The sequence below is a fragment of the Phenylobacterium sp. genome (assembly GCF_035309685.1).
Lineage (GTDB): Bacteria > Pseudomonadota > Alphaproteobacteria > Caulobacterales > Caulobacteraceae > Phenylobacterium.
Window position 1 is genome coordinate 106,994 of record NZ_DATGEX010000031.1, and the last position, 53,647, is coordinate 160,640.

The 53,647-nt window shown below is 68.6% G+C and carries 58 protein-coding genes (2 of these 58 cut by a window edge); 29 read left to right on the plus strand and 29 right to left on the minus strand.

Going from position 1 to position 53,647, the window contains the following annotated elements; all coding sequences use genetic code 11:
* Positions 1–818: the 3' portion of an amidohydrolase family protein gene (locus VKQ35_RS10050; RefSeq protein ID WP_324361095.1), read on the plus strand. 304 nt of this gene lie to the left of the window's left edge; 818 of the gene's 1,122 nt are visible here — the last part of the coding sequence; the start codon falls outside the window, past its left edge; the stop codon is at positions 816–818.
* Positions 819–871: 53 nt separating this feature from the next.
* Complete coding sequence (locus VKQ35_RS10055) at positions 872–1,468, plus strand: DUF1003 domain-containing protein (RefSeq protein ID WP_324361097.1); 597 nt, start codon at positions 872–874, stop codon at positions 1,466–1,468.
* A 25-nt stretch (positions 1,469–1,493) separates the two neighbouring features.
* Here the strand turns inward: VKQ35_RS10055 and VKQ35_RS10060 are convergent, their stop codons facing one another.
* Positions 1,494–2,345 (minus strand): cyanophycinase, encoded by an 852-nt coding sequence (locus tag VKQ35_RS10060; protein WP_324361099.1) that lies wholly within the window; start codon positions 2,343–2,345, stop codon positions 1,494–1,496.
* A 291-nt stretch (positions 2,346–2,636) separates the two neighbouring features.
* On the opposite strand from VKQ35_RS10060, the gene ileS reads away from it, so the two are divergent.
* From ileS to VKQ35_RS10075, 3 genes are all read left to right on the plus strand, one after another.
* Complete coding sequence (gene ileS, locus VKQ35_RS10065) at positions 2,637–5,582, plus strand: isoleucine--tRNA ligase (RefSeq protein WP_324361101.1); 2,946 nt, start codon at positions 2,637–2,639, stop codon at positions 5,580–5,582.
* Positions 5,579–6,100, plus strand: a complete 522-nt coding sequence (gene lspA / locus VKQ35_RS10070) for a signal peptidase II (protein ID WP_324361103.1) — start codon at positions 5,579–5,581, stop codon at positions 6,098–6,100. The genes ileS and lspA overlap by 4 nt, the downstream gene beginning before the upstream one ends.
* 79 nt (positions 6,101–6,179) lie before the next feature.
* Positions 6,180–6,737, plus strand: coding sequence for a DUF3035 domain-containing protein (locus VKQ35_RS10075; protein WP_324361105.1), 558 nt, complete (start codon positions 6,180–6,182; stop codon positions 6,735–6,737).
* A gap of 194 nt (positions 6,738–6,931) precedes the next feature.
* Here VKQ35_RS10075 and VKQ35_RS10080 read toward each other — a convergent pair whose 3' ends face one another.
* Complete coding sequence (locus tag VKQ35_RS10080) at positions 6,932–7,153, minus strand: helix-turn-helix transcriptional regulator (RefSeq protein ID WP_324361107.1); 222 nt, start codon at positions 7,151–7,153, stop codon at positions 6,932–6,934.
* Positions 7,154–7,158: 5 nt separating this feature from the next.
* Positions 7,159–7,587, minus strand: a complete 429-nt coding sequence (locus VKQ35_RS10085; RefSeq protein ID WP_324361109.1) for a hypothetical protein — start codon at positions 7,585–7,587, stop codon at positions 7,159–7,161.
* 99 nt (positions 7,588–7,686) lie between these two features.
* Here VKQ35_RS10085 and VKQ35_RS10090 point away from each other — a divergent pair, with 99 nt between their 5' ends.
* Entirely contained in the window at positions 7,687–8,097 is a 411-nt protein-coding gene (locus VKQ35_RS10090; protein WP_324361111.1) for a hypothetical protein, read from the plus strand.
* A 3-nt stretch (positions 8,098–8,100) separates the two neighbouring features.
* Here VKQ35_RS10090 and VKQ35_RS10095 read toward each other — a convergent pair whose 3' ends face one another.
* Positions 8,101–9,120: a TraB/GumN family protein gene (locus tag VKQ35_RS10095; protein WP_324361112.1), complete on the minus strand. Its 1,020-nt coding sequence runs from the start codon at positions 9,118–9,120 to the stop codon at positions 8,101–8,103.
* Position 9,121: 1 nt separating this feature from the next.
* On the opposite strand from VKQ35_RS10095, the gene mutL reads away from it, so the two are divergent.
* Complete coding sequence (mutL, locus tag VKQ35_RS10100; protein ID WP_324361114.1) at positions 9,122–10,987, plus strand: DNA mismatch repair endonuclease MutL; 1,866 nt, start codon at positions 9,122–9,124, stop codon at positions 10,985–10,987.
* Between the two features lie 23 nt (positions 10,988–11,010).
* On the opposite strand, the gene VKQ35_RS10105 is transcribed toward mutL, so the two are convergent.
* The 4 genes from VKQ35_RS10105 to VKQ35_RS10120 form a co-directional block, all read right to left on the minus strand.
* Positions 11,011–11,784: a MerR family transcriptional regulator gene (locus VKQ35_RS10105; RefSeq protein ID WP_324361373.1), complete on the minus strand. Its 774-nt coding sequence runs from the start codon at positions 11,782–11,784 to the stop codon at positions 11,011–11,013.
* A gap of 127 nt (positions 11,785–11,911) precedes the next feature.
* Positions 11,912–13,516: an ATP-binding protein gene (locus tag VKQ35_RS10110; protein ID WP_324361116.1), complete on the minus strand. Its 1,605-nt coding sequence runs from the start codon at positions 13,514–13,516 to the stop codon at positions 11,912–11,914.
* A 117-nt stretch (positions 13,517–13,633) separates the two neighbouring features.
* Positions 13,634–14,209, minus strand: coding sequence for a 16S rRNA (guanine(966)-N(2))-methyltransferase RsmD (gene rsmD, locus VKQ35_RS10115; protein WP_324361119.1), 576 nt, complete (start codon positions 14,207–14,209; stop codon positions 13,634–13,636).
* A gap of 4 nt (positions 14,210–14,213) precedes the next feature.
* Complete coding sequence (locus VKQ35_RS10120; protein WP_324361121.1) at positions 14,214–15,305, minus strand: pseudouridine synthase; 1,092 nt, start codon at positions 15,303–15,305, stop codon at positions 14,214–14,216.
* Between the two features lie 12 nt (positions 15,306–15,317).
* Here VKQ35_RS10120 and tadA point away from each other — a divergent pair, with 12 nt between their 5' ends.
* The 6 genes from tadA to VKQ35_RS10150 all read left to right on the plus strand — a co-directional run bounded on the left by tadA (position 15,318) and on the right by VKQ35_RS10150 (position 19,523).
* Positions 15,318–15,755 carry a tRNA adenosine(34) deaminase TadA gene (gene tadA, locus VKQ35_RS10125; RefSeq protein ID WP_324361123.1) on the plus strand — a complete coding sequence of 146 codons (438 nt, stop codon included), beginning with the start codon at positions 15,318–15,320 and terminating at the stop codon, positions 15,753–15,755.
* A gap of 104 nt (positions 15,756–15,859) precedes the next feature.
* Positions 15,860–16,402 (plus strand): DUF7662 domain-containing protein, encoded by a 543-nt coding sequence (locus VKQ35_RS10130; protein WP_324361126.1) that lies wholly within the window; start codon positions 15,860–15,862, stop codon positions 16,400–16,402.
* Positions 16,389–16,817 (plus strand): type II toxin-antitoxin system VapC family toxin, encoded by a 429-nt coding sequence (locus VKQ35_RS10135; protein WP_324361128.1) that lies wholly within the window; start codon positions 16,389–16,391, stop codon positions 16,815–16,817. Before VKQ35_RS10130 ends, VKQ35_RS10135 begins: the two co-directional genes overlap by 14 nt.
* 72 nt (positions 16,818–16,889) lie before the next feature.
* Positions 16,890–17,768, plus strand: a complete 879-nt coding sequence (locus VKQ35_RS10140; RefSeq protein ID WP_324361130.1) for an SDR family NAD(P)-dependent oxidoreductase — start codon at positions 16,890–16,892, stop codon at positions 17,766–17,768.
* Positions 17,769–17,832: 64 nt separating this feature from the next.
* Positions 17,833–18,747 (plus strand): ABC transporter ATP-binding protein, encoded by a 915-nt coding sequence (locus tag VKQ35_RS10145; protein WP_324361132.1) that lies wholly within the window; start codon positions 17,833–17,835, stop codon positions 18,745–18,747.
* Positions 18,744–19,523: an ABC transporter permease gene (locus VKQ35_RS10150; protein WP_324361134.1), complete on the plus strand. Its 780-nt coding sequence runs from the start codon at positions 18,744–18,746 to the stop codon at positions 19,521–19,523. Before VKQ35_RS10145 ends, VKQ35_RS10150 begins: the two co-directional genes overlap by 4 nt.
* On the opposite strand, the gene VKQ35_RS10155 is transcribed toward VKQ35_RS10150, so the two are convergent.
* The 7 genes from VKQ35_RS10155 to VKQ35_RS10185 all read right to left on the minus strand — a co-directional run bounded on the left by VKQ35_RS10155 (position 19,520) and on the right by VKQ35_RS10185 (position 27,906).
* On the minus strand, positions 19,520–20,101 hold the full coding sequence (locus VKQ35_RS10155) for a GNAT family protein (protein ID WP_324361136.1): 582 nt from the start codon (positions 20,099–20,101) through the stop codon (positions 19,520–19,522). The two genes, VKQ35_RS10150 and VKQ35_RS10155, sit on opposite strands and share 4 nt — an antisense overlap.
* A gap of 154 nt (positions 20,102–20,255) precedes the next feature.
* Positions 20,256–21,005, minus strand: a complete 750-nt coding sequence (locus tag VKQ35_RS10160) for a sulfite exporter TauE/SafE family protein (RefSeq protein WP_324361139.1) — start codon at positions 21,003–21,005, stop codon at positions 20,256–20,258.
* A 400-nt stretch (positions 21,006–21,405) separates the two neighbouring features.
* Positions 21,406–22,881: a tannase/feruloyl esterase family alpha/beta hydrolase gene (locus VKQ35_RS10165; protein WP_324361141.1), complete on the minus strand. Its 1,476-nt coding sequence runs from the start codon at positions 22,879–22,881 to the stop codon at positions 21,406–21,408.
* 4 nt (positions 22,882–22,885) lie between these two features.
* The gene (locus VKQ35_RS10170; protein ID WP_324361143.1) at positions 22,886–24,391 is read right to left on the minus strand and encodes a tannase/feruloyl esterase family alpha/beta hydrolase; all 1,506 of its coding nucleotides are present in this window, start codon (positions 24,389–24,391) and stop codon (positions 22,886–22,888) included.
* 234 nt (positions 24,392–24,625) lie between these two features.
* Complete coding sequence (locus VKQ35_RS10175) at positions 24,626–25,960, minus strand: acyl-CoA dehydrogenase family protein (protein ID WP_349254741.1); 1,335 nt, start codon at positions 25,958–25,960, stop codon at positions 24,626–24,628.
* A 230-nt stretch (positions 25,961–26,190) separates the two neighbouring features.
* Positions 26,191–26,598 (minus strand): hypothetical protein, encoded by a 408-nt coding sequence (locus VKQ35_RS10180; protein WP_324361145.1) that lies wholly within the window; start codon positions 26,596–26,598, stop codon positions 26,191–26,193.
* Between the two features lie 90 nt (positions 26,599–26,688).
* A complete protein-coding gene (locus tag VKQ35_RS10185; protein WP_324361147.1) occupies positions 26,689–27,906 on the minus strand; it encodes a cyclopropane-fatty-acyl-phospholipid synthase family protein in 1,218 nt (405 codons plus the stop codon).
* Positions 27,907–28,143: 237 nt separating this feature from the next.
* On the opposite strand from VKQ35_RS10185, the gene groES reads away from it, so the two are divergent.
* From groES to VKQ35_RS10205, 4 genes are all read left to right on the plus strand, one after another.
* Positions 28,144–28,434, plus strand: a complete 291-nt coding sequence (gene groES, locus VKQ35_RS10190) for a co-chaperone GroES (protein ID WP_324361149.1) — start codon at positions 28,144–28,146, stop codon at positions 28,432–28,434.
* A 60-nt stretch (positions 28,435–28,494) separates the two neighbouring features.
* Positions 28,495–30,144: a chaperonin GroEL gene (gene groL / locus VKQ35_RS10195; protein ID WP_324361151.1), complete on the plus strand. Its 1,650-nt coding sequence runs from the start codon at positions 28,495–28,497 to the stop codon at positions 30,142–30,144.
* Positions 30,145–30,346: 202 nt separating this feature from the next.
* Positions 30,347–31,054 carry an HNH endonuclease gene (locus VKQ35_RS10200; RefSeq protein WP_324361152.1) on the plus strand — a complete coding sequence of 236 codons (708 nt, stop codon included), beginning with the start codon at positions 30,347–30,349 and terminating at the stop codon, positions 31,052–31,054.
* Between the two features lie 463 nt (positions 31,055–31,517).
* Entirely contained in the window at positions 31,518–32,711 is a 1,194-nt protein-coding gene (locus VKQ35_RS10205; RefSeq protein WP_324361154.1) for a CaiB/BaiF CoA-transferase family protein, read from the plus strand.
* On the opposite strand, the gene VKQ35_RS10210 is transcribed toward VKQ35_RS10205, so the two are convergent.
* Entirely contained in the window at positions 32,708–33,082 is a 375-nt protein-coding gene (locus tag VKQ35_RS10210; protein WP_324361156.1) for a phage holin family protein, read from the minus strand. The two genes, VKQ35_RS10205 and VKQ35_RS10210, sit on opposite strands and share 4 nt — an antisense overlap.
* A 228-nt stretch (positions 33,083–33,310) precedes the next feature.
* On the opposite strand from VKQ35_RS10210, the gene VKQ35_RS10215 reads away from it, so the two are divergent.
* The gene (locus VKQ35_RS10215; RefSeq protein WP_324361158.1) at positions 33,311–34,036 is read left to right on the plus strand and encodes an EF-hand domain-containing protein; all 726 of its coding nucleotides are present in this window, start codon (positions 33,311–33,313) and stop codon (positions 34,034–34,036) included.
* Here VKQ35_RS10215 and VKQ35_RS10220 read toward each other — a convergent pair.
* The 6 genes from VKQ35_RS10220 to VKQ35_RS10245 form a co-directional block, all read right to left on the minus strand.
* Complete coding sequence (locus VKQ35_RS10220; RefSeq protein ID WP_324361160.1) at positions 34,033–34,869, minus strand: TIGR00282 family metallophosphoesterase; 837 nt, start codon at positions 34,867–34,869, stop codon at positions 34,033–34,035. The two genes, VKQ35_RS10215 and VKQ35_RS10220, sit on opposite strands and share 4 nt — an antisense overlap.
* A complete protein-coding gene (locus tag VKQ35_RS10225) occupies positions 34,866–35,471 on the minus strand; it encodes a 5-formyltetrahydrofolate cyclo-ligase (protein WP_324361162.1) in 606 nt (201 codons plus the stop codon). Before VKQ35_RS10225 ends, VKQ35_RS10220 begins: the two co-directional genes overlap by 4 nt.
* A 247-nt stretch (positions 35,472–35,718) precedes the next feature.
* Positions 35,719–36,126, minus strand: coding sequence for a hypothetical protein (locus VKQ35_RS10230; protein WP_324361164.1), 408 nt, complete (start codon positions 36,124–36,126; stop codon positions 35,719–35,721).
* Positions 36,127–36,166: 40 nt separating this feature from the next.
* Positions 36,167–37,324 (minus strand): hypothetical protein, encoded by a 1,158-nt coding sequence (locus VKQ35_RS10235; RefSeq protein ID WP_324361166.1) that lies wholly within the window; start codon positions 37,322–37,324, stop codon positions 36,167–36,169.
* A gap of 67 nt (positions 37,325–37,391) precedes the next feature.
* Complete coding sequence (locus VKQ35_RS10240; RefSeq protein ID WP_324361168.1) at positions 37,392–37,724, minus strand: cell division protein ZapA; 333 nt, start codon at positions 37,722–37,724, stop codon at positions 37,392–37,394.
* Positions 37,725–37,728: 4 nt separating this feature from the next.
* Complete coding sequence (locus VKQ35_RS10245; protein WP_324361170.1) at positions 37,729–38,016, minus strand: DUF4164 family protein; 288 nt, start codon at positions 38,014–38,016, stop codon at positions 37,729–37,731.
* 131 nt (positions 38,017–38,147) lie between these two features.
* On the opposite strand from VKQ35_RS10245, the gene tkt reads away from it, so the two are divergent.
* Both tkt and purT read left to right on the plus strand, forming a co-directional pair.
* Positions 38,148–40,118: a transketolase gene (gene tkt / locus VKQ35_RS10250; RefSeq protein ID WP_324361172.1), complete on the plus strand. Its 1,971-nt coding sequence runs from the start codon at positions 38,148–38,150 to the stop codon at positions 40,116–40,118.
* A 5-nt stretch (positions 40,119–40,123) separates the two neighbouring features.
* Positions 40,124–41,332, plus strand: a complete 1,209-nt coding sequence (purT, locus tag VKQ35_RS10255) for a formate-dependent phosphoribosylglycinamide formyltransferase (protein WP_324361174.1) — start codon at positions 40,124–40,126, stop codon at positions 41,330–41,332.
* On the opposite strand, the gene VKQ35_RS10260 is transcribed toward purT, so the two are convergent.
* Entirely contained in the window at positions 41,329–41,637 is a 309-nt protein-coding gene (locus VKQ35_RS10260; protein WP_324361176.1) for a metalloregulator ArsR/SmtB family transcription factor, read from the minus strand. The two genes, purT and VKQ35_RS10260, sit on opposite strands and share 4 nt — an antisense overlap.
* Before the next feature lie 41 nt (positions 41,638–41,678).
* Positions 41,679–42,161, minus strand: a complete 483-nt coding sequence (locus VKQ35_RS10265) for an SRPBCC family protein (RefSeq protein WP_324361178.1) — start codon at positions 42,159–42,161, stop codon at positions 41,679–41,681.
* Positions 42,162–42,318: 157 nt separating this feature from the next.
* Between VKQ35_RS10265 and gap the strand changes: the two genes are divergently transcribed.
* From gap to VKQ35_RS10290, 5 genes are read left to right on the plus strand one after another with little or no spacing between them, the layout of a single operon-like run.
* Positions 42,319–43,329 carry a type I glyceraldehyde-3-phosphate dehydrogenase gene (gene gap, locus VKQ35_RS10270; RefSeq protein WP_324361180.1) on the plus strand — a complete coding sequence of 337 codons (1,011 nt, stop codon included), beginning with the start codon at positions 42,319–42,321 and terminating at the stop codon, positions 43,327–43,329.
* A gap of 5 nt (positions 43,330–43,334) precedes the next feature.
* Positions 43,335–44,528: a phosphoglycerate kinase gene (locus VKQ35_RS10275; RefSeq protein ID WP_324361182.1), complete on the plus strand. Its 1,194-nt coding sequence runs from the start codon at positions 43,335–43,337 to the stop codon at positions 44,526–44,528.
* A gap of 23 nt (positions 44,529–44,551) precedes the next feature.
* Positions 44,552–45,637: a class II fructose-bisphosphate aldolase gene (fba, locus tag VKQ35_RS10280; RefSeq protein WP_324361184.1), complete on the plus strand. Its 1,086-nt coding sequence runs from the start codon at positions 44,552–44,554 to the stop codon at positions 45,635–45,637.
* Between the two features lie 58 nt (positions 45,638–45,695).
* Positions 45,696–45,941: a hypothetical protein gene (locus tag VKQ35_RS10285; RefSeq protein ID WP_324361186.1), complete on the plus strand. Its 246-nt coding sequence runs from the start codon at positions 45,696–45,698 to the stop codon at positions 45,939–45,941.
* A 22-nt stretch (positions 45,942–45,963) separates the two neighbouring features.
* Positions 45,964–46,839 (plus strand): peptidylprolyl isomerase, encoded by an 876-nt coding sequence (locus tag VKQ35_RS10290; RefSeq protein ID WP_324361189.1) that lies wholly within the window; start codon positions 45,964–45,966, stop codon positions 46,837–46,839.
* A gap of 11 nt (positions 46,840–46,850) precedes the next feature.
* On the opposite strand, the gene VKQ35_RS10295 is transcribed toward VKQ35_RS10290, so the two are convergent.
* The 3 genes from VKQ35_RS10295 to VKQ35_RS10305 all read right to left on the minus strand — a co-directional run bounded on the left by VKQ35_RS10295 (position 46,851) and on the right by VKQ35_RS10305 (position 49,366).
* Positions 46,851–48,509 (minus strand): MFS transporter, encoded by a 1,659-nt coding sequence (locus tag VKQ35_RS10295; protein WP_324361190.1) that lies wholly within the window; start codon positions 48,507–48,509, stop codon positions 46,851–46,853.
* Positions 48,510–48,570: 61 nt separating this feature from the next.
* Positions 48,571–49,128, minus strand: a complete 558-nt coding sequence (locus VKQ35_RS10300; protein ID WP_324361192.1) for a TspO/MBR family protein — start codon at positions 49,126–49,128, stop codon at positions 48,571–48,573.
* A gap of 76 nt (positions 49,129–49,204) precedes the next feature.
* A complete protein-coding gene (locus VKQ35_RS10305) occupies positions 49,205–49,366 on the minus strand; it encodes a hypothetical protein (RefSeq protein WP_324361194.1) in 162 nt (53 codons plus the stop codon).
* A gap of 6 nt (positions 49,367–49,372) precedes the next feature.
* Between VKQ35_RS10305 and thiE the strand changes: the two genes are divergently transcribed.
* Positions 49,373–50,035 carry a thiamine phosphate synthase gene (gene thiE / locus VKQ35_RS10310; protein WP_324361196.1) on the plus strand — a complete coding sequence of 221 codons (663 nt, stop codon included), beginning with the start codon at positions 49,373–49,375 and terminating at the stop codon, positions 50,033–50,035.
* Here the strand turns inward: thiE and VKQ35_RS10315 are convergent.
* The gene (locus VKQ35_RS10315) at positions 50,032–50,250 is read right to left on the minus strand and encodes a hypothetical protein (RefSeq protein WP_324361198.1); all 219 of its coding nucleotides are present in this window, start codon (positions 50,248–50,250) and stop codon (positions 50,032–50,034) included. The genes thiE and VKQ35_RS10315 overlap by 4 nt on opposite strands.
* A gap of 114 nt (positions 50,251–50,364) precedes the next feature.
* Here VKQ35_RS10315 and VKQ35_RS10320 point away from each other — a divergent pair, with 114 nt between their 5' ends.
* From VKQ35_RS10320 to VKQ35_RS10330, 3 genes are read left to right on the plus strand one after another with little or no spacing between them, the layout of a single operon-like run.
* Entirely contained in the window at positions 50,365–51,162 is a 798-nt protein-coding gene (locus tag VKQ35_RS10320) for an inositol monophosphatase family protein (protein WP_324361200.1), read from the plus strand.
* Positions 51,163–51,222: 60 nt separating this feature from the next.
* Positions 51,223–52,302 (plus strand): glycerophosphodiester phosphodiesterase, encoded by a 1,080-nt coding sequence (locus tag VKQ35_RS10325; RefSeq protein WP_414692329.1) that lies wholly within the window; start codon positions 51,223–51,225, stop codon positions 52,300–52,302.
* Positions 52,299–52,727, plus strand: a complete 429-nt coding sequence (locus VKQ35_RS10330; RefSeq protein WP_324361202.1) for a cupin domain-containing protein — start codon at positions 52,299–52,301, stop codon at positions 52,725–52,727. Before VKQ35_RS10325 ends, VKQ35_RS10330 begins: the two co-directional genes overlap by 4 nt.
* On the opposite strand, the gene VKQ35_RS10335 is transcribed toward VKQ35_RS10330, so the two are convergent.
* Positions 52,724–53,647 carry the 3' portion of an ABC transporter transmembrane domain-containing protein gene (locus VKQ35_RS10335; RefSeq protein ID WP_324361204.1) on the minus strand. It continues 960 nt past the right edge of the window, so only the last 924 of its 1,884 coding nucleotides appear in the window; the start codon falls outside the window, past its right edge — the gene reads right to left on this strand; its stop codon occupies positions 52,724–52,726. The two genes, VKQ35_RS10330 and VKQ35_RS10335, sit on opposite strands and share 4 nt — an antisense overlap.

The following is a 53,647-nucleotide window of genomic DNA, read 5'->3' on the forward strand; positions in this document are numbered from 1 at the left end:
CCTCCGACATCGACGTGGTCTACGCCGGGACGCGCGCGGCCAACCGCGCCATGGCCGACTTCTGCCGCGACCCGCGCCTGATCGGCGTCGCCTATGTGCCGCTGGACGATCCCGCCCGGGCGCTGGAGGAGGCGCAGGAGGCGATCCGCCTGGGCTGCGGCGCCATCTGGACGCCCTCGACGCCGGCCGGCGAGCGCTCGCCCGGCCACCCGGACCTGGACCCGTTCTGGAAGCTCTTGGCCGCCAAGCGGATCCCGTTCGTGCTGCACATCGGCGCGGGCTCCCGCGTCCTGCCGCAGGCCTACATCAACAACGGCCGCGCGCCCTCGCCCGACCTGCACGGCGGCGGCGAGAACCTGCGGTTCAAGGACTATGTGGTCCTGCCGCACTCGGCGGAGATGTTCCTCGGCGCGCTGGTCTACGACGGCGTCTTCGACCGCATCCCCGAGCTGCGCGGCGGGGTGATCGAATACGGCGCCTATTGGGTGCCGGGGTTCCTGCGCCAGATGGACATGGGCGCGCGCAGCTTCGGGCGCACAGACCCCTATCTGCAGGCGCTGTCGGCCAAGCCCTCGGAGATCATCCGCCGGCACGTCAAGTTCACGCCGTTCCCGGGCGAGGACGCCGGCTACCTGATCAAGGACTCGGGCGCCGACCTCTACATGTTCTCCAGCGACTACCCGCATCCGGAGGGCACCAACGACCCGATCGGCCGCTTCGAGCGGACCTTCGGCGACCTGTCGGACGCCGACCGCGAACTGTTCTATTCGAAGAACTTCGAGCAGATGCTGGGGCTCACCGAGCCGGCGACCGCCTGAGGCTGCGCGCCCGGGCGTTTGAGCGAACGCGCGCCTCGCGCGTTCCCTGTCGTATGACCAGCTCCACAGTATCGAGTTCCCTGTCCGAAACGCCGATCCTCCCGGCCCACATCGACGAGACGGTGCAGGCGATCGCCCGCCTGCACATCGACCACCGGCGCGGCTCGACCGGCCTGCAACGCACGGTCGAGCGGCTGACGCGGTTCTTCAGCCGGCCGCGCGCCGCCGGCCTGCTGGCGGTCGGGGTCACGCTGTGGCTCGCGCTCAACCTGGGGCTTGGCGCGGCGGGGCTAAAACCCTTCGATCCGGCGCCCTTCGGCGCGCTGCAGAGCGTGACCAGCGTTGGCGCGCTGTTCATGACCCTGTTCATCCTCGTCACCCAGCGCCGGGAGGACGAACTCAGCGAACTGCGCGAACAGCTCACCCTGGAACTGGCCATGCTCTCGGAGCAGAAGGCCGCCAAGCTGATCGAGCTGATGGAGGAACTGCGCCGCGACCTGCCCAACGTCCGCAACCGCCCCGACGCCGAGGCCGCCAGCCTTTCGCACCCCGCCGATCCGGAAGCCGTGCTGGAAGTGCTCAAGGAAAACCAGATCGACGCCCGGGGCGACGACACAGCGACGGCCGCCGACGCGGAGGTTCCGTCTTGAACGGGCGCCCGAACCTTCGGCCGGCCTAGCGCATCGCCGAGGCCGTCAGCGTTTTCAGGTCGAAGCGGTCGCCCGCCTTCATCAGGTAGTAGTGGCCGCCGTTGGGCTGTTCCTTGCCGTCGTGGATGAAGACGTGGCCGGCGCCCAGCACACTGAAGCTGTCGGCCTTCACCTCGATGGCGGTCGACTGGTCGATGCCGACGCCCAGCAGTTCGGGGTGCTTGGCGACCAGCGCGTCCAGGTCGCCCTCGCGGTGGCGCGCCGTGACATGCTGGTCGACGCCGGCGCCTTGGATCAGGCCCCAGCCGACCTCGTGATCCGGCGCCATGACGACATCGTTGCCGCTCACCGCGCCGCGCACCAGGTAGGAGGCCTGGATCGACGCGCCGGCCGAGGTGCCGCCCGCCACGCCGCCCCGCGCCAGCAGGTTCTTGATCTCCGTCTCGGTCTTGGTGCCGGAGTAGCTGTCCACCAGGCGCCACTGCCGGCCGCCGACGAACCACACCGCCTTGGCCCGCTTCAGCGGCGCGACGAAGGCGTCGCTATCGGCCTCCTGGCGGTCGAGAGTGTGCAGCACGGTCAGGTTCGCCGCGCCGAGCTCGCGGAAGATCTTCAGGCAGTCGCAGTCGGGGCCGTAGGTCTTCGCCCCGCCCGCCGTCGGGATCACCACGATCTCGGCCGAAGGCCCGCCCGCCAGCTTGATGAAGCGCCCGAGGATCTCCGGCCCAAGCTTGCCGCCGCCGGCGATGATCAGCGTCCCATGCGCGGGGCCCTTGACCACCGGCGGCGGCGAAGCAGGCTTGTCGGCGGCCTGGACCGGAGCGGCCGAGAACTGGACGGTGAGCGCGAGCGCAATGGCGCTGAGGCGAAAGAACATGGAATCCCCGGACCTTGGAAGCGGACGTCCGGACAACTCAGCCCATCGCCGGGACAAAATCCAGCCTCCCCAGGACGGACAGCGCCTCTTGGGTTCGCCGCCGTCGTCTGTTAGAGCCTCGCCCCATGACCTCGGTCCGGAAGAGCTCGCGAATTACCCGCCCGGCGTGACGCCGGACGAGACCGTCTGCGCGCGCCGGGACTTGTAAATCCCGTCATCCCCGGTCAACGAAGTGGCGCAAGCCACGTAGGCCGAACCGGGGATCTCCCCCGGACCACGCTGGAAAGTTCAATGGCCGACGACGCCGCCCCTTCGCGCGATTACCGCGAGACCGTCTTCCTTCCCGACACGCCCTTCCCCATGCGCGCGGGCCTGCCGCAGAAGGAGCCGCAGATCCTTGAGCGGTGGGCGCAAGTCGACCTCTACCACGCCATGCGCAAGGCCCGGCAGCATGCGGGCGCCCCGCTGTTCGTGCTGCACGACGGCCCGCCCTACGCCAACGGCGCGATCCACATCGGCCACGCCCTGCAGAAGACGCTCAAGGACTTCGTGGTCCGCTCGCGGTTCCTGCTGGGCTACGACGTCGACTATGTGCCGGGCTGGGACTGCCACGGCCTGCCGATCGAATGGAAGATCGAGGAGGAGCTGCGCGGTCAGGGCCGGCGCAAGGACGAGGTCTCCAAGGCCGAGTTCCGCACCCGCTGCCGCGACTATGCCGCCAAGTGGATCGGCGTCCAGATGGCCGGCTTCAAGCGTCTGGGCGTGATCGGCGACTGGGAGCACCGCTACGCGACCATGGACTATCCGAGCGAGGCGGCCATCGTCGCCGAGTTCCAAAAGTTCGTCGCCTCCGGCCAGCTCTACCGCGGCTCCAAGCCGGTGATGTGGAGCCCGGTGGAGCGCACCGCTCTGGCCGACGCCGAGGTCGAGTACCACGACCACGTCTCGCCCACGATCTGGGTGAAGTTCCCGGTGGTCGAGGGGTCCGACGCGGCCCAGGGCGCCAGCGTGGTCATCTGGACCACGACCCCGTGGACGATCCCGGCCAACCGCGCCGTCAGCTACAATCCCGACATCGCCTATGCGGTCTATCGCGTCGACGCCATCGAGGAGGGCCTGGAGTTCGCGCCCTGGGCCAAGCCCGGCGACAAGCTGATCGTCGCCGAAAAGCTGGCGGCCGAGGTCATGGCCGCCGCCAAGGTCGCCAGCTACGAGCGCATCGAGAAGGTCGATTGCCAGGGCATGGTGCTGGCCCACCCGCTGGCGGGCCTCGACAGCGGCTACGGCTTCCAGGTCCCGATGCTGGCCGGCGACCACGTGACCGAGGACGCGGGCACGGGCTTCGTCCACACCGCGCCCGGCCACGGCGCCGACGACTACGCCGTCTGGCTGGCCCACGGCCACCGCGAGATCCCGGAAACCGTCGATCCGGACGGCGCCTACTATCCAGGCGTGCCGCTGTTCGCCGGCCTTAAGGTCTTGGAGACCGAGGGCAAGAAAGCCGGCAAGTTCGGCCCGGCCAATCCGGCGGTGATGGAAAAGCTGATCGAGGCCGGAACCCTGCTGGCGCGGGGCCGGGTCGAGCACGCCTACCCACACAGCTGGCGCTCCAAGGCGCCGGTGATCTTCCGCAATACGCCGCAGTGGTTCATCCGCATGGACGAGCCGCTGGAAGACGCCGCCCACAAGGGCCGGACACTCCGAGAAACCGCGCTGGAAGCCATCGAGGCCACCGCCTTCTATCCGGAGGCCGGCCGCAACCGCATCCGCGCCATGGTCGAGAGCCGCCCCGACTGGCTGATCAGCCGCCAGCGCGCCTGGGGCGCGCCGCTGGCCATGTTCGTCGACAAGGAGACCGGCCAGCCGCTGCACGACGAGGCGGTCAACAAACGCATCATCGACCTCATCGAGGCCGAGGGGGCCGACGCCTGGTTCACCCGGCCGGTCTCCGACTTCCTCGGCCAGCACGACCCGCAACGCTTCGAAAAGGTCGAGGACATCCTCGACGTCTGGTTCGACTCCGGCTCGACCCACGCCTTCACCCTGGAAAACCGCGCCCACACCCACTGGCCGGCCGACCTCTATCTGGAAGGCTCCGACCAGCACCGCGGCTGGTTCCAGTCGTCCCTGCTGGAAAGCTCCGGCACGCGGGGCCGCGCGCCCTACGACGCCATCCTCACCCACGGCTTCACCATGGACGAGGCCGGCGAGAAGATGTCGAAGTCGAAGGGCAACGTGGTCGATCCGGAGGTGGTGATCCGCGAGAGCGGCGCCGAGATCATCCGCCTGTGGGCCGCGATGATCGACTATTCGGACGACAGCCGGATCGGCAAGACGGTGCTGCAGACCACGTCGGACGCCTACCGCAAGCTGCGCAACACCGTCCGCTACCTGCTGGGCGCGCTCGCCGACTATTCGCCGGACGAGGCGGTGGAACTGGCCGACATGCCGCCCCTGGAGCGGTTCATCCTGCATCGGCTCTATGAGCTCGATGGCCAGGTGCGCGCGGCCTACGAGGGCTATCTCTTTCAGGACGTGATCCGGCCGGTGATGGACTTCTGCCAGGAAGACCTCTCGGCGCTGTTCTTCGACATCCGCCGCGACGCCCTCTACTGCGATCGCCCCGAATCCTTACGCCGCCGCGCGGCGCGGACGGTGATGCAGGCGGTGTTCGAGCGGTTGACCGCGTGGCTCAGCCCGCTGATGCCCTTCACCACCGAAGAGGCCTGGACCACGCGCTATCCCGACGCCGGCTCCAACTGCCTGCGCGTGATCCCCGACACGCCCGCCGAATGGCGCGACGAGGCCATGGCCCAGCGCTGGGCAAGGCTTCTGACGCTCAAAAGACGAGTTAATTCGCACCTAGAGCAAGCTCGAACCGCTCGCATGATCGGGGCGACGCTGGAAGCGGAGGTCGAAGCGGGCGTCCTGAAGGACGAGCCCGCCGCTCCTGGAGAGCCCATCGTTTCCGATTTCGAAGGCCCCGGCCTATCGACAGACGAGTTCGCTGCGGAGTTGTTCGTAACAAGCTTGGCAAAGATTGGCCCCGAGTGCAGCGGAGTGATCATTTCCAAGGTTGGAGACGACCCAATCAGAGAAGCTCATAAGTGCCTCCGCTGCTGGCGCGTCCTTCCTGAAGTGAAGGCCCCAAAATTCCTGTGCCTCCGCTGCGACGACGCGGTCGCGGCCTGGGACGCCGCCCACGGAAAAGCCCCCCAAGAAAAGACCGGCGCATGACCTCGATCACCAAGCTCGGCTGGACGGCGCTGGTGCTGGCGCTGGCCGTCGTCGTCATCGACCAGGCGACCAAGGCCTGGATCCTGACCGGCCTGAATCTGCCGCTGCGGGCCAGCGTGCAGTTGGCCGGCCCCTTCTACCTGACCATGGTCTGGAACCCGGGCGTCAGCTTCGTCGGCGGCTTCCTGCAGGCGCACAAGGAAGCCGTGCGCTGGCTGCTGGCCGCCTTCTCGATCGGCGTGGCCGGCGTGCTGGTGAGCTGGGTGCGCAAGGCCGAGCGGCCGCTGTTCGCCATCGCCATCGGCCTGGTGATCGGCGGCGCCATCGGCAATGTCGTCGACCGCATCCGCTTCGGCGCAGTGGCCGACTTCATCGACGTCTCGCGACTCATCTACTTCCCGTGGATTTTCAACGTCGCCGATTCGGCGATCACCGTCGGCATCTGCCTTCTTCTGGTCGACATGCTGCGGCAAGACGGCAAGGAGCGCGCCAAGCGGGCTCCGCAGGATGCGGCCTAACGCGCCGTTGGCGAGACCGGCTGTTTGCGCTATCCACATGCCCTTCTGGCCGGGGGCGGCCTTAGGAGTAGCTAAGTTCATGAACGCCAACCGTGTGATCGTTGCGGCCGCGCTGATCGCGGCGACCGGTCTCGCCGGATGTGTGTCGACGCGCAATGCGCTCGGCATGAACAAGGTGACCCCCGACGAGTTCCGCGTGGTGACCAAGGCCCCGCTGGTGGTGCCGCCCGACTTCGCGCTGCGCCCGCCGGCGCCCGGCATGCCGCGCCCGCAGGAACTGCAGCCGGAAAGCGCCGCGCGCACAGCGCTCCTGGGCGTCCGCGAGGGCGAGGCCCGCTCCGAGGGCGAGAAGCTGCTGGTCGCCAAGGCCGGCGCCGACAAGGCCGACCCGCTGATCCGCTACGTGGTCGACGACGAATTCGGCGGCGTGGCGCACAAAGAAAAGAGCTTCGCCGACCGCGTGATGTTCTGGCGCGCCGACAAGACCGCCGCGGCCCCCGCGCCGCTCGCCACAGGCGACGGCACAGCCCCGATCGACCCGGCCGCCGAGGCCGACCGCATCGCCAAGCTGACCGGCGGCAAGACCGTGATTATCGCCCGCGAAGGCGACAAGAAGCTGAAGCTGCCGGGGCTCTAAAAATCATCCCTCCTCTTTAGGGGAGGGACAGGCCGCAATCCGCCCCCGCTGGGGGCGGCTCGCGAAGCGAGGGGGGCGCCGGGTCGCGGAGCGACCCGGTGGGCGACCAGGGTGGGGGACTCGCGTTCAAGCGCGGACGTCGGCGCCCTGGCCCTTGACCCCCACCCGTCTCGGCTTCGCCTCGCCACCCTCCCCTAAAGAGGAGGGATGGAAACCCACTGAAACACCTCGTCCAGGCTCGCCTCGAACACGTGGGCGATGCGGAAGGCGGCCTCCAGCGACGGCGAATATTTGCCGGCCTCGATGGCGGCCACGGTCTGGCGGGTCATGCCGATCTTCTCGGCCAGCTCCGACTGGGTCATCTCGCCGTGCTCGAAGCGCAGGCGGCGGATCTGGTTGGCGATGGGGAGCGCCATCCCGCCTAGCTCCCACGCCGGAACATCACGATCTGCGCGATCGCCACCGTCAAGGCCGAGATCACCACCGCCAGCAGGGCGAAATTGGCCATCTCGATCCCGCGGTGCCCGAAGAAGGCCGGCGCGAACAGGCCGACCGCCAGCACCATCAGCACATGGAAGCCCAGGCTCTGGGCGCGCAGCTGGATCAGCCGCTCGCGCTCGTCGGCGAGGCCGCGTCCGGCCTTGGGCGTGGTCCAGGCGGCGATCGCGGTCAGCGTCACCTGCAACACGACGAGCGCCAGCACCGCCAACAGCAGCAGATGCACCGATTGCAGGCCGCCGAAATGGTGGTGGCTGCTCGCCAGGCCGCCGAACAGCTCCACGAAATAGGCCCCGAAGCAGACCAGCACCGTCACCAGGGTGATCCAGGCGGATTTCTCGCGGAACGACATGCGGCCGGCCTCCTACGTAAAATTCATTTTACATGATGTATGATATCTTTTACATCACGTCAGACATTCTTGGCATGGCTAGCAGCCCTGGGGACTCCCGTGAACCGACAAATCGCCACCTTACTCGTCGCGGGCGCCGCGCTCGCCGCCCTGGCCCTGGCCGCGCCAGCAGCCGCCCAGCACCCGGCGCCGGCGGCCAAGCCCGCGAACAGCGCCAGCCTGCAGGGCAATGACGAGCAGCGCTGGATCAACGACCCGCACATGCACGCCTGGTTCGACCTCACCCGGACGGCCTTCTCGGGCGGGCCCGGCAAGGTCGACGTGGACGGCTACGAGCAGAAATCCTTCGCGATCTTCCGGGACTTCGCCCCGGTCATGCACATGACGCCGGAAGGCATGGTCGATCACCTGAAGCTGATCCCGCGCCAGGTGGTGCAGATCGTGAAGGAGGACCCGCACGTGCTCGACAACTACGACAACTTCGTCGCCGCCACCTTCGGGCCGCAGTAGCCCCTAGGACTCCTCGCCGGGCGTCGTCACCGTGAAGCCCTTGGCGCGGAGCTGGTCCAGCACCCCGCCCTGGGCCAGCAGCGGCCGCAGCGGCACGACGGCGACGGCGTGGCCGGGCTTCTTCAGGGCCTGCTCGATCTGCGCCACCTGATCGGCCTTGGTCCTCGCGTCGAAGGCCTGGGCGCCCGGGACGAGCGCGATGCAGCGTTCGTAGGTCCGCTCATTCGCGAGCGCGCCCGGCACATCGCCCTTCGCCCAGGCGGCCGCCGCGCCCTGGGTGATGCCGGGGCCCGCCTCGGCCTGGGCCAGCACCTCGTCGAAGCAGGCGCGACCCGCCGCCGGCGGCGTGCGGATCACCGCCCCCATCACCGGCCCAAGATCGTAGGCCTTCTGCGACACCGGAACCCTGGCGCGCGCGGCGAGCAGCTTGATCAGCTTGGTGGGATCCGACGTGGTGAGCCCGGTCTTCTGCCGATAGTCGGTGGCCAGGACGAGGCCGGCGGCCAGCGGGTTCTTCGTCCCGTAGTGGTCGGCGCTTTCGCCCAGCCGCGTGCGGACGGCCACGAAGCGGGCCTTCGTCGCGGGGTCCAGGGTCGCCTCGAACGGTCCGCCGCCCTTCAGACGCAGGTAGTTGAAGGCCGCCCCGAACGAGCCCAGCACCGTCACATGCACATCCTGGAACGGCAGGATCACCACGCTCGCCCCGGCCAGATGCCGCTCGAAGATCGCCCGGTCCCAGGTCATGTGCTTGGGCGCCAGCGAGGGCGAGCCCAGCACATAGACGGTGGTGGTCCCGTTGGAGACCGTCCACCAGGCCGGCCCCGGCAGGCGGCCAACCACCACCAGCTCCTCGACCAGCACCGAGTCCGGATCGTTGGGGTCGGGCTTCGAGGCGGCGAGCGGGACCTGCGCCATCGCCGGCGTGGCCAGCGCGAGCGCGAGCCCCAGCGCGGCGGTGCGGCGACGCCAGCCCGCGCGCGGCCCCGGAATCGTCCTATATTGGGGAACTGCCGAAAGCCTCACCATGCCGATCCGTCGTCTTCCGCCCGAAACCGTCAACCGCATCGCCGCCGGCGAGGTGGTGGAACGGCCCGCGAGCGCGGTCAAGGAACTGGTCGAAAACGCCCTCGACGCCGGCGCGACCCGGATCGAGGTGCAGGCCGACGGCGGCGGCCTGACCCGCATCCTGGTGGCCGACGATGGCCAAGGTTTGACGGCTGACGAACTGCCGCTGGCCATCGAGCGGCACGCCACATCCAAGCTCAGCCCCGACGACGCCGGCGACTACGATCTCCTGCATATCTCGACGCTCGGCTTCCGCGGCGAGGCCCTGCCCTCGATCGGCTCCGTCGCCCGCCTGTCGATCTCCAGCCGCGCCAAAGGCCACACCGACGCCCACGCGATCTTCGTCGAAGGCGGCGCGGTCGGGGCGGTCTCGCCCGCCGCCTTCCCCGATCCGCACGGCGCCCGCGTCGAGATCCGCGACCTCTTCTATTCGACACCCGCGCGGTTGAAATTCATGAAGTCCGAGCGGGCCGAGGCCATGGCCATCGCCGAGGAGATCAAGCGCCAGGCCATGGCGCACGAGGCCGTCTCCTTCACCCTCGATCTCGATGGTCGAAGGACGGTGCGCCTGCCCGCCGAGACGCCCGGCCCGGAGGGGCGTCTGGCCAGGCTCTCCGACATCATGGGCCGCGAGTTTTCCGACAATGCGCTCGCGCTGGACCACGAGCGCGAGGGCGTGCGGCTCTCCGGGTTCGCGGGGCTGCCGACCTACAACCGCGGCAACGCGGCCCATCAGTATCTGTTCGTCAACGGCCGCCCGGTCCGCGACCGCCTGCTGCAGGGGGCGCTCAGAGCCGCCTATGCCGACTTCCTGGCCCGCGACCGGCATCCGCTGGCGGCGCTCTACGTGGAGCTCGACACGGCCTATGTCGATGTCAACGTCCACCCGGCCAAGGCTGAGGTGCGGTTCCGCGATCCCGGCCTGGTGCGCGGCCTGATCATCGGCGGCCTGCGCCATGCGCTGGCCAGCGCCGGACACCGCGCCTCGACCACGGTCGCCAGCGCCGCGCTCGGCGGTTTTAGACCGGGCGGTGGCTGGACCCCGCCGCCGTCAGCCGCGGGCTACTCGGCCTGGCGCCAAGGCGGCTGGCAGCCGCACGCGGGCGGTGGGCTCGCCGCCGCCGTCCAGTCGATCCCCGGCCTCACCGAAGTCTCCGCCCGCGCCGAACCGAATTGGGAGCCCAATTGGCAAGAAGGAGGCGTCGCGGAGGAAGGCGCGCCGGCCCCGGTGTTCGATCCGGTTGACTATCCGCTCGGCGCGGCGCGGGCCCAGGTGCACGAGACCTACATCGTCGCCCAGACCCGCGACGGCGTGGTCATCGTCGATCAGCACGCCGCCCACGAACGGCTGGTCTATGAGCGCATGAAGCACGAGATGGCCGACGGTGGCGTCACCCGCCAGGCCCTGCTGCTGCCCGAGGTGGTCGAGCTCGACCCCGCCGAGGCCGACCGGGTCGTTGCAAAGGCCGAGGAATTGGCGGCGCTCGGCCTGATGCTGGAGCCCTTCGGCCCGGGCGCCGTCCTAGTGCGCGAGACCCCGGCCCTGCTCGGCGAGACCAACGTCCAGGGCCTGGTCCGCGACATCGCCGACGACCTCGCCGAAAACGGCCAGGCGCTGGCGCTGAAGGAGCGGCTGGAGGACGTCTGCTCCACCATGGCCTGCCACGGCTCGGTCCGCGCCGGCCGCCGCCTCACCGCCCCGGAGATGAACGCCCTGCTCCGCCAGATGGAAGCCACGCCCCACTCCGGCCAGTGCAACCACGGCCGCCCGACCTACGTCGAACTCAAGCTCGCCGACATCGAGCGCCTGTTCGGCAGGCGCTAGACCCACCGAACAGGCAGCCGCGTTCAGCCGAGCTGACTTTCCGCGAACGAGGCCATGGCCGCGGCCATGTACTCCGCCAGGCCCGCCTGACGGCCGTCGTAGCGTTCGCGGAAGCGCGGATCGCCGAGGTACATCTCGCCCAGGCCCTTGAACGCGGCGGCCGGCGCGTCGCGGTTCCAGCCCTTGACGACCCAGGCGTGCTGGCGGCGCATCAGCGCGACCACCGTCGCGGAATCGGCCGGCAGGCCGTCGACCAGCGCCTTGGCCATGCCGGCCTCGATGGCGTCGGCCTCGGCCTGCATGGCGTCGTAGTCGGCCTGTTTCCACCCGGCCATGCCCTGCTTGGCGTGGTCGATATGGCCCTGCATGGCCGGGCCGTGCTTCTCGACCAGCTCCTTTTCGTAGCCGGCTTGTTTCTCGGGGTCGAAGCCCCGGTACATGGCTTTTTCTTCCATCTTCGCTGCTCCTTCGAGGGACGCGAGGGTCTGGTCGATCGTGCGCATCAGTTCACGGTAGCGCTTCGTCTCCGCCTCCAGCTTCGCGCGGTGGGTCTTCAGCGCGGCCACCTTGTCGAAGCCGGCCGCGTCCAGCGTCCGCCCGATCTCCTCAAGCGAGAAGCCGAGCTCGCGGTGGAACAGGATCTGCTGCAGGCGCAGCAGCTCCTCGCGGCCGTAGTAGCGGTAGCCGTTGGCGCCGACGCAGGCGGGCTTCAGGAGCCCGATCTCGTCGTAGTGGTGCAGCGCCCGGACGCTAACGCCCGACAGCCTCGCCACCTGTTTCACCGTATGGCCGCTCACGATCGTCTTTCCCAAATCCGTCCGATTCAAATCTCGATTCAGCGATCAGATGGTCCACCTGATCCCATCGAGATTTGCGATGGACGAGGTATCAGGCCTCACGGGGCGTGAGGGTCAACACGGCTTTTCAGGCGGCCTCGAAACGCGCCTCTTCGAGGGCGTTGGGAACCACCGGCTGGCCCAGGACGGCGCTCATGGCCTCCAGCAGCCGTTCCGGCTTGATCGGCTTTTCGACCACGCCGTTCATGCCGCACTGGCGGTAGACGGCGGCGTCGGCCGGATCGGCGTTCGCGGTCAGCGCCAGGATCGGGATGAGCGCGCCCGCCTGGCGGCCCGAACGGATCAGGCGGGTGGCCTCGACGCCGTCCATGCCCGGCATCTTGATGTCCATCAGCACCAAGCCAAAGGCGCCGGTGGCCGCCGCCGCCACCGCCTTGGCGCCGTCCTCCACCGCCTCGCAGGTGCAGCCGAACATCTCGCACAGCGTCTGGGCGACCATGCGGTTGGTGGCGTTGTCGTCGACGATCAGCACATGCAGCGCCCCGCCCGCCGCGGTCACCGGGCAGGCGACCGTCGTGGCCGAGGCCGGCTCCGGCAGCCAGTGCAGCGGCGCGGCGAAGCGGAAGAGCGCCCCGCCGCCCGGATTGGCGAGCGCCTCGATGCGCCCGTCCATGCGCTCCAGGATCTGGCGGCAGACCGCCAGGCCCAGGCCCGCACCGCCCAGCCGCACCCCGTCTTCGGTCTGCTGGAAGGGGTTGAAAATGGTCTCCAGCCGGTCGGCCGGCACGCCGGGCCCGTTGTCGGAGACCTCGCCCGCCAGCGCCACATAGTCGCCCTGCCGCTCAGCGCGCAGCCGCACGTCCACCGCGCCGCCGGGGGCGAACTTTATGGCGTTGCTGACCAGGTTGTTGATCACCTGCTGCACCCGCACCCGGTCGGCCAGCACCCAGAGGTCGGCCGGCCCGTCATAGGCCGCGCTCAGGCTCACGCCCTTCAGCTCGGCCTGGGCCGACCAGAGCGCCACGACATCGTCGATGACCCACGGAGTCAGCATCGGCTCCTCGTGCAGCTCCAGGCCCGAGGCCTCGGCCCGCGACAGGTCCAACGCATCGTTCAGCAGCCGCAGCAGCGTGCCGCCCGACTGCAGGATTGTGTCGACCAGCGGCTCCAGGTCGGCCTGACGCGACTTGCGGCGGATGATCTCGGCCACCGCCAGCACGCCGTTCAGCGGGGTGCGGATTTCGTGGCTCATCACCGCCAGGAACCGGCCCTTGGCGGCCAGCGCGTCCTGGGCGTCCTTGGCAAGGCCAGCCATGACCGCGGCGTGGCTGGCGGTGGCCGCGGCGGTCACCTGCAGCAACGACAAGGCCGTGCCCACGCCCGCGTAGCGGCCGGCGCAGGTGACGATGAACCCCTGCAACAGCTCGGAGGGCCGCTCCTCCAGCACCCGGCCGCAGAACTCCTCCACCGTCATGTCGCCATCAGCGATCAGCGGGTCGGTCTTCATCCAGTGGGAGATCGGCCGCTCGGCCCACAACGCATAGCCGTATTGTCCGGCCATGCGCACCAGGAAGGCGTTGCGCTCCACCAGGCCGATCGGGCGGCAGGCGTCGTCGACCACCGCGATGACCAGCAGGTCCGGATCGTCCTCGAAACGCCGATAGACCTGCCGGCCGGTGTTGCGCGGCGTCATCGGCGGCGAGAAGGGCGCAATATCGAGCAGCAGGGTCATCGTTCACTCCCCCAGGGAACGACGGCCTCTTCGCAGGGGCGGCGCTAACGGCGCGTTAGAAGCGCGCGGCCGCCTGGTTAAGGGCGCGCGAAGTGTTTGTGACAGGGTTAGCGGGCGTTAGGACGCACTGTCATGGAAGCGCAGGAAATGCACCCGCGCCGCGCCGTAGTCGCGCACGTCCAGGGCCTCGAAGCCGGGCGCCGCGAACGCCGGCTCGGACGCGCCGCGCTCGAAGACCACGATGGCCCCAGGGGCGAGCCAGCCGCCGCCGGCGAGTTTCTCCAGGGCGATCTCGCCCAGCCCTTTGGCATAGGGCGGGTCTAGGAACGCGAGGTCGAACGCCGGGCCGTCGGCGCCGGGGCGAACGCCAAGGTCAGTGGCGTCGCGGCGGTGGACGCGGGTGGTTCCGAACTGTCCCATGGCCTCGACGTTCTCCCGGATCGCGCCGCGGGCCGCCGCGTCGGTCTCCACGAACAGGCAAAAGGCCGCGCCCCGCGACAGGGCCTCGAAACCGAGCGCGCCGGACCCGGCGAAGAGGTCGATGACGCGGACGTCGCGCAGGCCCTTCGACCAGGCGGCGTGCTCCAGGATGTTGAAGATCGCCTGCCGCGCGCGGTCGGACGTCGGCCGCGTGGCCTCGCCGTCCGGGACGGCCAGGGTCTTGCCGCGGAAACTGCCGGAAACGATGCGCATAGGCCTAGCGGCGCTTCGGCCCGCCGGGCTTGGCGCCGGAGCGGCGCTTGGGGCCGCCGGTCTTGGCGATCACCGGCTTGGGCTTCGGCTTCGCCCAGCCGGCCTTGTATTCCATCTTCTTGGGCGCTTCGCCGGTCGGCGAGGGCCCACGCGGCCAGCGATCGGGCTTGCCCGCGCGCGTCTTCTGGCCCGGCCGCCCGATCTCCACCGCCCCGCGCCGGGGCCCCGCGGCGGCCTTGGCCGGCGCCTTCCAGAGCGGGCGGTCGCCCTTGGGCAGGTTCCCGGGCTCGATGTGCTGCGCCAGCTGCTCGCGGATCACGCGCGGCCCGACCTCCTCGACCTCGCCGGGCATCAGGGTCCCCAGCGCAAAGGGCCCGTAGGAGAGGCGGATCAGCCGGTTCACCTTCAGGCCGAGCGCCTCCAGCACGCGGCGCACCTCGCGGTTCTTGCCCTCGGCCAGCACCACGGTGATCCACAGGTTCGCGCCCTGCGGCCCCTCCTTGGCCTTGTCCAGCGTCGCCTCGATGGACCCGTAGTGGACGCCCTCGACGGTGATCCCCTTCTTCAGCGTATCCAGCCGCTCCTGCGTCACCCGCCCGCGCGCCCGGGCGCGGTAGCGGCGCACGATGCCGGTGGCCGGCATCTCCAGCGCCCGCGCCAGACCGCCGTCGTTGGTGAGCAGCAGCAGGCCCTCGGAATTGATGTCCAGCCGCCCGACCGAGATCAGCCGGGGCAGCCCCGGCGGCAGGCGCTCGAACACCGTCGGGCGGCCCTTGGGGTCGCTGTGACTGGTCACCAGGTCGATGGGCTTGTGGTAGCGGAACAGGCGCGCCGGCTCGGCCTCGGTGACCACCGCGCCGTCCACCGTCAGGATGTCGCCGGACTCGACCTTCACCGCCGGCGTCGTCAGCACCTGGCCGTTCAGGGCCACGCGCCCAGCCTCGATCAGCCGCTCCACCTCGCGCCGCGAGGCGACGCCGGCGCGGGCCAGCATCTTGGCCACGCGGTCGCCGCCGGCGTCTCCGGCGGGGCCTTCAGAGGGCGTGCGGGGTTGACCGGAGGGGCGGGCGCCGGTTCGGTGCGGATCGTGGACCATGACCATCGCACCATGCGCATCGCGCTAGACGCCGCGCAAGCCGCCGCCGAGCGCGGCGAGACCCCGGTGGGCGCGGTCATCGTCGACGAGGCCTCCGGCGAGGTGATCGCCATCGCCGCCAACGGCCCCATCGCCGCCCACGACCCGACCGCCCACGCCGAGATCCTGGCGATCCGCGAGGCCGCGCGGAAGCTTGGAAACTACCGCCTGCCCGGCCTCACCCTGGTGGTGACGCTGGAGCCCTGCGCCATGTGCGCCGGCGCGATCAGCCACGCGCGGATCGGGCGCGTGGTGTTCGGCGCGGAGGACGCCAAGGGCGGCGCGGTGGTCAACGGACCCAGGTTCTTCGAGCAGCCGACCTGCCACTCTCGCCCGAGCGTGACGGGCGGCGTGTTGGCGGAGGAGAGCTCGGCGATGCTTAAGGCCTTCTTTAGGGCCCGAAGACCCTAGCCAGATCTGCCATATCCCGCCGGCGCTCCAATCATACAACATGTTTTTCCTGTTGATTTAACATTATGGATGTTGCATATAACATACATAGCGAAGGAAAACGTATGAGCAAATACGATCCGCTGGCGCATTTTCTGAAAACTCAGAAGTCGGCTGAGACGCCCATGAGCTTCTTGGAAATCGAGAAGGTCTTGGGGTTCGAATTGCCCCCGTCGGCGCGCCAACATCCCGCTTGGTGGTCGAACAATGTGGGAACCCACGTCAACGCGCGCGCGTGGCGTGAGGCGGGTTGGAGGACCAGTCGGGTCGACCTGGGAAGCGAGCGCGTGACCTTCGTCCGGGACCCCGACTTCGGCCGTGACGCTATGGGAGTCAGCGAAGGCGAGTCGCCCTTCATCCATCGACCTGCAGGGCCTTCGGCGAAGGCCGTCGTGATCCCTCTCGACGGTCTGTCCCTGTCCGCCCTGCGGATGATCGACGATTGGGCCGAGGAAGCCGGCGTGGACCGGTCGACGGCGACCGCGGCCATCCTGGAGGCCTCAGCGGCAGGGCGCCGCCGGCGACTGCTGGAGAGCCTCTCGGTCGCGGTCATGCCGCCCGGCCACGACAGCACGGCGCTGATCCGGCAAGACCGTGACGAGCACTGACCTCTGCATCCTGGACGCCTCGATCGCCGTCAAATGCCTGGTCGACGAGGCGGATTCCGACCTCGCCCGCGCCGCCCTGGCGAATTGCACCGACTGGACGGCGCCGGATCTCATCTTTCTGGAGGTTGCGAGCGTCGCGGTGAAATCCATGCGTCGGGGATGGCTCGACCGTCCGCAAGCGGCGGCCATGGTCGCGGCGCTGCCTCGGATCCTCGCTGAGGTCGTACCCTCGGACGAGCTGGCGGCGGCCGCCTTCCAGCTGGCGGCGGACCACGGTTTTTCGGCCTATGACGCCGCCTATCTTGCCCTCGCCATCGACCGCAAGGCGCAGATGCTGACGGCGGACCTGAAGCTCGCGGAACGCGCCCGCCTCGCGGGATTGGGTCATCTCGTGGCGACGCTGCGCCCCGCCTGACCGCTTGCCAATCACCCGCCGGCGGCGGGAAGATGCCGCCCATAAAACCAAAACCTATTGGGAGTGACGGTCATGGCGGGTCTGCTCGAAGGAAAAGTCGCGATCATTACAGGTGCCGGCGGCGGCCTGGGCGAAGCCTACGCCAAGCTGTTCGCCAAGGAGGGCGCGGCCGTGGTCGTCAACGACCTGGGCGGCTCCCGCGACGGCACGGGGACCGGGACCAGCGCGGCGTCGGAAAAGGTCGTGGCCGAGATTGTGGCGGCGGGCGGCCAGGCCGTGGCCAACGGCGACGACGTCTCCACCATCCAGGGCGGCGAGAACATCCTGCAGACCGCGCTCGACGCCTTCGGCAAGGTCGACATCCTGGTCTGCAACGCCGGCATCCTGCGCGACAAGACCTTCGCCAACACCAGCGAAGAGGACTGGGACAAGGTGATCAAGGTGCACCTGAAGGGCACCTATTGCTGCGCGCTGCCGGTCTGGAAATACATGAAGGACCACGGCGGCGGCTCGATGGTGCTGACCTCGTCGACCTCCGGCCTCTACGGCAACTTCGGCCAGACCAACTACGGCGCGGCCAAGGCCGGCATCTACGGGATGGTCCGGGTTATGTCGATCGAGGGGCGCAAGTACAACATCCGGGTCATGGGGCTCGCGCCCGGCGCCTACACCCGCATGACCTCCGACCTCCCCGGCCGCATCGGCAAGGAGCCGGACCCCTTAAGCCTGCCGGAGAACGTCGCGCCGGGCGTGCTGTTCATGGTCAGCGACCTAGCCGCCGAGCATTCCGGCAAGATCCTGGGCGTCTCCAGCCGGGGCGTCCGCGAGATCAAGATGCTGCAGACCTCCGGCTTCCAGCCCGGCCGGCCCTACACGGCCCAGGAGGTCGCCGAGCACGCCTCGGAGGTGTTCTTCCAGAACGCCGAGGAGCGCACCGCGCAGACTGCGTAGGGGGCCTTTGCATCCAACGCCCCTGGCCGTGGCGACTAGCTAGCGAAACGGCGGGGGCGGCGCGATGGCGAAGGACGGCGGACAGATCGGCGAGGCGCTGGCGCGGCTGAGCGGCGTGAAGAAGCGCTATGGCGCGACCGTCGCCCTGGACGGCCTGGACCTGGAGGTTCGCCCCGGCGAACTGCTCTCGGTGCTCGGCCCCAACGGCGCGGGCAAGACCACCGCGATCGCGCTCATGCTGGGGTTGCAAGTCCCCGACGCCGGCGAGGTCGCCCTGTTCGGGCGCTCGCCCCACGACCTGACCGCCCGGCGAAATGTGGGCGTGATGATGCAGGAGGTGGCGCTTCCCGACGCGCTTACCGTGCGCGACCTGATCGGCCAGGTCTCGGCCTACTATCCCGCGCCGCTCGCGCTGGCCGAAACCATCGCCTTCGCGGGCGTCGAGAAGATCGCGACCCGGCCCTATTCCAAGCTCTCCGGCGGCCAGAAGCGCCAGGCGCAGTTCGCGCTCGCCATCTGCGGCTGCCCGCGCCTGTTGTTCCTCGACGAGCCGACCGCCGGCCTCGACATCAATGCGCGGGAGACCATGTGGGCCGGCGTGCGCGGCCTGGTCGCCGCCGGGACCTCGGTGGTCCTCACCACCCACTACATCGAAGAGGCCGAGGCGCTCGCCGACCGGGTGGTGGTGATGGCCAAGGGCCGCGAGGTCGCGCAAGGGACAGTGCGCGAGATGCGCGCGCTCGTCTCGCGCAAGCGGATCGATTGCTTGACCGCGCTCAGCCTCGCCAAGGTGCAGGCCTGGGCCGAGGTCAGCGCCGCTGTGCTGGGGGAAAACGGCCAGCTCTCCATCACCACCGCCGACGCCGAGGCCGTGGTGCGCAAGCTGCTCGCCGCCGACCCGGACCTGAAGGACCTGGAGGTGCGCCGCGCCGGCCTCTCCGAAGCCTTCGCCGAACTGACGCAGGAGCCCGCGGAATGAGCGTCTCAGCCCTCGACACCGGCCCGAAGATGACCTTCGCGCGCCTGATCGGCGCCTATCTCAGCGACGCGAAATACGAGTCCCTGCGGTTGCTCAGGACCCCGGCCTTCGCCATGCCGATCCTGGCCATGCCGATCCTGTTCTACACCTTCTTCGGGGTGATCCTGAACGGTGGTCCCCACCGCCCGCCCGGCTTCGCCGACATGATGTTCGTGGGTTGGACGGTCTATGGCGTCATGGGCCCGGGCCTGTTCGGCTTCGGCATACTTGTCGCTGTCGAGCGGAACATGGGCTTGATGACCTTCAAGCGGGCGCTGCCCATGCCCGCCGGCTCCTACCTCGCCGCCAAGCTGATGATGGCCTACGTCTTCGCCATCGTGGTCATGGCCATGCTGGTGACCGCGGGCCTGACCATCGGCCACGTGACCCTGCCGCCGCTGAAGCTCTTCACGGTGGCGGCGGTGATGTCGCTGGGCGTGATCCCGGCCTGCGCCATCGGCCTCTTCATCGGCGCCTGGGCCCCGGCCTCCAGCGCCAGCGCCATCGCCAACATCGTCTATCTGGGCATGGCCTTCCTGTCGGGCCTGTTCTTCCCCCTGAGCGGCGTCCTGCACGACATCCGCTTCATCTGGCCGACCTATCACCTGAAGCAGCTGGCCATGGCCTCCGCCGGCGCGCCGACCGAGGGCTCGGTGACCGGTCACGTCGGCGTCCTGGCCCTGCTGAGCGGCGTGCTGATCGTCCTGGCGGCGCGCAAGCTGGCGCGGCGAGGCTAGCCGAACTCCGCCAGCCGCGCGTCCAGGCCATCGCGCACCGCCGGCCACTCGTCCGCCAGCACCGAATATACCACCGTGTCGCGGATGCGGCCGGTCCAGACCACGCGGTCCCGCCGCAGGATCCCCTCCTGCACGGCGCCCAGCTTCAGCACCGCGGCGCGGGACCGGGCGTTGATGGCGTCGACCTTGTACTGCACGCGCCTAGCCCCGCTCGCAAACGCGTGCGCCATCATCAGCCGCTTGGCCGAGGGGTTCACCGGGCCGCCGCGAACCTGCGGCGCGAAATAGGTGCCGCCGATCTCCAGGCTGGCGTTGACCGCGTCGATGGTCAGGAAGCTGGAGACCCCCATGCAGCGCCCGCCCACGACTACCGCGAAGTTCATCCGGTCGGCCGGCGGCTCGCCGTAGAAGCGCGGCCAATTGGCGTCGAAATGCTCGCCCGCGAGCGAATAGGGATAGAGGTCGGTCCAGGTCGCCGGATCGGCGGCGCAGGCCGCGCGCAGGTCCTCGCGGTGCGCGTCGGCCATCGGCTCCAGGCGCACGAAGCGGTTTTCCAGGACCATCGGCTCGATCTGCATTTTTTCGTCACGCCTTGCCAAAAAAGTTGCCCCAGCGCCTTGCAACGCCGGTTCGCGCACATAGATGAGGCCTGCCCATTCCTGGGCGTTTCCTCCCTAGACTTCAAAAGGCCGGGTGTTCGCACCCGGCCTCTTTTTTGTCCTAGCCCCCGGCTCAGCCGATATACAGCCGGACGGCCTGCACGAGATAGGCCGCGCCGATCACCGTCAGGATCAGCCGCAGGTAGCGCTTGAAGTCGACGTCGCTCAGCCGGTTCAGCACCACGCCGCCGGCCGCCGTGCCCAGCATGGAAAGCGGGATGGCCAGCGCGAAGACCCACAGCGGCGGCACGCCCTTGCCGCCGTGCAAGAACAGCGGCGTCCCATAGACGGCGATCTTCATCAGGTGGCTGAACACCTGGGTCGCGGCCTTGGTGGCGACGATCTCGTGGCGGGTGAGCGCGGTGCGCACGAAGAAGACGTCGAGGAACGGCCCGGCGACGCCTGCGGTCAGGTTCACGCCGGTGACCGACAGGCCGCAGATATAGGCCTGGCCCGGCTGCGAGGCGTCGACCCTGATCCAGCCCGGCGGCAGCCAGACCAGGCCAGGCACCAGCCCCATCAGCAGATATAGCGTGGCCCGCGTGGGCTCGTAGGCGATGAAACCCACCAGGGCGCCGGCCGTGAACGCGCCCAGCGCATAGACGCCGACGATGCGCCACTTGACGTGTTTGCGATGCAGGATCGCACGCCAGCCGTTGGCGACCAGCTGCAACAGACCATGGACGACGAAGGTGGCCGAGACGGGCAGGACGAGGGCGAGGCAGCCCTTAAGCAGCAAGCCTCCCGCCATGCCGAAGACCCCGGAAATGGCCGCGGTCACGAACGACATGACGACGATGAAGACGCCGGCAGCTAGAGACATGGGGAAGGTCCTTCACGGTTGCGGACCGCTTCGCGAAGGGGGCACAGGCCCCTTCGTCCGCGGGCCTGCGGCGCGACGTGCGCCAGAAGGGGCCGGCCGTCCGGCTGGGGCTCAAGGCGGCTACTGGCCGAGCGCGTGGGTTCGGGACGGCGCGCGCATAGACCTCGCCCGCGGGCTCTGCGAGCGGCGGGGGTGCTATGGAAAGGGCGTCAGTCATCGGAACGGCGTTCGCTTACGCCCAGCTTGGCCGTGGCGCCAGTCCAAAAGCTTACCCAAAACCGCTCATCCCGGCGAAAGCCGGGACCCGAGCTGAGTCCGCGGTTAGGCCAGGGCGCTCGCATAAGCCCCGACCGCCGGTTGGATCCCGGCTTTCGCCGGGACGAGTGGAAACAAGGAAAGCTCAGCCCTTCTTCGCCTTGCCCGCCGAACAGGCCCAGCCGTCGCCCGACTTCCGCGCCACGCCCGGGTAGGGGCACAGCAGCTGGGTCGCTCCGCTCTGGCTGGTGGCGGTGACCGCCTTGGGCGCTTCGCCCGCCTCGACCCAGCGGTCCACGATGGAAAGCCAGTCCACCGTGTTCGGCCCAGCCCCACCCTGGCAGTGCAGCATGCCGGGGATCATGTAGAGCCGGTAGAAGCTGTCGGCGTTCTTGGTCTGGGCCTCCACCAGGTCGTGGTACTTGATGGAGCCGCGCGGCACGACCGCCGGGTCGTTCCAGCCGTGATACTGGATCAGCTTGCCGCCGCGCTTTTCGAAGGGCGTCAGGTTGGCGTTGGTGGCGTCGAGGTCATGGACCACGTGCTGGCGGTCGCGGTCGTACCCGGCGCCGGTGTCCATCTTCAGGAAGTCGAACGCCGGGTCGTCGTGGATCAGGTACTTCATGAACTGCGAGCCCATGGCGTGGCCGGAGGACTCCGTCCAGCGGTCCTGGGAGACGCCGGTGTTCCAGGCCTGCCAGCCGCCGCGCATGGCTTCCGCGCCCGGCTCGAAGCCATAGAAGGCCGGCTTGCCGTTCACGGTCCGGCCGCCATAGATCGCCTTGGCCGAGGCGATCTGCGGGGCGGTCAGGCAGCCTGAGGTCTCGCCCGGCTTGCACTTCAGGACCGCGGGATCGAAATGGCAGGCGAGCTGGTCGTGGATGTAGGGCTCGCCGCCTGCGCATTGCTTCAGGGCGGCGTCCTGCAGGAGCTGCAGCTGCTCGGTCCCGAGGTAGCCGCCCGGCCGGGCCAGCACCTGTTGCATATAGGCGCGGCCGCCGTAGCCCAGCGTGTTGTAGTTGGCCGTGGCGCCGGCGACGATGCCGTCGAAGTCGTTCGGGAAGCGCTGGACCTCCATCATCGCCTCGCGCCCGCCGGCCGAGCAGCCGACGAAGTAGGAGCGCTTGGGCGCTGTGTCCTTCTGGGCCTTGACCAGCAGCTTGCCGGCCTCGGTGGTCTCCTTCAGCGAGCGCCAGCCGAAGTCGGCGATCTTTTCCGGATGGTGCAGGGCCCAGACCGCGGTGCGGCCGTTGCCCGTATGGCCGTCGTCGGTGCCGGCCGAGGCGTAGCCCTCGTCGGCGCGCAGCTTGACCTGGGCTGTCGGGATCTGGCCGGCCAGGCCCCCGTTGCCCACCTGGACGAACTTGCCGTTCCAGGCGGAACCCACCGGGATCATCACCTCGATCTGGATGTCGCTGTCCGAGGTCGGATGGCTGCGCAGATGGATGTCGCAGGCCTGGCCGCCCTTGATCGCCACCGGCTTGGCGGAGGTGATCTCGGCGTGCGGCAGGCTGGTCCTGGCCATGTCGGCGCAGGACGTCTCGGCGCGGGCGGCCCCGGATACGAACAGGGGCGCGACCAGCGCCACGGCGGCGCCGGCGGCGAACAGGATCCGCTTCATCGGCTCAGCCCTTCTTCTTCGGAACGGCGCAGGCGTAGCTGTCGCCGGTCTTCTGCGCCACGCCCGGGAACGGGCAGAGCACCTGGCTGGCTGGGCCGCCGGGCGCCTGGCCTGGACCACCCTTCGCCACCAGTTCGCCGGGCGCCTTCTTGGCTGTGACCCAGCCGTCGAGTTCGGCCACCCAATCGACGTTCGACGGCCCAACCCCGCCGCCGCAGTGGAGCATGCCCGGGATCAGGTAGAGCTTATAGAAGCCGTCGACGTCGCCCATCGTCTTGCGGACGTCCTCGTAATAGAGGACCGACGAGCGCGGCGGGATCGCCGAGTCGTTCCAGCCGTGGAACTGGATCAGCTTGCCGCCGTGCGCCTTGAAGGCGGCAAGGTTCGGGTCGGGTGAGTCCAGGACCGCCGCCATCTTCTTGCGCGCGTTTTCATACGGGCTGCCCATGTCCATCTTCAGATAGTCGAAATTGGCGTCGTCGAAGCCGAAGTATTTGAAGGCGTTGGAGGAGAACGACGGGCCGGCGGCGCGTTGGTTGGTCTCCGGGGTCGGGCCGGTGATCCAGGCGTCCCAGCTGCCTCTGAGCGCCTCGGCGCCGGGGCTGTAGCCCGGGAAGATCAGCTTGCCCTTGGCGTCCTTGTGGCCCTCGTACATGGCCTTGGCGGTGGCGACCTGCGGGGCGGTCAGGCAGCCGCCCCCATCAGAATTTGGCGTCTGGCCGGCCTTGCAGGCGAGCTTGCCCGGATCGAAGTGGCAGCTCATCGGGTCGCGGATCATCACGTCGCCACCGCATTGCGCCAGCGCGGTCTTCTGCAGCAGCTCGCGCTGCGGGGCGCCGAGATAGCCGCCGGGCTTGGTCATCAGCTGCTGCTGCACCGCCGACAGGCCGAACAGCTGGCTCATGTAGTTGGCCGGCGCGCCGGCGACGATGCCGTCGAAATCGGTGGGGAAGCGCTGCGCCTCCATCAGCGCCTCGCGGCCGCCGTCGGAACAGCCGTAGAAGTACGACTTGCTGGGCTTGCCCATCTTGGCCGCCAGGATCGCCTTGGAGGCGTCGGTCGTCTCCTTCAGCGCCCGCCAGCCGAAGTCGACGACCTTTTCCGGGTGACCGAGCGCCCAGGACGCATTGGTGCCGACCGGGTCCTGGTGGCCGTCGTCGGTGCCGGCGACGGCGTACCCCGCCTTGACCGGTCCGTTGAACGAGGCGCGCGGGATGGAGCCCGCGAACCCCCCGTTGCCGACTTGCACGAACTTGCCGTTCCAGGCCGCGCCTTCTGGAATCCACAGCTCGAGCCGGATGTCGCTGTCGGCGGTGGGCTTGCTGGTCACCGACACCTTGCAGACCTGCTTGTCGCCGACCGCCTCGACGACCGCCTTGGTCACCGTGGCGTGCGGCAGGCTGGTCTTGGTCAGGTCGGCGCAGGCCGTCTCGGCGCGGGCCGCCATCGGCGCCGCCAAGCTGAGCGCGGTCACCGCGCAACCCGCCAGCATCATGGTGGTGAATTTCATCGAACCGCCTCCCCTATTTGTTGAGGCGATTTAGGCACAGCTGCCTGCGGGGCGCAAAGCGGCGGTAGAAGGAACCACGAAATACACGAAATACACGAAAGGCGCGGAGCGCGAGCTGATCGCCCCCTCGGCCGCCCGGCAGCTCTCTTTCGTGTATTTCGTGTATTTCGTGGTTCGAAACGACTGAGCCACCGCTTTCGCGGAGGCTCAGGAAACATCGTCTCGTATTATTGGCTAGTTCCGGAAGACCGCGGCCATCGACGGGTCGTTGGGCATTTCGCGGTACTGCTGCAGCTCGTTGCGGCCGACCACCATGTGGTGCACCTCGTCCGGGCCGTCGGCGATGCGCAGGGTGCGGGTGTTGGCGTACATCCGCGCCAGCGGCGTGTGCTGCGAGACGCCGAGCGCCCCGTGCATCTGGATCGCCTCGTCGATGATCTGGCAGACGCGCTCGGGCACCATGGCCTTGACCATGTGGATCCACACGCGGGCCTCGCGGTTGCCGAGCACGTCCATCGCCTTGGCCGCCTTCAGCACCATCAGGCGCATGGCCTCGATGTCGATGCGGGCGCGGCTGACGCGCTCGATGTTGCCGCCCAGTTGGATGATCGGCTTGCCGAAGGCCACGCGCTGCATGCCGCGGGTGACCATCAGGTCGAGCGCCTTCTCGGCCGAGCCGATGGCGCGCATGCAGTGGTGGATGCGCCCCGGTCCCAGGCGCAGCTGGCTGATCTCGAAGCCGCGGCCTTCGCCCAGCAGCATGTTCGAGGCCGGCACGCGGGCGTTGTGGAAGCGGATGTGCATGTGGCCGTGCGGCGCGTCGGGGTCGCCGAACACCTGCTGGCCCTGGACGATCTCGACGCCCTCGGTGGGCAGCGGCACCAGGATCTGCGACTGCATCAGCTGCGGCGGGTCGTTCTCGCCGCCGGTGCGGACCATGCAGATCATGATCTTGCAGCGCGGGTCGCCGGCGCCGGAGATGTAATGCTTCTCGCCGCTGATGATGTACTCGTCGCCGACGCGCACGGCGCGGGTGTCGATGTTCTTGGCGTCGGAGCTGGCGGTGTTCAGCTCGGTCATGCAGTAGGCGGAGCGGATCTTGCCCTCCAGCAGGGGCTCCAGCCACTGCTTCTTCTGCTCGGGCGTGCCGACCCGCTCCAGCACCTCCATGTTGCCGGTGTCGGGCGCGGCGCAGTTCATGGTCTCCGACGCCAGCCGGTTCTTGCCGAGCTCCACGGCGATGTAGGCGTAGTCGAGGTTCGACAGACCCTCGCCGGTCTCGGCGTTGGGCAGGAAGAAGTTCCACAGGCCGGCGGCCTTGGCCTTGTCCTTGGCGGCCTCGAGCACCTCAAGCTGGCCGGGCGCATATTGCCAGATGTCCGGACGGCCCTCGCCCAGGCGGTGGAACTCCGCGCTCATCGGCTCGACCACGTCGCGGATGAAGTCCTTGACCTTGTTGAGCAGCGGCACGGCCTTTTCGCTCATCCGAAGGTCGTTGAGCTCGTCCTGCGGGTTCAGCGCGAAGCTCGACTGGGCGCGATCGTGGGCGCGGTCAGCGGTCATGGTCATTCTGGTTTCTCCCACGGGAATTCGTTTGCGCCAGCATTGGCGCATCCCCAGGGTTCAAACAAGTGTTTAAGTGCATCGCTGGCGCCTCCCCTCCCCTGTGGGGACGGTGGCGAGCGAACGCGAGACGGGCGGGGAAGTGTGGCCCAGCGCGCTCACTCGGCAGGCTGACCCACGCTTCCCCACCCTGGCCGCTTACGCGGCCTGTCCCTCCCCGGCACGGGGAGGGGAGATCACTTCACCGGGTAGGAGCCGGCCTTGGCGCAGACGGCGGCCACCAAGGCCTCGTCTTCAGGACCGCCCAGCTTCTTGGGCGTGTCGGAGCGCCAGCTTTCCGGGATCGAGAAGGTGGCCGAGGGCTTGTAGCCACCCATGTTGATGATGTTCTTCTTCTCGCAATCCACCGCGTAGACCGAGCCGACGCCAGTGGGCGGGCCCGACGGCATCAGGTTGGCCGAGGGCTTGGAGATCGCCTGCATCACCACAAGACGGCCGGTCGCCTTGTCCTTGTAGATGTAGTCGGCGTCATAGGACCACTCGATGCCGTTGGCGCCGTCGGCGAACTTGGTCCAGTGCTGGGCATAGGCCGAGCCGGCGGTCGAAAGGGCGATAAGGGCGGAAAACGCCAGGGCGCGACGCATGGGTCTTCGTCTCCAGAGACTGTTGTCGTTCTTCGGAGCGGACCCTAGCCGTGGGACCGTGACGCCGCCAACGGAAATCGAGAGGCCGGTTCAGGCGACCTGGCGCACGGGCTCTGCGACTCGCGGATCGCTGCGCGCCATATAGTCGCGGGTGATCGGCGCCGCGTCGATCCGTTTGGTCAGCTGCATCTGGAAAACGAAATGGCCGCGGTGGCGGAAGGCGAGTTCGCTGATCGCCAGATAGAATTCCCACATCCGGCAGAACCGCTCGTCGTAGATCGCCGCAATCTGGGCCCGCTGCGTTGCGAACCGCTCGCGCCAGCAGCGCAGGGTCTCGGCGTAGTGGAGCCGCAGGATCTCGATGTCGGCGACGATCAGGCCAGCGCGTTCGACGCAGGGCATGACCTCCGAGAGCGCCGGGATATAGCCGCCGGGGAAGATGTACTTCTCGACCCACGGCTGGTTCAGCGCCGGGCCCTCGGAGCGACCGATCGCGTGGACCAGGGCGACGCCGTCGTCTTTCAGCAGCCGCGCGATCTGGTCGAAGTAGTCCTGGTAGTTCGGCCGACCCACATGCTCGAACATGCCCACCGAGACGATCCGGTCATAGGGCCCGGCGACGTCGCGGTAGTCGGTGAGCGTGAAGCGCGCGCGATCCGCCATGCCGGAACTCTCGGACCGCCAGCGCGCGGTGGCCAGCTGCTCGGCGGAGAGCGTGATCCCGTCCACGACCACGTCGGCGGCGCGGGCGATCGACAGTCCCAGGCCGCCCCAGCCGCAGCCGATATCCAGCACCTTCTGGCCGCGTCTGAGCAGCAGCTTGGCGGCGATATGCTGCTTCTTCGCCGCCTGGGCCTGTTCCAGCGTCATGTCCGGCTCGGCGAAATAGGCGCAGCTGTACTGCAGGTCCGGATCGAGGAAACGGCGGTAGAAGTCCACCGACAGGTCGTAGTGGTGGGCCACGTTGCGCCGCGCGGCGGCCCGCGCATTGGCCTGCAGCCGCCGGTCCAGCCACCAGCGGGCCAGTGCATTCGTCCGCTTCAGCGGCCGGTAGCCGGCGTTGCGGCCGATCAGCTCGATGAGATCGTGGATGCCGCCGGTCTCCATGACCAGGCCGCCGGCCATATAAGCCTCGCCGAGCGCCATCGAGGGATAGACGGCGAGCTTCAACGCCCAGAGGCGGCTGGTGATCCGCAGCGCCACCGGCGGCCCTGAGCCATCGCCGAGCGTGATCGCGCGGCCCGACGGCAGGGTCACCTTCAGATCTCCTTCGCGAATGACCCGGCGCAGGTAGGCCTCGAGTGACATGGCCGCGTTCCTGATGGCTGTTCAGATCGTTGAACGAGGCTTTGCGCCGGCGGTTCCCGCACAGGGATCTAAGCCGCGGCAGGGGCGATTTTCCCCCGCGATCCTTGACTCCATCGAGGGCTTTTCCTACTTGCAGCGCGCCGTTGGCACTCAAGGGCCGCGATTGCTAACACGCGGCCTGACGGGCGCCGGCGCAGTCATCAAACCAACCGTCGATTCGAACGGAGAAAGAGCATCATGGCGTTTCGTCCCCTGGGAGACCGCGTCCTCGTCAAGCGCGTCGAGGAAGAAGAGAAGACCAAGGGCGGGATCATCATCCCCGACACCGCGAAGGAAAAGCCGCAGGAAGGCGAAGTCATTTCCGTCGGCCCCGGCGCGCGCGACGACAGCGGCAAGATCCAGCCCCTCGACGTCAAGAAGGGCGACAAGATCCTGTTCGGCAAGTGGTCCGGCACCGAGATCAAGCTCGACGGCGCCGACCTCTTGATCATGAAGGAAAGCGACATCCTGGGCGTGCTCGAGGCCTAAGCGGCTTCCGACCTCCAGAGCTTCCCTCCCCCTTAGAAACTCAGAAAAAGAGAACCCAACATGGCTGCGAAAGACGTTTATTTCGCCTCTGACGCCCGCGACCGCATGCTGCGCGGCGTCAACACCCTCGCCAACGCGGTGAAGGTGACCCTCGGCCCCAAGGGCCGCAACGTGATCATCGAGAAGTCCTTCGGCGCCCCGCGCTCCACCAAGGACGGCGTGTCGGTCGCCAAGGAAATCGAACTGGCTGACCGCTTCGAGAACCTCGGCGCCCAGCTGATCCGCGAAGTCGCGTCGAAGACCAACGACAAGGCGGGCGATGGCACCACCACCGCCACCGTCCTGGCGCAGGCCATCGTCGTCGAAGGCCTGAAGTCGGTCGCGGCCGGCATGAACCCGATGGACCTGAAGCGCGGCGTCGACAAGGCGGTCGCCAAGGTCGTCGAGGAGATCAAGAACTCCTCGCGCAAGGTCACCACCAACGAAGAAATCGCCCAGGTCGGCACCATCTCCGCCAACGGCGACGTGGAAGTCGGCGCGATGATCGCCAAGGCCATGGCCAAGGTCGGCAACGAAGGCGTCATCACGGTTGAGGAAGCCAAGACCGCCGAGACCGAACTCGACGTCGTCGAGGGCATGCAGTTCGACCGCGGCTACCTGTCGCCCTACTTCATCACCAACGCCGAGAAGATGGAGGCCGACCTCGAAGAGCCGATGATCCTGCTCTTCGAAAAGAAGCTCTCCTCGCTGCAGCCCCTGCTGCCGGTGCTGGAAGCGGTCGTTCAGTCGGGCCGTCCCCTGCTGATCATCGCCGAAGACGTCGAAGGCGAGGCGCTGGCCACCCTGGTGGTCAACAAGCTGCGCGGCGGCCTCCGCGTCGCGGCGGTCAAGGCGCCGGGCTTCGGCGATCGCCGCAAGGCGATGCTGGAAGACATCGCCATCCTGACCGGCGGCCAGCTGATCAGCGAAGACCTCGGCATCAAGCTCGAGAACGTGACGCTGGAGATGCTGGGCAAGGCCAAGAAGGTCACCATCACCAAGGACGACACCACCATCGTCGACGGCTCCGGCAACAAGGCCGACATCGAAGGCCGCATTTCCCAGATCAAGAAGCAGGTCGAGGACACCACCTCCGACTACGACAAGGAAAAGCTGCAGGAACGCCTGGCGAAGCTCGCCGGCGGTGTTGCGGTGGTCCGCGTCGGCGGCTCGACCGAAGTGGAAGTGAAGGAAAAGAAGGACCGCGTCGACGACGCGCTCAACGCCACGCGCGCCGCGGTTGAAGAAGGCATCGTGCCTGGCGGCGGTGTTGCGCTCCTCAAGGCCTCCAAGGTTCTGGACGGCTTCAAGGGCGACAACGACGACCAGGAAGCCGGCGTCGCCATCGTGCGCCGCGCGCTGCAGGCCCCGATCCGCCAGATCGCCGAAAACGCCGGCGTCGAAGGCTCGATCGTGGTCGGCAAGGTGCTCGAGAACGCCTCGGCCACCTTCGGCTTCAACGCCCAGACCGAAGAGTACGTCGACATGGTCAAGGCCGGCGTCATCGACCCGGCCAAGGTCGTGCGCACGGCGCTGCAGGACGCGGCCTCGGTCGCCGGCCTGATGATCACCACCGAAGCGGCCATCGTTGAAGCCCCCAAGAAGGGCGGCGGCGGCGCCGGCATGCCCGGCGGCGGCGGCATGGGCGGCATGGGCGACATGGACTTCTAGTCGCCTTAGAAGCCGTCATCCCGGCCAACGGAGCGGCGCAAGCCGCGTAGGCCGAGCCGGGATCGAGAACGAGGGCGGGATCGCAAGGTCCCGCCCTTTTTCCTTGCCCGTCGTCACGACAGCTGTTGGATGTCGCGCGCTAGCGACAGCGCGATCCAGATAGTAGTCTGGACGCCGCGATGTGGCATCGGGGCACTAGCGAATGAGCGATGAGATTGGCCAGATTCGCGGCCTCTTGGATCTTCTGGAAAGCCGGATTGCCTCGTCACCGGACGAAGTGGCATTGCGAGATTTCGCCGCCTTGGAACTTCCGGAGATCGTTGCTGACGTCATTGACTATCTGACGCCGCAACTAACTCCATATGAGGCGGCCTTTTATTTCTATCTGTTCCGGCATTCGATAATTTCGGCAGGGACGCAGTATATCCGGGCGAGCAATCCTCGCTTGCGTGCCATAGCCGCTCCTCCAAAAGGAAACGCGCTGATAAGTGAGCAACAAGTCACTGATTGTCTGAGGAAGCTTGTTGAAAAGGGCGTGATCCGAAAGGAGTCGGAGCCGAACCGTGACGGAACGCTCTACAAGGTGCTGATTCCCGAAGAGATACTATCCTGCCGGGAAGCCATGAAGGTGGCTCTTGCAAGGCCAGTCCCTGTCGTAAATCCACTGGCGGTGGCGGACTATTACAACGTCCGTGAGAACCGAACTGCGATATTCGAGAGAGACGGTTATGCCTGCCAATATTGTCAGAAGCAGCTAACGCGATTCACGGCAACGCTCGACCACATTGTTCCGGTGTCAGCCGGTGGCGGAAATGAGTACGCCAATGTCACTACCGCCTGTCCTGGGTGCAACTCAAAGAAGGCCGGGAAGCCGCTGGGTGATTTTCTAGCGGACACCAACCCCACCTAATCGTCGATGCTGCGTAGATTACTGGGTGACCCTGAGATGACGAATGGGTGGGTAGCCAGTCCCAGCCATAAATCTCATGCCGGCCAGTTTGCCTTCCGGCCTCGGCAACTCAAGGAGCGGCCAGAGGCCGCCCGCGTCGCGGCGCGCCGAAGAGCGCGTCCTTGACTTGCCGAGACCGGAAGGCTCGCATCTGCCGTGAGATTTAAGCACCGGAAGCATCTCACGATGCTTCGCCACTCCTCTCCAATGTCATCCCGGAAAGCCGCGCAGACGGCTTGTCCGGGACCCATAGGCACGAAGCTCTCCGGCTAGCCGCCGGCCATTGGCGCGTATGGGTCCCGGTCTTGGCTGCGCCAAACCGGGATGACATCGGGTGCAGCGTCAAAAACCCCTGGGTCCCCGCTTTCGCGGGGATGAGCGGAATGGGAGGATGGCGAAACAATAAGGCCTGGAGTCCGCGCCGATGTCCCTGCTTTCCGACCTCAAGGTCGTCGAATGGTCCACCTGGGTCGCGGGGCCGGGCTGCGCGGGCGTGATGGCCGACTGGGGCGCGAGCGTGATCAAGGTGGAGTCGGCGGCCGGCGACGCCACCCGCGCCTTCTTCCCCGACACCGCCGAGAGCCCGGGCAATCCGGTCTTCACGATGGAGAACCGCGGCAAGCGCGGCGTGGTGCTCGACACCGCCAAGCCGGAGGGCCGCGCGGCCCTGGTGGCGCTGCTCAAGCAGGCCGACGTCTTCATCACCAACGTGCGCCCAGGCTCGCTCGCCCGCGCCAGGCTCGACTTCGACAGCCTGAAGGCGGAGCTGCCGCAGCTGATCTACGCCAATGTCACGGGCTACGGCCTGACCGGCGAGATGGCCGACACCGCCGCCTTCGACATCACCGCCTTCTGGACCCGCAGCGGAGTCGCCCACGCCTTCATCCCGCCGGACCAGGAGCCGTTCGCAAGCCGCCCGGGCTTCGGCGACCACTTCACCGCGCTGGCGACGCTGTCGGGCATCCTGGCGGCGGTGCATGAGCGGACGCGCACCGGGCGCGGGCGGCAGGTGGAGACGGCGCTGATGCGGGTCGGCGCCTATGCCGTCGGCTGGGACCTGTCGCTGCAGCTGCGCTATGGCGACGTCACCACCGCGCAACCGAAGAAGGACCGCATGGTGGCGCTCTCCGGCTTCTTCCACACCGCTGACGACCGCTGGCTATGCATCGTGGTGAAGAGCCCTGCCGACTATCCCAACGTCATGCGCGCCTTCGGCCGCGGCGACATCCTGGCCGAGCCCCGATACCTGCCGCCCTACGCCGACATCGAGGACGTCCGCCACGTGCGTGCGATCCTGGAGGCGGGGTTCGAGGCGCTGACGCTGGAAGAGGCGGGCGACCTGCTCAACACCGCCGACGTCGCGTGGGCGCCGATGGACACCCTGCAGGACCTGGAGATGAACCCGCAGGCGCACGAGGCCGGCTGCTTCGTCGACACGCCCGACGGCTGGGGCGGCAGCTTCTTTGGACCCGCCTCGCCGGTGCGCTTCCCCGGCCTCGACACCAGTCCCAGGGGCCCGGCGCCCAAGCTTGGCCAGCACACCCGCGAGGTGCTCGCCGAGGCCGGCTACGCCGCCGACGAGGTCGAGGCGCTGATCGCGGCGGGGGTCGCGCTCTAGCGCCAGTCGCGGCGGTACTCGCGCCGGTCGTCGCGCAGCACCATGCCGCCGATCCAGCTGGAGATGCCGGTGACGATCGCGGCCAGCACGCCGGCCAGCAGGCCGTGCACCTCGAAGCCCGGAACCACGACCGAGACCAGCCCGATCATCGCGGCGTTCACGATCAGCAGGAACAGGCCCAGCGTCAGGATCGTCAGCGGCAGGGTCAGGATGGTCACCACCGGGCGCACGAAGGCGTTCACGATGCCCAGCAGCAGGGCCGCCAGGATCAGCGCCGTGGTGTCCCTGACGTAGATCCCCGGGACCAGCTTGGAAGCGACCCAGAGGCCCAGCGCCCCGAAGATCACCCGGACGACGAACTTGGCGAGCATGCGGCCTCCGCGTTTTCGCCTACGAATATGGGACGGGCGGAGCTTGACTGCCAGCACCGCCCGAAGAACTGCTTTGGGCGGCTTAGGAAAAGGGTTTCAGCCCGACACGCGCACGGCGCATTTTGGCCGCAGCGGGCGGGTCTAGCTGCGCCCCGCGTAACTGAGGTTTGGGAGACTGACCGCTTGCGGCCGCACAGCTATCGACGCCTGATCATTCCGGCTCTGTTGGTGAGCCTTGCCGCCTGCGCGGGCGGACCGCCGCCGGACAAGGGGCCCGGCTGGCGCGGCGGGCCGACCCGCGGCGAGCGGCTGGCGCCGGTGCGCCTGTTCATCAGCCCGTCGGGCGAGCCGTTCCGCGGCGAGAACGGCTTCGAGCGCTGGTTCGACCAGACCGACACCGACCACGACGGGTCCATCGACCTGGCGGAGTTCCGCGCCGACGCCCTGCACTCCTTCAAGGTGGTCGACACCAACGGCGACGGGGTGATCAGCGGGCTCGAACTGCAGCACTACGAGCACGACCTGGTGCCCGAGGTGAGCAGCGAGACCTTCGACACCGGCCCGACTGCCGGTCAGCGCCCCAGCGGCGGCGGCGGCGGTGGCGGCGGCGGCCGTCGTGGCGGCGGAGGACGCGGCGGTGGAGCTGGCGGCCCTGGCGGCGGCGGTCGGAGCGGCGGCGCCAACGACACCGGCTTTGGGCCCGACCTTTCCCAATCGGCGCCGGCCCGCGATCCCCGCGCCGGCCTGATGGGCGCGGCGCGCTATTCGTTGATCAACGAGCCGGAGCCGATCGCGGCGGCGGACGCCGACCTCGACGGCAAGGTCACCCTGGCCGAATGGATGACGATCACCGACCGCCGCTTCACCAAGCTGGATCGCCTGAAGACCGGCAAGCTCACCCGCGACAGCCTACTGCACCCGCCGCCTCCGCCGCCCAAGCCGAAGACGCCCTAGGCGCTGACCGTTTCCACCACCGGCACGGTCTCGCTGAGCCGCCCGCCGATGCGGATCGGCTCGACGCGGCGCGCCAGGCCCGTGGCGTTGTCGGTCTCGACGAACACGCCGCAGACCGTGGCCGGGCCTTCCGCCGGCTTGTAGCGGCCGCCCGAGATGCGGGTGGTGAAGCGCCGCAGCGGCTCTTCCTTCTGGTTGCCGATCACGCTGTCGTAGTCGGCGCAGGCGCCGGCGTCGGTCTGGTAGGCGGTGCCGCCGGTCAGGATCTGGGCGTCGGCGGTGGGCACATGGGTGTGGGTGCCGACCACCAGGCTGGCGCGCCCGTCGCAGAAGTGGCCCATGGCCATCTTCTCCGAGGTGGCCTCGGCGTGCATGTCGACCACGATGGCGTCGGCGACCGCGCCCAGCGGGCAGGCCTCCAGCTCCTTGTCGACCGCGGCGAAGGGGTCGTCGAGGCTGTCCATGTGCACGCGGCCGAGCAGGTTGATCACCAGGATCTGCTTGCCGGTCCCGGTCTCGAAGAGTTGGGCGCCGCGTCCGGGCGCGTCGGAGAAGGCCGAATAGTTCAAGGGCCGGATCAGCCGGGGCTCCCGCACGATGTAGGTGAGCGCCTCCTTCTGGTCCCAGCTGTGGTTGCCGAGCGTCAGCGCGTCGGCGCCGGCGTCGAACAGCTCGCGCGCCGTGGATTCGGTGATGCCGAAGCCCGCCGCGGCGTTCTCGGCGTTGACGATGACGAACTCCAGCCCCAGGCGCTTGCGCAGGCCCGGCAGGTGATCGGCGATGCCGTCACGGCCCGCGCGGCCGACCACATCTCCAAAGAAGGCAAATCTCATCTGCCCTCCTTAACGACTTCGATGAACTCCGTCTCCGTCACGATGGCGTCGAGCCGCTGGTCGTGGGCGTCCATGGGCGCCTCGTCGATTTCCTGGCCGGAAAACGCCACGCCCAGCACAAAGACCGGGCGCTGGCGGCGCAGCGCCTTGAGCGTGCGGTCGTAGTGGCCGCCGCCCTGGCCCAGGCGCCCGCCGCGCCGGTCGAAGGCCAGCAGCGGGGTGATCAGCAGGTTCGGCAGCACTTCGGGCGCCGAGGCCGGCGGCGAGGGGATGCCGCAGGCGTCCTTCTCCAGCGGCTGGTCGGGGCGCCAGAGCCGGAATTTCAGCGGCGAGTTCTTGTCGAGCGCCACCGGCAGCGCCGCCTGGGCGTGGCCGGCGTTGAGCTCCAGGATCGCCTGCAGGATCGGGCCGGGGTCGAGCTCGGAGCCCTGGGCGCAATAGGCGCCCACCAGGCTGAACCGGGAGAAGCGGGAAACGGGAAGGCGCCTGGCCGCGCGTATGGCAGCGTCGGGGTTCTCGTCCGCCAGGTGGCGGCGCAGCGCGCGCATCTCGATGCGCAGCTTTTTTTTGTCGAGGACCTGTTTGTTGGGCGGCGGGGTCACAGCCCTGACTTTACAGGGAAAAGGTGAGCAAAGGGTGGCGGCGCCGTGAGAACCGTGAAGGACTGTTTCATTCCCTCGACCTGGTAGACCAGGTGGGCGCCGTGTGCTCGAGACCACGATCCCGAACAGGGACAGCTCCCTAAGAGTGAATTAAGGTCGCTGGAATATGTCGCCTTCGACGTGGGCCGCAGCAGACCCGCCGGCAGCCAATGTAGGGCCGCGGGGCCCGGTTCTCAAGCGCGGCGCTTTAGCCGCCCTTGCTGTGGGCGATCAGCATGGCCAGCTGCGCCAGCGGGAAGGTCGCCGGAACCAGCAGCGAGCCCCACAGGCCCATGGCGAACGCGGTTTTCCGGTAGCGGCCGACATCGGCCGGCTTCACCCAGGCCTCCACGGCCGGACCCAGCAGATAGAAGACGTTGGCGAAGCCCATCACCACCAGGAACACGGTCCCCAGGAACAGCGTCATGCCGAGGCCGCCGCGCCAGTCCTTCCAGACCGGATGGCCGAAGGCGTAGTTCAGGCCGACCGCCGCAGCGTAACCGGCCCAGCCGCCGGCTGCGAGGGTGAGGTTGTAGCGAAGTCGCCGGACCTGCCACCAGGTCCAGGTCTCGCCCGGGATGAAGGGGTTGGACTGCACGCTATCGAGGGAAGCCATGGGCCTGCTCCGTCTTGACGGGGCAGACTAGCACGGAGTGCTAGCTGGCGGCAGCGGAGCCCTGGCCGGACCCGCGTAAATATAGGTTCGTGAGATAGGTCGTGGCGACAATCAGCGTGACGAAATAGATCAAGGCAAAGGCCAGGTAAGCGGCCCAGCTGGCTCCGGTCATGTCATGTCCGGTCGGCACGAGGCCGGTCAGCCACAAGAGCACTGTGCTTGGCGCGAGAATCAAAAGCATGCCGAGATAGATACCTCGTCCTGAACCTCTCGCGATCTTTAGGGCCGCATGTGTCGATCGATCCTGAGCGCCAAGTGCGACGGCGATGAAGACCATCGCCCAGGGGCTTGCGAGGACGAGCACCAGCAAACTGAACAGGTCTGCGAGCGCACTCAGGAACCAATGCGAAGCGCTCGGCAACTGAGACTTCAGCCAGGGTTCCGCTCCGTTGACGAAGCGAATGAAAACCCCGGCGAAAAGCCATCGCCATAGAAATCCCCAAAGGGCGCCAATGGGGACAGATAGCAGCGATCCGCGCTGGCCCGTTGCGAGGTAGCGGGTCCATCGGATCGAGGCGATCATGGGCAGAGCAGCGAAGGCGAGCAGGAAGGCCACCAGGCCCCAGAGGGTCTCTATCGCTTCCACCTTCGAGATGGGCTTGGTGGCGATCATGGCGAGCAGCACCAGCGGAAGCGAACAGTAGGCGACGAACCACGGGCCGGCCTCCCAGGCGACCGCGTCACGCTCGCGACTCAGCAGGACCAGCGCCTCAGCGACATTGCCCTTCGCCTGCATGGCCGGAACTATCTTCGGCGGAGACCTTCGACGTTCTTCAAGCTCCGCCCATGACCGGTTCATGTTGCGCGCGGTGAACGGCACATAGGCAATCGCGGAGCCTATCAGCATCGGCCAAATTGCCAGACCTATCGCGCGTCCGGAGAAGAGCGTCGGCCAAATCGTGATTCCTGCGGCCATGGCGGCGAAACTCGCCAGCACCAGAGCGACGCCGATCGCGACCAACAGCCGAAGCCGGACAGCCAGCGCGGCCGCAAGTGGGCGCGATACTATCGGCAGCGCCACGACGCAGAGCACTGAGATGACCATCGCCCACGTCTGGGCGTCCGATGTAAGCAACAGCCCCGCGCCCACCGAGATGATGAGGCATAGCACTACGAACGGCAGCGCGAATGTTTGCAATGTGGACCCCCCGGCCTGAAGTCGGAGGTTGCGCTGAGATCGTTGGCGCCTCAAGCGAAAGCGCGGCCTACGCCTCTTCGCTGGCCAGCTTCTCGATCCGTTTGGCGGCGCCTTCCAGGGCGCTGACGGCGCGGCTTTCGGCGCGGGCGCGGTCGGCCTGCAGGCGCGCGACCTCGGCCTGCAGGGCGCCCAGGCGGCCCCGGGCGTCGGCCAGTTCGTCGGCCAGCAGCAGGGCCCCCATCAGGAACAGCCGCGTGTCGCCGAGCTGGCCCATGTCCTGGCCGACCTGGCGCACCTGATGGTCGAACATCTTGGCGAGTTCCATGAGGTGGGCTTCCTGCCCGTCCTCGCAGCCGACGGCATAGGGCCGACCGTTCACCTCGACGCTGATCTGGGCCATGCCGCTAGTGCTCCGCGGAGGATTGAGGCGCGGCGCCGTTCAGGGCGGCGCGGATTTCCAGGATGGCGCGGCCGAGCGCCGCCGAGGCCTCGGCGCCGGCGGCCTCCAGCTCGCGTTCGCGGGCGCGGGCGTCGTCCAGCTGGGCGGCCAGGTTGGCGCGGTCCTGGTCGAACAGGCCGCCGACCGCGTCGCCCGCCGTCTTCAGCCGCTGACTCAGCCGCTGCTCAAGCACGTGCACCGCCTGTTCCAACCGCCGGGCCGCCAGGTCCAGGGCGCTCTCGCCGCCGCTCATCGCCGTCCTCCTGTTGCCGTTGACTATAGACCCGCGTCGCTTCCCTTCGAAAGCGCGCCCTTTCCTTGACCCATGCGTTTCGTCATGCGACCCCGCGCGCACTCCCGCCGCCGGACTTTCGAAGGGTTCCTATGCCTGCGCCGCTGCAATCCATGGCCAATGCGATCCGCGCCCTTTCGATGGACGCGGTGCACCGCGCGAAGTCCGGCCACCAGGGGATGCCGCTCGGCATGGCCGACGTGGCGACCGTGTTGTTCACGAAATTCCTGAAATACGACGCGTCGCAGCCGTCCTGGGCCGACCGCGACCGCTTCGTGCTCTCGGCCGGCCACGGCTCGATGCTGCTCTATTCGCTCCTGCACCTGACCGGCGTGAAGGCCGTCACCATGGAGCAGATCAAGAACTTCCGACAGCTGGGCTCCAACACGCCCGGTCACCCGGAGTACGGCCATACGCCGGGCGTCGAGACCACCACCGGGCCGCTGGGTCAGGGCCTCGCCACCGCGGTCGGCATGGCCATGGCCGAGCGGCACGTGAATTCGCGCTTCGGCGACGAGCTGGTCGACCACCGCACCTGGGTGATCGCCGGCGACGGCTGCCTGATGGAGGGCGTCAGCCACGAAGCGATCAGCCTGGCTGGGCGCTTCAAGCTCAACAAGCTGACCGTCCTCTTCGACGACAACGACACCACCATCGACGGCCGCGCGACCATCGCCGAGACCGGCGACCAGCTGATGCGCTTCAAGGCGGCCGGCTGGGCGGTGAAACAGGTCGACGGGCACGACTACGCCAAGATCGCCGCGGCCATGCGCTGGGCGACGAAGCAGGACAAGCCGACACTGATCGCCTGCAAGACGATCATCCTCAAGGGCGCCGGGCCGATGGAGGGCGACAGCCACGGCCACGGCTACGCCCTGTTCGACGACCAGATCCGCGACGCGCGCATCGCCATGGGCTGGGAGGCGCCGCCCTTCGTGGTGCCCGACGAGGTGCTGAAGCCCTGGCGGGCCGCCGGGCGGCGCGGCGCGAAGGCGCGCAAGGCCTGGGCGGCGGCGCTGGCCGCCTCGCCCAAGCGGGCCGAGTTCGAGCGCGCCATGGCCGGCGATCTGCCCGCCGGCGCCTTCGAAGGCCTGGACGCGCTGATCGCCAAGGCCGAGGCCGACAAACCCGCCGCCGCCACCCGCCAGCACTCCGGCTCGGCCTTGGAAAAGCTGGCGCCGGTGATCCATGAGATGATCGGCGGCTCGGCGGACCTGACCGGCTCGAACAACACCATCGTCAAGGACATGGGGACCTTCGATTTCCCCGGTTACGCCGGCCGCTACGTCCACTATGGCGTGCGCGAGTTCGGCATGGCCGCGGCGATGAACGGCCTGGCCCTGCACGGCGGGGTGATCCCCTATTCCGGGACGTTCCTGGTGTTCTCCGACTACAGCCGCCCGGCGATCCGCCTGGGCGCGCTCATGGGCATCCGGGTGATCCATGTGATGACCCACGATTCCATCGGGGTCGGCGAGGATGGGCCCACCCATCAGCCGGTGGAGCAGGTGGCGTCACTCCGCGCGATCCCCAACCTCAACGTCTTCCGCCCGGCGGACGCGGTGGAGACCGCCGAGTGCTGGAAGCTGGCGCTCAATTCGACCAAGGCCCCCTCGGTCATGGCGCTCTCGCGCCAGAAGGTTCCCGCCGTCCGCGGCGTGGTGGCCGGCGAAAGCCTCTCGGCCCGGGGCGCCTATCAGCTCCTGGGCGCGAGCAAACCCGCCCAGGTGACAATCTTCGCGTCGGGCACGGAAGTCTCCGTCGCGGTCGCCGCGCGCGACCTGCTGGAGGCCGACGGCGTCGGCTGCCGCGTGGTCTCGACGCCCTGCTGGGAGCTGTTCGACGCCCAGCCCACCGACTATCAGGCCCAGGTGATCGGCGAGACCCCGGTGCGCGTCGCCGTCGAGGCCGGCGTCCGCGAAGGCTGGGAGCGCTTCATCGGCGAGAACGGCGCCTTCGTCGGCATGAAGAGCTTCGGCGCCAGCGCACCCGCCGAGGTGCTGTTCAAGCACTTCGGCATCACCGCCGAGGCGGTGGCCGCCGCCGCCAAGGCGAAGCTCTAACGCGCATGCGTCCCTATTCTTCGCGCTTGGGCACGCCGCTCTCGCCCACCGCCGTCAAGGTGATGCTGCTGGGCTCCGGCGAGCTCGGCAAGGAGGTCGCCATCGAGCTGCAGCGGCTGGGCTGCGAGGTGATCGCCGTCGACCGCTACGCCGACGCGCCGGCCATGCAGGTTGCCCATCGGTCCCACGTCATCGCCATGACCGACGCGGCCGCCCTTCGCGCGCTCGTGGAAGCCGAGAAACCGCATCTGATCGTGCCGGAGATCGAAGCCATCGTCACCGACGAGCTGGCGGCCATCGAGGCGGCGGGACTTAGCGTCGTGATCCCGACGGCGCGGGCGGCCCAGCTGACCATGAACCGCGAGGGCATCCGCCGGCTCGCCGCCGAGGAATTGGGCCTGCCGACCAGCGCCTACGCCTTCGCCTCAACCGAAGCCGAGCTGGCGGCCGGCGCGGCCAAGGTCGGCTTCCCCTGTTTCGTGAAGCCGGTGATGAGTTCGTCGGGCAAGGGCCAGTCCTACGTCGAGACCCCGGACGGAATCGCGGCGGCGTGGCGCTATGCGCTCGAGAGCGGCCGGGTCGCTGAGGCCCGCGTCATCGTCGAAGGCCGCGTGGACTTCGACTTCGAGATCACCCAGCTGACGGTCCGCAGTCTTTCGGACGGCGAGATCGTCACCAGCTTCTGCGAGCCGATCGGCCACCGGCAGGTGAAGGGCGACTATGTGGAAAGCTGGCAGCCGCAGGCGATGAGCGCCGCAGCGCTGAAGGCGAGCCGGGACATGGCGGCCAAGGTCACCCAGGCGCTCGGCGGCCAGGGCCTGTTCGGCGTCGAGCTGTTCGTGAGGGGCGACGAGGTCTGGTTCTCCGAGGTCAGTCCCCGGCCGCACGACACCGGCCTGGTCACGCTGGTCAGCCAATACCAGAGCGAGTTCGCCATCCACGCCCGCGCGATCCTCGGCCTGCCGGTGGACGTGGGCCTGCGCGAGCCCGGCGCCAGCGCGGTGGTCTACGGCGGCCTGGAGGCGCGGGGCATCGCCTTCGAAGGCGTCGCCGAGGCGCTCGCCGTCCCTGGCGCCGACCTGCGCCTGTTCGGCAAGCCCCAGAGCTTCCTCAAGCGCCGCATGGGCGTGGCGCTGGCCCGCGGCGCGGACGTGGCGCAAGCCCGCGCCCGCGCCACCGAGGCCGCCGGCAAGGTGCTGCCGGTGGAGGCTTAGTCCTCCTCTTCGGCCAGCAGCTCGCCCAGGGCGTCCAGTTGGCGTTCCAGGGTGTTGCGGCGCTCGGCGATCCAGCCTTCCAGGATCGAAAAGCCGGCGGTCTCGATGCGGCAGGTCCGCACGCGACCGGTCTTCCAGGTGCGCACCAGACCGCTCTCCTCCAGCACGGCCAGGTGCTGCGCCACCGCGGTGATGGTCACGCCCAGCGGCTGGGCCAGGCCTGAGACCGAGCGAGGTCCCTCGCTCAGGCGTTCGACTATGGCCCGCCGTGTCGGATCGCCCAGGGCATGGAAAGTCCGGTCCACGAGGCTCCTTTCCACAGGTTTGGCTGTCGAAACTCCGGCGCTCATGCGCTCGCGGTCTCCGAGGCGATCTCCGCCGCCAGCCGGTCGAACAGCGCCTGCCAGCCGCGCTCGCGCATCTCCCAGCCGCCGGAGTTCTCGAAGAACACCGCCTGGTGGGTGCAGGTCAGTTTCGTGCCGGCCGCGGTCGCTTCGAACTCGAAGGTGATCAGGGCCACCGAGATCCGCGCGCCGCCGAGCGTCATCGCGGTGCCGACCACCACCCGCTGGTCCGGCACGATGTCGTAGTAGGCGCCCTCGTTGGCCAGCTCGACGCCGGGGAACGGGGTGGTCTCGCCCATGCGGTAGGCGCTCCGCTCCGCCCCGCCGACGCGGAACTCCATCTCAAAGCTGTCGATCGAGTGGTTGGCGGATTCGGCGTACCAGCGGCGCTTCTTCGCGGGATCGGCGAAGGCGGCGAACACCCGGGCCGGCTTGGCCGGATAGGTCCGCTCGATGACGAAGGTGTTGTGGATCGGGGCTTGCATGGAGGCGTCTCTCAAATAGTGAAGTGTTGGCTTCAGTGATATGGTGACGGCCGCGGATAGTCAAGTCCTTACTTCAGTGTTTGGCGCCGGGGGTTGACTTCGAGGCCCCCGGCTTGAAGAAACCGCGCCACCACAGCCACCGCAGGAGCCCCGTCTCATGACCGTCCGCGTCGCCATCAATGGTTTCGGCCGCATCGGCAGGCTGGTCCTGCGCTCGATCGTCGAACATGGGCGCACGGACATCGAGGTGGTGGCGATCAACGACCTGGGGCCCGTCGAGACCAACGCCCATCTGCTGCGCTACGACAGCGTGCATGGCCGCTTCCCCGGAACGGTGACCACCGGCGACGACTGGATCGACGCCGGCGCGGGCAAGATGAAGGTCACGGCGATCCGCGACCCCAAGGACCTGCCGCACAAGGACCTGAAGGTCGACATCGCGCTGGAATGCACGGGCCTGTTCACGGCCCGCGATAAGGCCGCCGCCCACCTCGAGGCCGGCGCCAAGCGCGTGATCATCAGCGCGCCCGGCGAGAACGCCGACAAGACCATCGTCATGGGCGTCAACGACGACACGCTCACCGCCGACGACCTGGTGATCTCCAACGGCTCCTGCACGACCAACTGCCTGGCGCCGGTGGCGCATGTGCTGCAAGGCCTCTGCGGAATTGAACGTGGGTATATGACCACGATCCACTCCTACACCGGCGACCAGCCGACGCTCGACACGATGCACAAGGACCTCTACCGCGCCCGGGCCGCGGCCATGTCGATGATCCCGACCTCGACCGGCGCGGCCAAGGCGCTGGGCCTGGTGATCCCGGCGCTGAAGGGCAAGCTCGACGGCTCCTCGATCCGTGTGCCGACCCCCAACGTCTCGGTGGTGGACCTGAACTTCGTGCCGACCCGTAAGGTCACGGTGGAGGAGATCAACGCGGCCATGGAAAAGGCCGCCGCCTTCGGCCCACTGAAAGGCATATTGGCGGTGACCAAGGACCCGCTGGTCAGCCACGACTTCAACCATGTGGACGCGTCCTCCACCGTCGCCCTGCCGCAGACCCAGATGGTCGAAGGCGGCCTGGGCCGGGTGCTCAGCTGGTACGACAACGAGTGGGGCTTCTCGACGCGGATGGCCGACATCACCGCCGCCGTGGCGCAGTTCCTCTAAGACCCATGGCCGCGTTCCGGACGCTCGATGACGCCGAACTCCAGGGCAAGCGGGCGCTGGTCCGGGTGGACCTCAACGTCCCCATGGAGGACGGCAAGGTCACCGACGACACCCGGCTTCGGGCCACCAGGCCCACGGTCGACAAACTGCGCGCGGGCGGCGCCAAAGTGATCCTGCTGGCCCACTTCGACCGGCCCAAGGGCAAGGTCGTGCCGTCGATGAGCCTGAAACCCATCGTCGAGCCGCTGTCGAAGGTGCTGGGCGTGCCAGTAGCCTTTGCGCCCGACTGCATCGGGCCCAAGGCGCGCGAGGCGGTTAACGCCATGCAGCCCGGCGACGTGCTGCTCCTGGAAAACGTCCGCTTCCACGAGGGCGAGGAGAAGAACGAGCGCAAGTTCGCCGACGCGCTCGCCGCCAACGGCGACCTTTACGTCAACGACGCCTTCTCCGCCGCCCACCGCGCCCACGCCTCGACCGAGGCGCTGGCGCACCGCCTGCCGGCCTATGCCGGCGAGCAGATGCGGCTGGAGCTGGATGCGCTGGACCGGGCGCTGGGCAACCCCGAGCGGCCGGTGCTGGGCATCGTCGGCGGCTCGAAGGTCTCCACCAAGCTCGACCTGCTGCGCCACCTGGTGACCAAGCTCGACAAGCTCGCCATCGGCGGCGGCATGGCCAACACCTTCCTCTATGCCCAGGGCCACGACGTCGGCGCCTCCTACTGCGAAAAGGAGCTGGCCGAGACCGCCCGCGAGGTGATCCGCCTGGCGGGCCAGAACAACTGCAAGCTGTTCCTGCCGCTGGACGTGGTGGTCGCCGAGAAGATGGCCCCAGGCGCGCCGGCCCGCGTGCGCGATCCCGGCTCCATCGACGACGACGAACGCATCCTCGACGCCGGCCCCGAGACGGTTGAGCGTCTCTGCCGCGCCATGGCCAATTCCAAGACCCTGATCTGGAACGGCCCGCTGGGCGTGTTCGAGATGCCGCCCTTCGACAAGGGCACCCTGCAGGCGGCCCGCTACGCGGCGAAACTCGCGAGGGACGGGAAGCTGGTGGCCGTGGCCGGCGGCGGTGATACCGTAGCAGCCTTGAACGCGGCAGGCGTCGTCGGCGACTTCACCTTCGTCTCGACAGCCGGCGGCGCGTTCCTTGAATGGATGGAGGGCAAAACCCTGCCCGGCGTGGCGGCGTTGTCCCGATAGCGAACGATAAGAGCGAAGAGACCATGGCCCGTATCACTCTGCGACAGCTTCTCGACCACGCCGCCGAGCACAGCTATGGCGTGCCGGCCTTCAACATCAACAACATGGAACAGGGCCTCGCCATCATGGAGGCGGCCGACGCGGTGGACGCGCCGGTGATCATCCAGGCCAGCCGCGGCGCGCGGTCCTACGCCAACGACATCGTGCTCAAGCACCTGATCGATGCGCTGGCGGAGATGTACCCGCACATCCCGATCTGCATGCACCAGGACCACGGGAACAACGAGGCGACCTGCGCCACGGCCATCCAGTTCGGCTTCACCAGCGTGATGATGGACGGCTCACTGAAGGCCGACGGCAAGACGCCCGCCGACTACGACTACAACGTCGCGGTGACCAAGGCGGTCTGCGACATGGCCCACTGGGTCGGCGCGAGCGTCGAGGGCGAACTCGGCGTGCTGGGCAGCCTCGAGACCGGCATGGGCGAGAAGGAAGACGGCCACGGCTTCGAGGGCAAGCTCGGCCACGACCAGCTGCTGACCGACCCGGATCAGGCCGTCGAGTTCGTGAAGGCCACCCAGGTGGATGCGCTGGCCATCGCCATGGGCACCAGCCACGGCGCCTACAAGTTCACGAGGCAGCCGGACGGCGACGTGCTGGCCATGAACGTGATCGAGGAGATCCACCAGCGGCTGCCCAACACCCATCTGGTGATGCACGGCTCCTCGTCGGTGCCGCAGGACCTGCAGGACATCATCAACCAGTACGGCGGCGAGATGCCTCAGACCTGGGGCGTGCCGGTGGAAGAGATCCAACGCGGCATCAAGCACGGCGTGCGCAAGATCAACATCGACACCGACAACCGCATGGCCATGACCGGCGCCATCCGCAAGGTCTTCGCCGAGAACCCCGGCGAGTTCGATCCGCGCAAATATCTGAAGCCCGCGATGGATGCGATGCGCGCGGTCTGCCGCCAGCGGATGGAGGAGTTCGGCTCCGCCGGCTGGGCCGGCAAGATCACGCCCCTGCCGATGGCCGTCATGGCCAAGCGCTATGCGTCGGGGGAGCTGGCCGCCAAGATCGGCCTGACCCGCCACGCCGCGGAATAGCCCCCCAAAGAGTCCGGAAGGACAGGAACCGCCTGCGGCCGAGGGGACTTGGTCGCATATGCGCCGGCACTACATCGTCTATGCCCTGGCCTTCGCCGGGCTCGCGGGCTTCGCCCTGTTCTGCGGATGGGCCTTCTTCGCCGCCTCGAAGATCGGCGATGGCTGGCGCGGGCTCGGCCCCATCTGGCCCTATGTGGTCGGCGGCGTGGCCGTCACCGCAGCGCTCGCCGGCTTCCTGATGTGGCTGGCCTTCTATTCGGCCAACCACGGCTATGACGACCGGATCGATCGGGACGACTTCTAGAGCCGGCCATTGGGGGCCCCTGATGAAATTCACCGTCCTCGCGCTCGCCCTGCTCGCCGCGCCGGCGTTCGCCTCACCGGCGCCGACTCCGCCCGTGGCCGACGTCCTCGCCGCGGCGCCGGCCTCGGACTGGCGGCCGATCATCCAGGAGCGGCTGCTCTATCTGCAGACGCCCAGGGGTCAGGTGCTGATCGAGATGGCGCCGGACTTCGCCCCCAACCATGTCGACAACATCAAGCGCCTGATCGCCGCCGGCTTCTTCGATCACGTGGCCCTCGTCCGCGCCCAGGACAATTTCGTCGTCCAGTGGGGCGTGCCTGACAAGGACCCCAAGCCGTCCTCCGGCTCGGCGCTCAGCAAGATGCCGGGCGAGTTCACCAGGTCCGCCAAGGGCCTGGCCTTCACCGCGCTCCCCGACCCCGACTCCTATGCGCCGCAGACCGGCTTCGCGGATGGCTTCCCGGCGGCGCGAGACCTCAAGACCGGCCGCGCCTGGCTAACCCACTGCTACGGAACCGTAGCCATCGCCCGCGACAACGCGCCCGACACCGGCAACGGCGCGGAACTCTATGCGGTCATCGGCTCGGCCCGGCGCCTGGACCGCAACCTCACGGTGGTCGGCCGCGTGGTGAAGGGCATGGAAATCCTGGCTGTGACGCCCAGAGGCGATGGGCCGAACGGCTTCCTCAAGGCCGCCGATATCGCGCCGGCGCGGATGCGGCTGGGCAGCGACCTGCCGGCCGCCGAGCAGGTCTCGCTGCAGGCGCTGCGCACGGACAGCGCGACCTTCACCAAGGTCATCGAGGGCCGGCGCACCCGCCGGGACGCCTTCTACGCCGCGCCGCCCGGCGGCGCTGACGTCTGTAGCGTCCCTTTGCCGGTCAGGCCTAAGCCCTAGGTGTCGGCCGCCTAGTCCTCGATCTTCGCGCCCTTCATCTCTTTCACGAACAGCAGGCCGATCACGAAGGTCACCGAGGCCACCACCACCGGGAACCAGAGGCCGAAATAGATGTCGCCGCTGGCCACCACCATGGCGAAGGCGGTCGGGGTCAGGAAGCCGCCGAACCAGCCGTTGCCGATGTGATAGGGCAGCGACATGGAGGTGTAGCGGATCCGCGCCGGGAACATTTCCACGAGCGCCGCGGCGACCGGGCCGTAGACCATGGTCACGTAGACGGCCAGCAGCCAGAGCCAGAAGACCGTCAGCGGCACGTTCATCTTTGCCGGGTCGGCCTTGGCCGGATAGCCCGCGGCCTTCAGGTCGGCGCCGAGCGCCTTGGTCCAGGCGCCTTTCTGCGTCTTGAGCTCGGCGGCCGATAGGGTCTCGCCCTTGAAGCTCGGCAGCGACGCCGCGCCGATCTTCACCGCCGCCACGGAGCCGGCGGGCGCCGCCTCGTTCTTGTAGCTGACCCCGGCGTTGGCCAGCGTCGACTTGGCGATGTCGCAGGAGGAGGCGAAGGACTTCTTGCCGATCGGGTCGAACTGGAAGGCGCAGTCGGCCGGGTCGGCCACCACGGTCACGGGCGCGGACGCGCTGGCCGCGGCAAGCGCCGGATTGGCCGACACGGTGATCGCCTTGAAGATCGGGAAGTAGGTCAGCGCGGCCAGCAGGCACCCGGCCAGGATCACGGGTTTGCGGCCGATCTTGTCGGACAGCCAGCCGAACACCACGAAGAACGGCACGGCGAGCAGCAGCGCGCCGGCCACCAGCTCATTGGTCATGACCCCGTCGATCTTGAGGAACTTCTCGAGGAAGGTGAGCGCGTAGAACTGGCCGGTGTACCAGACCACCGCCTGGCCGGCGGTCATGCCGAGCAGCGCCAGGATCACCAGCTTCAGGTTCGGCCAGCGGGCGAAGCTCTCGGTCAGCGGCGCCTTGGACGTCGTGCCGTCCTCGACCATCTTCTGGAAGATCGGGCTCTCGTTGAGCCGCAGACGAATCCACAGCGAGACCAGCAGCAGCAGGGCCGAGACCAGGAACGGGATCCGCCACGCCCAGTCCTTGAAGGCGTCTTCCCCGAGCCGGGTGCGGACCAGGATGATCACCGCCAGGCTGAGCGCCAGGCCGAAGGTCGCGGTGATCTGGATCCAACTGGTGTAGAGGCCGCGCTTGCCCTCGGGCGCGTGCTCGGCGACGTAGGTGGCCGCCCCGCCGTACTCACCGCCCAGCGCCAGGCCCTGGATCAGGCGCAGGCTGATCAGCGCGATCGGCGCGATCACGCCCCAACTGGCGTAGCTCGGCAGCAGCCCCACCGCGAAGGTCGAGAGACCCATCAGGGTCATGGTCACCAGGAAGGTGTTCTTGCGGCCCCAGAGGTCGCCCAGCCGTCCGAAGACGATCGCCCCGAACGGCCGCACGGCGAAGCCCGCGGCGAAGGCCAGGAGCGCGAAGACGTAGCCCGTGGTCGGGTTCACGCCTGAGAAGAAGTGCTCGGTGATCACACTCGCCAGCGAGCCGTAGAGGAAGAAGTCGTACCACTCGAAGACCGTGCCCGCCGACGCCCCGGCGATGACCATGCCCGTCGAGGTGCGCGAAGGCGCCCCGGCGCCCGCTGCTGCCGCCACCATCGTCTCGCTCCCAACCCGTTTTATCGTTGGCAGGGAGCCTATGGCGAAGCCCGGCGCGCGGCTAGTGCATCGTGCGGGCGTCGCCGCCCTTCCGCGACAGCCCCTCGCTCAGCACATTGGCGAAGCCGATCCAGCCGACGTAGGGGGCGACGAGGCTCGCCGAGGCCGCGTCCACCTGGCGCGCGCGCCAGACGTAGGCACCGGCGGTGCCGAACGAGGCGATGGCGGTGGCCAGCTGGCCGCCGAGCTTCTTGGGCCCCAGCGCCATCCAGACCGCGTTCAGCGCCTGCACCGCGCCCCACAGCGTCAGCGCCTGGGTGCGCGCCGCGCTCTTCGGCGCATTCCAGATGCGCAGGCCCGACAGCGTGAGCGCCATGAACAGCGGCGGCCACAGGGTGGCGAACACCTTGGAGCGGGGCTCGACCGCGACCATCACCGGGGCGTCGTAGTCGGAATAGGCCTCGTAGTCGTCCTGTGGCGGCGCATTCAGCCGCGCCACCAGCGCCGAGATCGCCACCGCGCCCACCGTCAGGCCGACGCCGATGGCGATATGCTGGGCCGAGCGGCCACGGCTGTTGGCGAGGCTATCGACAGCCCCGCGGACGGGATTGGCTGGCATGGCTTGGGTCCCACCTCCTTGGCGCCCTTGAAACCAAAATCCGCGGGCGCGGCCAGAGTTCCGACGGGCCGGCGGCTCAGCTGTCGCCGAGGTCGCCCATCGCGCTCTGCAGGACGTTCTGTTCGCCCAGGCCGCGCGACAGGGCAAGCTGGGTCGCGAGGAAATCGATCGATTCCTTGGGCGTCGCGTCCCGCGCGCCCGCTTGTCGCTTGAGGGCGCCGCGGGGGCGGCCTAACACCGGCCCATGGCCCAAGACGCTCAGACGCCGCTCTGCCGCCTCTATCTGATCACCCCGCCCAGGCTCGACGACCTGGCGGGCTTCGGCCGCACCTTGGCGCACGCGCTGGACGCCGGCGACGTGGCCGCCCTGCAGATCCGGCTGAAGGACGTGGGCGATGAGATCGTCGCCGCCGCAGTCGACGCCCTCATGCCGATCGCGGCGTCGCGCGGCGTCGCGGTGATCCTGAACGACCGGCCGGATCTCGCCGCGCGGCTGGGCTGCGACGGTGTCCACATCGGCCAGGGAGACGCGACGCTCGCCGAGGCCCGCCGGGCGGTCGGACCGGGCCGCATGGTCGGGGTCACCTGCCACGACAGCCTGCACCTGGCCATGGAGGCCGCCGAGGGCGGCGCGGACTATGTGGCCTTCGGCGCCTTCTTCCCGACCACGACCAAGGACGCAGCCACCCGCGCCGACCCCGAACTGCTCACCGGCTGGCAGGCGGACATGGTCGTCCCCTGCGTCGCCATCGGCGGGATCACCGTCGCGACCGCCCGGCAGATCGCCGCGGCAGGCGCCGACTTCCTGGCCGTCTCGGCCGGTGTCTGGAGCTACGGCGAGGGGCCCGCCGCGGCGGTGAAAGCCTTCAACGCCGAGATCGCGCTTGGCGTAGGCGACCGTGACTAGGCTGCTAGCGCCCTCTCACGCACGTTGAAAGCCCAGTTCCAAATGCGGAACTGCAACATCTCGCTCGCAGTCGCCAGCGACGGATCGCGACGAACTTCGAAGCCGATGCGCACCTTCGCGACCTCAGACCAATAGCCGTCATCGCGATCATAAGGCATCAAGTGGCCCCAAAGGGCCCACAGCATACGACCAACCGAACACTCAACCTTTTCCATCAGTTACCCCCCATTTTCAACTGACACGCATTCTACACTAGTCGAGCGGCTTGCGCGCCTGCTGAGCGGCCACTAGGTTCCGCGCCCTCTAGCCCTGCCGAGATCTTTCAAACCGTGAGCACGCAATCCGCCCTCCTGAAGGTCATGAGCGACGCTGCCCGCAAGGCGGCGCGCGGCCTCAACCGCGACTTCGGCGAACTGGCCGAGCTGCAGGTGGCCAAGAAGGCGCCTGCCGACTTCGTCTCCGCCGCCGACCTCAAGGCCGAGCAGGCGATCTTCGAAGCCCTGCAGAAGGCGCGCCCCGGCTACGGCTTCCTGGGCGAAGAGCGCGGGATGATCGAAGGCACCGACAAGACCCACACCTGGATCGTCGACCCGCTCGACGGCACCACCAACTTCCTGCACGCCATTCCGCACTTCGCGATCAACATCGCCCTGCAGCGGGAGGGCGCGATCGTCGCGGCGGTGACCTACAATCCGGTGACCAACGAGCTGTTCTGGGCCGAGAAGGGCAAGGGCTGCTTCCTCAACGACAAGCGCCTGCGGGTCGCCGCGCGCACCCGGATGGACGAGGCGGTGCTGGCGACCGGCATCCCGTTCCTGGGCCATGGCCAGCACGCCACCTTCCTGAAGGAGCTGCACCAGATCAGCCAGCGGGTCGCGGGCGTCCGCCGCTTCGGCGCCGCGGCGCTGGACCTCGCCTGGGTCGCGGCCGGCCGCTACGACGGCTACTGGGAGCGCGACCTGAACGCCTGGGACCTCGCGGCGGGCATCCTGCTGGTGACCGAGGCCGGCGGCCGCGTCACCAACGCCGCCGGCGAGGACGACGTGCTGGGGACGGGCTCGGTCTGCGCCGGCAACCTGGAACTCCAGCCGCAGATCCTGGAACGCCTGCGCCAAGCGGCGAAATAGGCGCCATTGCCTTCCCCAGGCGGCTGACGGACTGTCACACGAAGCACTTAGGGGAGGCTCATGGATATCAACCGCCGGACCTTTGGGGCCGGCGCCGCGTCCGCGGCCGCCGCCGCCGCCCTGCCCGCCCCGAGCTGGGCCATGCCGCCCTCCATGGGCTTCAAGAAGACGCCGCTGGTCATCGCCCACCGGGGCGCCAGCGGCGAGCGGCCGGAATCGACGCTGCTGGCTTTCCGCCAGGCGATCGCCGAGGGCGCGGACTTCATCGAGCCGGACCTGGAGGTGACCAAGGACGGCCACCTGGTGGTGCGCCACGAGAACGAGATCAGCCAGACCACCGACGTGGCCAACCGGCCGGAGTTCGCCTCGCGCAAGGCCACCAAGGACGTGCAGGGCCAGAAGGTCACCGGCTGGTTCACCGAGGACTTCACGCTGGCCGAGCTGAAGACCATCCGCTGCCGCGAGCGCCTGCCGAAACTTAGGCCCGGCAGCGCCGCCTACGACGGCCAGGAGCAGATCCCGACCTACCAGGAGGTCATCGACCTGGCGAAGTCCGAGAGCAAGCGGCTGGGTCGCGTGATCGGCACCTATCCGGAGCTGAAGCACGCCAGCCACTTCGAGGCGCTGGGCCTGAAGATGGAGGGCCGCCTCGCCGATATCCTCAAGAAGAACGGCCTGAACAGCGAGACCGCGCCGGTCTTCATCCAGTGCTTCGACGTCCTGCCGCTGAAGACCATGATGGGCCTGGTGAAGTGCCAGCGAATCCAGCTGACGTCGGGCGGCGGCGCGCCCACCGATTCCAAATCCACCCCCTATAAGGACATGGTCTCGGCCTCGGGCATGAAGACCATCGCCACCTACGCCCACGGCGTGGGGCCGGACTACACCCAGGTGATCCCCACGGTGGATGGGGGCCTCGGCCCCGCGACCGCCCTGGTGAAGGACGCCCACGCCGCCGGCATCGCCGTGCATCCCTATACGGTGCGGGCCGAGAACGCCTTCCTGCCGCCCAAGCTGCACATCGGGACCGATCCGGCGGCGCACGGCGACGTGGACGCGCTCTACAAGGCCCTGCTCGCGGCCGGCGTCGACGGCCTGTTCAGCGATTTCCCCGGGCTCTGGGCGAAGGCGCGCGGATGAGACGGCTTCTCGCGCTGGCCGCCGCAAGCGCCCTGCTGGCCTCGGCGGCGCACGCCCAATTGCCCGCCGCTCCGCCGATCCCCACGCGCAATCCGCTGGCGGTGATCCCCATCGCGCCGGGCAAGCAGGTCGACCGCGTCGAGACCAACCGGGTCGACTTCCTGCCCGGCCAGGCCATGCCGACCCACAAGCACACCGTGCCTGTGGTCTGCTTCATCTCGAAGGGTCAGTTCCGGGTGAAGATCGGCGACGCGCCCGAGCGCCTGGCCGCCACAGGCACGGTCACCTACGAGCCGCCGGGCGTCACCGTGCACTACTTCAAGAACGCCTCGGCGACAGACCACGCCGAACTGCTCTGCGCCTCTCTCGCCGGTGAGGCGGACAAGGAGCTGAACGTGATGCTGGCGCCCGAGCCGATTCCCTAGGCCGCTTCCCCGAACTGCAGCGACGCCAGCCGGGCATAAAGCCCGTTCTTGGCCACCAGCTCGTGGTGGGTGCCGGTCTCGACCACGCGGCCTTCGTCCATCACCACGATGCGGTCGGCCTTGAGCACGGTCGCGAGGCGATGCGCGATGACGAGGGTGGTGTGGCCGACCATGGCCTCGTCCAGCGCCAGCTGCACCAGCCGCTCGTTTTCGGCGTCCAGCGCGCTGGTCGCCTCGTCGAGCAGCAGGATCGGCGCGTGGCGGACCAGCGCGCGGGCGATGGCCAGGCGTTGGCGCTGGCCGCCGGAGAGGCTGCGGGCGCGCTCGCCGATCTGGGTGTCCAACCCCTGCGGCAGGGCGGCCAGGAAGTGCTCGGCCTGGGCGGCCCGGACGGCGGCCTGCACCTCTTCGAGGGTGGCGCTCTCGCGGCCGAAGCGGACGTTCTCCAGGGCCGTGCCGGAAAACAGCGGCGATTCCTGCGCCACGAGCGCCATGCGGGCGCGGACCTCCACCGGGTCGGCGTCGCGCACGTCGACCCCGTCCAGCAGCACGCGGCCGGCCTGCGGATCGTAGAAGCGCAGCAAGAGGCGGAAGACCGTGCTCTTGCCGGCGCCCGACGGGCCGACCAGCGCCACCCGCTCGCCGGGCTTCACCGCGAGCGAAAAGCCCTTGAGGGCCGGCAGGTCCGGGCGACCCGGATAGGCGAAGGTGACGTTCTCCAGCGCCACCTCGCCGCGCGGCGGGTTGGCCAACGCGATGGGATGGCTGGGCGCGGCGATGCCGGGCTTGGCGGCGAGAAGCTCCGAGACCCGCTCCATGGCCCCGGCCGCCTTCTGCACGTCGCCCCAGCTTTCGCCAAGCGCGCCGACGGAACTGGCGGTGACCACGGCCAAGAGGGCGAACTGCACGAAGGTCCCCCA

Bases quoted from the DNA above. Each gene is read 5' to 3' on its own strand.
- VKQ35_RS10055 (WP_324361097.1), top strand. From the start codon at position 872: ATGACCAGCTCCACAGTATCGAGTTCCCTGTCCGAAACGCCGATCCTC.
- VKQ35_RS10060 (WP_324361099.1), bottom strand. From the start codon at position 2,345: ATGTTCTTTCGCCTCAGCGCCATTGCGCTCGCGCTCACCGTCCAGTTC.
- ileS (WP_324361101.1), top strand. From the start codon at position 2,637: ATGGCCGACGACGCCGCCCCTTCGCGCGATTACCGCGAGACCGTCTTC.
- lspA (WP_324361103.1), top strand. From the start codon at position 5,579: ATGACCTCGATCACCAAGCTCGGCTGGACGGCGCTGGTGCTGGCGCTG.
- VKQ35_RS10075 (WP_324361105.1), top strand. From the start codon at position 6,180: ATGAACGCCAACCGTGTGATCGTTGCGGCCGCGCTGATCGCGGCGACC.
- VKQ35_RS10080 (WP_324361107.1), bottom strand. From the start codon at position 7,153: ATGGCGCTCCCCATCGCCAACCAGATCCGCCGCCTGCGCTTCGAGCAC.
- VKQ35_RS10085 (WP_324361109.1), bottom strand. From the start codon at position 7,587: ATGTCGTTCCGCGAGAAATCCGCCTGGATCACCCTGGTGACGGTGCTG.
- mutL (WP_324361114.1), top strand. From the start codon at position 9,122: ATGCCGATCCGTCGTCTTCCGCCCGAAACCGTCAACCGCATCGCCGCC.
- VKQ35_RS10110 (WP_324361116.1), bottom strand. From the start codon at position 13,516: ATGACCCTGCTGCTCGATATTGCGCCCTTCTCGCCGCCGATGACGCCG.
- rsmD (WP_324361119.1), bottom strand. From the start codon at position 14,209: ATGCGCATCGTTTCCGGCAGTTTCCGCGGCAAGACCCTGGCCGTCCCG.
- VKQ35_RS10120 (WP_324361121.1), bottom strand. From the start codon at position 15,305: ATGGTCCACGATCCGCACCGAACCGGCGCCCGCCCCTCCGGTCAACCC.
- tadA (WP_324361123.1), top strand. From the start codon at position 15,318: ATGCGCATCGCGCTAGACGCCGCGCAAGCCGCCGCCGAGCGCGGCGAG.
- VKQ35_RS10130 (WP_324361126.1), top strand. From the start codon at position 15,860: ATGAGCAAATACGATCCGCTGGCGCATTTTCTGAAAACTCAGAAGTCG.
- VKQ35_RS10140 (WP_324361130.1), top strand. From the start codon at position 16,890: ATGGCGGGTCTGCTCGAAGGAAAAGTCGCGATCATTACAGGTGCCGGC.
- VKQ35_RS10145 (WP_324361132.1), top strand. From the start codon at position 17,833: ATGGCGAAGGACGGCGGACAGATCGGCGAGGCGCTGGCGCGGCTGAGC.
- VKQ35_RS10150 (WP_324361134.1), top strand. From the start codon at position 18,744: ATGAGCGTCTCAGCCCTCGACACCGGCCCGAAGATGACCTTCGCGCGC.
- VKQ35_RS10155 (WP_324361136.1), bottom strand. From the start codon at position 20,101: ATGCAGATCGAGCCGATGGTCCTGGAAAACCGCTTCGTGCGCCTGGAG.
- VKQ35_RS10160 (WP_324361139.1), bottom strand. From the start codon at position 21,005: ATGTCTCTAGCTGCCGGCGTCTTCATCGTCGTCATGTCGTTCGTGACC.
- VKQ35_RS10165 (WP_324361141.1), bottom strand. From the start codon at position 22,881: ATGAAGCGGATCCTGTTCGCCGCCGGCGCCGCCGTGGCGCTGGTCGCG.
- VKQ35_RS10170 (WP_324361143.1), bottom strand. From the start codon at position 24,391: ATGAAATTCACCACCATGATGCTGGCGGGTTGCGCGGTGACCGCGCTC.
- VKQ35_RS10175 (WP_349254741.1), bottom strand. From the start codon at position 25,960: ATGACCATGACCGCTGACCGCGCCCACGATCGCGCCCAGTCGAGCTTC.
- VKQ35_RS10180 (WP_324361145.1), bottom strand. From the start codon at position 26,598: ATGCGTCGCGCCCTGGCGTTTTCCGCCCTTATCGCCCTTTCGACCGCC.
- VKQ35_RS10185 (WP_324361147.1), bottom strand. From the start codon at position 27,906: ATGTCACTCGAGGCCTACCTGCGCCGGGTCATTCGCGAAGGAGATCTG.
- groES (WP_324361149.1), top strand. From the start codon at position 28,144: ATGGCGTTTCGTCCCCTGGGAGACCGCGTCCTCGTCAAGCGCGTCGAG.
- groL (WP_324361151.1), top strand. From the start codon at position 28,495: ATGGCTGCGAAAGACGTTTATTTCGCCTCTGACGCCCGCGACCGCATG.
- VKQ35_RS10200 (WP_324361152.1), top strand. From the start codon at position 30,347: ATGAGCGATGAGATTGGCCAGATTCGCGGCCTCTTGGATCTTCTGGAA.
- VKQ35_RS10205 (WP_324361154.1), top strand. From the start codon at position 31,518: ATGTCCCTGCTTTCCGACCTCAAGGTCGTCGAATGGTCCACCTGGGTC.
- VKQ35_RS10210 (WP_324361156.1), bottom strand. From the start codon at position 33,082: ATGCTCGCCAAGTTCGTCGTCCGGGTGATCTTCGGGGCGCTGGGCCTC.
- VKQ35_RS10220 (WP_324361160.1), bottom strand. From the start codon at position 34,869: ATGAGATTTGCCTTCTTTGGAGATGTGGTCGGCCGCGCGGGCCGTGAC.
- VKQ35_RS10230 (WP_324361164.1), bottom strand. From the start codon at position 36,126: ATGGCTTCCCTCGATAGCGTGCAGTCCAACCCCTTCATCCCGGGCGAG.
- VKQ35_RS10240 (WP_324361168.1), bottom strand. From the start codon at position 37,724: ATGGCCCAGATCAGCGTCGAGGTGAACGGTCGGCCCTATGCCGTCGGC.
- VKQ35_RS10245 (WP_324361170.1), bottom strand. From the start codon at position 38,016: ATGAGCGGCGGCGAGAGCGCCCTGGACCTGGCGGCCCGGCGGTTGGAA.
- tkt (WP_324361172.1), top strand. From the start codon at position 38,148: ATGCCTGCGCCGCTGCAATCCATGGCCAATGCGATCCGCGCCCTTTCG.
- purT (WP_324361174.1), top strand. From the start codon at position 40,124: ATGCGTCCCTATTCTTCGCGCTTGGGCACGCCGCTCTCGCCCACCGCC.
- VKQ35_RS10265 (WP_324361178.1), bottom strand. From the start codon at position 42,161: ATGCAAGCCCCGATCCACAACACCTTCGTCATCGAGCGGACCTATCCG.
- gap (WP_324361180.1), top strand. From the start codon at position 42,319: ATGACCGTCCGCGTCGCCATCAATGGTTTCGGCCGCATCGGCAGGCTG.
- VKQ35_RS10275 (WP_324361182.1), top strand. From the start codon at position 43,335: ATGGCCGCGTTCCGGACGCTCGATGACGCCGAACTCCAGGGCAAGCGG.
- fba (WP_324361184.1), top strand. From the start codon at position 44,552: ATGGCCCGTATCACTCTGCGACAGCTTCTCGACCACGCCGCCGAGCAC.
- VKQ35_RS10285 (WP_324361186.1), top strand. From the start codon at position 45,696: ATGCGCCGGCACTACATCGTCTATGCCCTGGCCTTCGCCGGGCTCGCG.
- VKQ35_RS10290 (WP_324361189.1), top strand. From the start codon at position 45,964: ATGAAATTCACCGTCCTCGCGCTCGCCCTGCTCGCCGCGCCGGCGTTC.
- VKQ35_RS10295 (WP_324361190.1), bottom strand. From the start codon at position 48,509: ATGGTGGCGGCAGCAGCGGGCGCCGGGGCGCCTTCGCGCACCTCGACG.
- VKQ35_RS10300 (WP_324361192.1), bottom strand. From the start codon at position 49,128: ATGCCAGCCAATCCCGTCCGCGGGGCTGTCGATAGCCTCGCCAACAGC.
- thiE (WP_324361196.1), top strand. From the start codon at position 49,373: ATGGCCCAAGACGCTCAGACGCCGCTCTGCCGCCTCTATCTGATCACC.
- VKQ35_RS10315 (WP_324361198.1), bottom strand. From the start codon at position 50,250: ATGGAAAAGGTTGAGTGTTCGGTTGGTCGTATGCTGTGGGCCCTTTGG.
- VKQ35_RS10325 (WP_414692329.1), top strand. From the start codon at position 51,223: ATGGATATCAACCGCCGGACCTTTGGGGCCGGCGCCGCGTCCGCGGCC.
- VKQ35_RS10330 (WP_324361202.1), top strand. From the start codon at position 52,299: ATGAGACGGCTTCTCGCGCTGGCCGCCGCAAGCGCCCTGCTGGCCTCG.